This is a genomic window from Prosthecobacter vanneervenii, from assembly GCF_014203095.1.
GTDB lineage: Bacteria > Verrucomicrobiota > Verrucomicrobiia > Verrucomicrobiales > Verrucomicrobiaceae > Prosthecobacter > Prosthecobacter vanneervenii.
On record NZ_JACHIG010000002.1, the window covers coordinates 571,093 to 628,363 of the forward strand.

A 57,271-nucleotide genomic window follows, 5' to 3' on the forward strand; every position below is an offset into this window, starting at 1 on the left:
CGCCCAGGGTACCACCAAGGCGGATGCCTCGCTCAATCCTTCAGAGCTGGCAGCTTATACCACGACCGCCTCCGTCCTTCTCAACCTCGACCGCGTCATCACCCGCGACTGATATGAATCCTTCTCTTCAACTTCAGGACCGGCTCAATCGCCGCATCTTTCTCAAGAGCTCCTCCTCCGCCATCGGTGCCGCCGCGCTCGGTTCTCTGCTGCAAGATGAAGCCCGCGCTGCATCTCCTACGCGCTTCTTCCCCAACTTTGCGCCCAAGGCCAAGCGCATCATCTACCTCTTCCAGTCCGGCGCGCCCTCACAGATGGATCTCTTTGATCCCAAGCCGCAGATGGAAAAGCACCGTGCTGAGGATCTGCCCGCCAGCATCCGCCAGGGCCAGCGCCTCACCACCATGACCTCGGGGCAGAAGGCGTTTCCTGTGGCACCATCCATCTTCAAATTCGCGCAGCATGGCCAGGGCGGCATCTGGCTCAGCGAACTATGGCCGCATCTCTCGACTGTGGCCGATGAGATGTGCGTCATCCGCTCCATGTTCACGGAGGCCATCAATCACGATCCCGCCATCACCTTCTGCCAGACGGGCTCTCAGCTCGCAGGCAGGCCCAGCATCGGCGCATGGCTCAGCTACGGCCTCGGCAGCGCCAATCACGACCTGCCCGCTTATGTCGTCATGACCTCCTTTGGCACCGGCCGTCGCGATGACCAGCCGCTGTATGACCGCCTCTGGGGCAGCGGCTTCCTGCCCACGCAGCATCAGGGCGTGCGCTTCCGCAATTCAGGCGACCCCGTTCTCTATCTTTCCAATCCCGCCGGTGTGGACCGCCCCATGCGCCGTCAGATGCTCGATGAACTGGCCGCTCTGAATCAGCGCGACTTCGAATCCTTTGGCGATCCTGAAACCGCCGCTCGCATCTCTCAATATGAAATGGCCTTTCGCATGCAGATGAGCGTGCCGGATCTGGTGGACACCTCCAAGGAACCCCAGCACGTGCTCGACAGCTACGGCCCCGATGTCAAAAAGCCCGGCACCTATGCCGCGAACTGCCTGCTGGCACGCCGCCTGGCCGAGCGCGATGTGCGCTGCATCCAGCTCTTCCACATGGGCTGGGACCACCATGGCGGCCTGCCCAATGCCATCCGTGGTCAGTGCCGCGACACCGACCAGCCCACCGCCGCACTCATCAAAGACTTGAAGCAGCGCGGCCTGCTGGACGACACCCTCATCGTCTGGGGCGGCGAATTTGGCCGCACCATCTACTCCCAAGGCACCCTCACCGCCACCAACTACGGCCGCGATCACCACCCCCGCTGCTACTCTCTCTTCATGGCCGGAGCCGGAGTCAAAAAAGGCACCACCTACGGCGAAACGGATGACTATAGCTACAACATCGTCCGCGATCCGGTACACGTGCATGACCTCAATGCCACCCTCATGCACCTGCTCGGCATCAACCATGAGCGCCTGAATTACAAGTTCCAAGGGCTTGATATGCGTCTGACGGGGATTGCAGGAAATGTGGTGAAGGGTGTGCTGGCATAGCTGCATCACGGCTCAAAGCAGCAAAATCTTGAACCACTAATCGAACACTAATCCCACACTAATAATGAACCAGAAATCCCGATTCTGATTCCGGACATTAGTGTTTTATTAGTGTGCGATTAGTGGTTCAAATTCCTGGATCCTCATTCGTCACCCATCCTTCCTCTCCCGCTGCCTTGACCGCACCCGATCTGCCTTACAAACATACGGCTGAAGTAGTGGCGGTTTGGGAAGTTGGAGCTGCCTTCGATGTAGATCAAGCCGTCTCAAAATCAGTCATCCCGGCGAACCACTGAGTCAGCCGGTAACAAGCTGTTTGCGCCCAGCAACCTCTCTGAGCAGATACTGCCAAGGCAGATGATCTGACAAAACATATCCCTGCGGCTTCCGCCCTTACCTGTCGCATTTTACACATCCTTTGTCGTCACACTCGCTGTGCAAACGTCGTACCATGTCAGCACCATGAAAACCATCCTCGCCCTTCTACTCAGCCTCTCAGTCGTTGCAGCCGCCGAGCATGCTGATGTCATCGTGGTTGCCGCCAATCCCGCCGGGATCGCCGCCGCGGTAGCGGCAGCAAAAAGCGGCGCAAAGGTCATCGTGCTCGAGGAATCGGCTCATGTCGGTGGCATCATTGCGGCTGGATTGACCAACGCCGACATTCGAAAGCACGGCGCCGTAGGCGGTCTCTACAATGAGTTCAAACGCCGCATCGTTGAGCACTACACGACGACTTACGGTGCGAATTCGAGACAGGTCAAAGTTTGCAAAAATGGGACCATGATGGAGCCGCACATCGCGGAGAAGGTGTTTCGCGACATGCTCGTGGCAGAAAAAAACATCACGCTGCTCCAGCGTCAGCGCGTTGTTTCAGCGCGGGTAAAGCATGACGCGGGAGAACGAAACGCGATTCCGGGCAAACGCATCGACGGTGCAGCACCGAAGGAATTTGGGCCTAAAGTGAAGCTGGCAAGCATCACGGCGGAAGATTTGAGCAATCCAGGAACGCAAACCGAATTCCGCGCCGCTGTCTTCATCGACTGCACTTATGAAGGTGACATCGCCGCGCTGGCGGGTGTGCCTTATCGAGTCGGCCGGGAGAGTCGCACGACTTTTGGTGAGCCACATGCCGGACACATCTATGTCCGCTTCAAGGACTACAACCCGCTCCCCGGCTCCACCGGTGCTGCTGATGATGGCATACAAGCGTTTTGCTTCCGCTTTCACCTCACGAAAGACAAGTCAAACAGCGTGCCTGTCGAAAAACCCTCCTCTTTCGATCGCCATGACTACCAGCACATTTTGTCGCAAATCGCTGAGGGAAAAATCACGCGGTTCACTCAAGTCATCCAGCTCTACGAGATGCCTAATTCGAAGTTTGAGGTGAACAGCGACCACCCGCATCAAGACACCGGCGTCCCCGCCGAGTCGCTCGATTTGGCGGAAGAAAACTGGCGCTGGCCCGAGGCAGGCCCCACCGAACGCGAACACATATTCAACCGCTACTGGAGTCACAACGAAGGTCTCGTGTGGCTGCTGCAAAACGATCCCGCTGTGCCACTGTCCATACGCAATGAAGCCAGCCAGTGGGGATTCCCAAAGGATGAGTTTACCGACCATCGCCACCGTCCGCATCACATCTACGTCCGCCAGGGGCGGCGCATCTGGGGCGAATACACTTTGACGGAGAACGACGCCAGACCGGTTTTCGAGACCGGCCTGCCGGCACGCTTCGCCGATGGCATTGCCGTCACCGAGTTCGAGTTCGACTCCCACGCCGTGCGCAAATACGATCCTGCGTTTCCAATGCTGCGTCCGGGCTATTTCTTCATTGCCCACGATCCTTTTCAGCTGCCGTATCGCATCATGGTGCCGAAGTGCGTGGATGGCCTGCTCGTTCCTGTGGCATGCAGCGCCAGCCACGTCGGCTATCAAACTCTGCGCATGGAGCCGGTCTTCATGGCGCTGGGTGAGGCGAGCGGCATCGCTGCCACGGCTTCCCTGGACGAAAAGACCGAAGTACGAGGCGTGAATGTGAGCGCCGTGCGCAAAGAGATCATCAATCGTGGTGGCGTGATCTTGTTTGAGAACACGGCGCTCAAACCCGAAGATCTGTGAGGGATGAAACTCCACCATCAGACACTCGTCGTTGACTGGACCTTTTCAGAACAGACATCCTCAAAACTGAATCACAGCATGAGGTGAGCGTGATGGTGCCCCTGCTCGTGGCGGGTGCGTTTTTTGCGTGCTGGCCCGCCCGCACTACCCATCCTTACGCTCCCGCTGCCGCGCGCGGAACTCCCCCGGCCCGCACCCCACCTGCCGCGCAAACATGCGGCTGAAGTAGTGGCGGTTGGGGAAGCCGAAATCGGCGGCAATTTGATCGATGGTTTTGTCCGTGAGCGCCAGCGCCTCGCCTGCCAGCCGCAGGCGTGTGCTGAGGACATAGGCCGCTGGCGTCTGTCCTAGGTGCTCACGAAAGGCGCGGATGAAGCGCTCCACGCTCATGCCCGCGCGCTCCGCTAAAAACGGATTCGTCAATCGGCTGTGCGGTGCACGTGCGATGAAGGCCAGCACCTCTGCGATTCTCTCCGGCAGCACCGGTGGTGCCTCGCTTTCCAGCGCCGCAAACACCGTGTGCAGCAGCGCTGCGCTCAGGTGATACAGACGGTGATCCCTTAGCTCTGTCTGCGGCTGCCGATGCGTAGCCACGAGCTGCCTGAGCATCGACCTCAGCGCATCATCCACCTCGATGACGATCGGCTCCGGCACCATCTTCACCCCGGGCCTTGCGGTGGTGAAGTGCAGCCAGAAGTGGCTCGCCTTCACCGGACCGCAGCAGTCAAACACCGTGTCCGCCGGAATGAGCACCGCGCACTGCGGCCCCAGCGGAATCTTGCGCCCCTGAAAGAGCAGATGACATCCCGGCTTTGGATTGTGGTAAAAGCGCCAGAAAGGCGAGTCCACCCCCTGATGATTCCAGTCCTCCAGCGCAGGCTGGTAGCCGCTCTCGTGGATCAAAAACGGCGTCCACCCCGACTGCGCCACACGCGCCAGATCCACGCCCCACGGCGTGGTGTAGTTCAGGTATTTGCGACGCGCTGACATGGGCGAGATTAGGAATCAGATACGCGGCGGGAGTGACTTTTCACCAGTTTTGATTCCAACATCCGCAGGATAAGACACAAAACAGCCAAAAAGAGGCACAGACGGCGAGCGTTGTTTCAGGCAGCCTCTTTCCCCATGCATCCCCGGCTTTTCATCCTCGTCCTCGCCTTCCCCGTCCTGCTCTCCGCAGCCGCGCCCGCCAAGAAGGTGAAGTTCAACCGCGATGTGCGGCCCATCCTCTCGGACAAGTGCTTCTTCTGCCACGGCCCTGATCCCAAGAAGCGCGAGGCCGATCTGCGCCTGGACGTGCGTGAGGCCGCTGTGGAGGCCAAGGCCTTCATTCCCGGCAAGGCAGACATGAGCGAGATCATCCAGCGCATCCTCACCACGGATGAGGATGACCACATGCCGCCGGCCAAGTCCAAGCTCGGCGATCTCACCGCCGAGGAGACGTCCATCCTCAAGCAGTGGATCAATGAAGGCGCGGAGTATGAGGCGCACTGGTCCTTCATTCCGCTGAAGGCCGATGCATCCAACCAACGCAGCATCGACGACATCGTCAGCGCCGAACTGGCCGAACGAAACCTCAAGCTCCAACCCGAGGCCGCACCGGAGACGCTCATCCGCCGGCTGAGCTTTGACCTTACTGGCCTGCCCCCATCGCCCAAGGAGATCAGCGGCTTTGTGGCCGAGCATCAGTTTGATGCCAAAGGCAGCATCCAGCATCTCGTCACGCGTCTGCTTGCGTCTCCTCACTACGGCGAACGCATGGCTGTGGACTGGCTGGATGTGGCACGCTACGCCGACAGCTACGGCTTTCAGGTGGACCGCGAGCGCGAGGTCTGGCCCTGGCGCGACTGGGTGGTGAAGGCCTACAACGAGAACCTGCCCTTCGACAAATTCATCACCTGGCAGCTTGCGGGCGATCTGCTCCCCAATCCCACCGATGAGCAAATCATGGCCACTGCCTACAACCGCCTGCACCAGCAGGAAAGCGAAGGCGGCAGCGTCGAAGAAGAGTACCGCGTGGAATACGTGGCCGACCGAGTGCAGACCGTGGCCACCACCTTCCTCGGCCTCACCTTTGAGTGCTCACGCTGCCATGACCACAAGTATGACCCCGTGACGCAGAAGGACTACTACGGCCTCTTCTCCATGCTGCAAAACATCGACGAAGCGGGGCTGTATTCCTACTTCACACCGTCCCCGCCCACACCGGCCATGATGATGATGGACACGCCCGCCAAGGAGAAGCTGGCCGCGCTGAATGCCAAGGTGAAGAAGCTTGAGAAGAAGCTTAGTGATGCGGGCACTCCTGCCCGCACTGCGCTGGAACTGCGGACAGGAGTGCCCGCATCACTGGAAGGCCAGATCGCGCACTTTACGTTTGATGAGGTTAAGGGCAACAAGCTCGCCGACGCGCTGCATCCCCCCCCGCCGCCTGCACCTCCGCAGCCAAAGCCGGTGGCTGATGCGAAGGACAAAACTCCGGCGCAGAAAAAGAAAGACGCCAAGGCCCCGCCTCCCGGCCCCGAGGCTGTGCTGAAAGGCGAAAACAAACTCGTGGCCGGTAAGCTCGGCAATGCCATCCAATTCACGGGTGACGATGCCGTGGACACACCGCTCGGAAACTTCAATCGCCACGATCCTTTCAGCATCTCGCTTTGGATTCAAACACCCGATGAAAAGCAGCGCGCCGTGGTGCTGCACCGCTCCCAGGCTTGGACAGACGCCGCCAGCCGCGGCTATGAGCTGCTCATTGAAGAGGGCCGCATCAAGTGGTCGCTGATTCACTTCTGGCCCGGCAATGCCATCTCCATCCGCACCCAGGCCAAGGTGCCGCTCAAGGAATGGACCCATGTCATCGTCACCAATGACGGCAGCAGCCGCGCCTCCGGCCTCAAGATCTACATCAATGGAAAGCTCGCCACAGTGGATGTTATCAAAGACCACCTCACCAAAAACATCACCGGCGGCGGTCATGACAACATCAGCCTCGGCGAGCGCATGCGCGACCGTGGATTCAAAGACGGTCTCGTGGACGACCTGCGCATCTTCGACCGCGACCTCTCGCTGCCCTTTGATGCGAAACTGCAGCCGCTGCTCGCCGAACTGAAAGCCGCACGCGCCGAAGTCACCGCCTTCGCCGATGCACAAAAGGAAATCATGGTCATGCAGGAGCTGCCGCAGCCCAAGAAAGCCTACCTCCTCACGCGCGGCGAGTATGACAAACGCGCCGAAGAAGTCGGCCCTGCGACACCCGCCTTCCTGCCGCCGATGTCGGCCAATGCTCCGAAGAACCGCCTCGGCTACGCGCAGTGGCTCACCGCACCGAATCATCCGCTGACTGCACGTGTCACCGTGAATCGCATCTGGCTCAGCCTCTTCGGACGCGGCTTAGTGAAAACCACCGAAGACTTCGGCAGCCAGGGCGAGCGTCCCTTGTATCCCGAGTTACTCGACCACCTCGCGCTGAAGCTCATTCAAAGCGGCTGGGATGTGAAGGCGCTGATTCAAGAGATCGTTACCAGCCGCGTGTATCTGCAGCAAAGCATCGCCGATGCTAAGACCATGGCCGACGATCCCGACAACCAGTGGCTTGCACGCGGCCCGCACTTCCGCCTGCCCGCAGAGATGATTCGCGACAACGCCCTCGCCGCCTCCGGCCTGCTCAAGCTGACGATGGGTGGCGCACCCGTCTATCCTTATGAAATGACCGAGGCCTTCAAGCCCATGGGCCCCAGCGCGGGCGATGCCGTCTATCGCCGCAGCCTCTACACCAACTGGCGCCGCACCAGCCCCCCGCCCGCGATGGTCGCCTTCGACGCCCCACGCCGCGCCGTCTGCATCTCCAAACGTGAACGCACTGACTCCCCGCTGCAGGCGCTCATTTTGCTCAATGGTGTACAGTATGTGGAAGCCGCCCGCGTCCTCGGCGAAAAGCTGCATCTCGAAGCCAAGGGCGATGTCTCCAAGATGATCGAACTTGGCTTCCTCCTCTGCCTCAGCCGCAAACCGGATGCGGAGGAGATCAGCATCTGCACTCAGCTATATCAGGAACAGCTCACCCATTTCAAAGCCAAGCCCAAAGAAGCCGAAGAACTGATGAAGATGGGGAATGCGAAGCGGGATGCCTCCATTTCTCTGCCAGAAGCCGCCGCAGCTGCCGTGCTAGGGCAGGCGCTGCTGAACCATGATGCCTGCGTGGTAAAGCGCTGAGATTTTGAACCACTAATCGGACACTAATCTCACACTAATAACCGAATCAAGATCCCGATTCAGACACACCAACCGCCAGGTGTTTTTAAAAATCTCACCCACAAATTCACCAACCCCAAGTCGCAAACTTCTATCCCACCCATCATCATTAGTGTTCCATTAGTGTACGATTAGTGGTTACTTCCAATATCCGACTCATCAAACCGCTTAAGCCCCATGATCATCAAAAGAAAACGCCTGAAGATCGAAATGCGCGAAGACGGCCCCTTCCAGCAGGAAGGTTTTGATCTCATGGCAGCAGTGTTTGATGTGCACAACGAGAACGGGGGCGGTCTGGCAGAAGAAGTCTATCAGGAAAGCCTTGAGATCGAGCTCTCCCTTCGCGGGATTCCATTCACCGCCAAACAGAACCTGGCCATTTACTACAAAGGTCACGAGCTAAAACGCCGCTACGTCCCAGATCTATACGTGCATGATGGCATGGTGGTGGAACTCAAAGCCGTGGCACAGCTTCTTCCCGAGCACGAGGCGCAGCTTTTTAACTACATGCGCCTGACCGGCAAAGAAGTCGGCTACCTCATCAACTTCGCCCCTCTCAAGCGCGTCGAATGGCGTCGCTACGTTTTGTAAACCACTGACATTTGAACCACTAATCGCACACTAATCTAACACTAATAATCAAACCAACGGCCACTCATCACCCAGAGGCACCGCACACCCACAAGCCCCCTCATTAGTGTTCCATTAGTGTACGATTAGTGGTCCCCCTCTTTTTCTACCCTCGCCGCACCACGATCATGAATCCCATCAGCACCAGCCAGTATCATTCAGCAGTTCCAGGGTCTGATCACTTCGGACTGATAAACCGCCGCACCCTCCTCAATCGTTTTGGCATGGGCCTCGGCGGCATTGCGCTCAATGAGCTGCTCGCCCAGGGCTCCGAATCTGTGGACCACGGTGTGCTGGGTGGCACGCACTTTGCGCCGAAGGCGAAGAGGATCATTTATCTCTTCATGTCTGGCGGACCTTCGCATCTGGACTTGTTTGATTACAAGCCGCTGCTGAACAAACGCCATGGCGAGCAGCTTCCCGATTCTGTGCGCGGCACCCAGCGGCTCACGGGCATGTCGGGAAACCAGTCCTCCATTCCGATGGTGGGCTCTCCCTTCAAGTTCACGCAGCATGGGCAGGCAGGGGGATGGTTCAGCGAGCTGCTGCCGCACACCGCCAGCATCGCGGACGACATCTGCGTCGCGCGCTCGATGTTCACGGAGTCCATCAATCACGGCCCCGGTGTCACCTTTTTCCAGACCGGCACCCAGATCCCCGGACGTCCTAGCTTTGGCTCGTGGCTGAGCTACGGCCTGGGGGCGGAGAATGCGAATCTGCCTTCATTCACGGTGCTCATCACCAAGGGCAAAGGCGGCCAGCCGCTCGGCTCTCATCTGTGGGGCAGCGGCTTCCTGCCGACCAAGCACCAGGGCGTACTCTTCCGCGCGGCGAAGGATCCGGTGCTGTATCTTGGCAATCCGGCAGGCGTCAGTGCGGACAGCCGCAGGCTGATGCTGGATCGCCTCAAGGAGTTGCACGAGCACCAGTTCGCCGGCACGCCGGATGCGGAGATCCAGAACCGGATCGACCACTACGAGATGGCCTTCCGCATGCAGACCAGCATCCCGGAAGTGACCGACCTCAGCGACGAACCCCAGCACATCCTCGACAGCTACGGCCCGGATGTGAAGACACCCGGCACCTTTGCCGCGAACTGCCTACAGGCGCGACGCCTCGCCGAAAAAGGCGTGCGCTTCATCCAGCTCTACCACCAGGACTGGGACCACCACGGCGGCCTGCCCGGTGCGCTGCCAAAGCTCTGCAAAGAAACCGACCAGCCCGCCGCTGCCTTGGTGAAGGACCTCAAGCAGCGGGGACTGCTCGAAGACACCCTCGTCGTCTGGGGCGGCGAATTCGGCCGCACCGCTTACTGCCAGGGCAAGATCAGCACCAACTTCGGTCGCGACCACCACCCTCGCTGCTTCAGCGCCTGGTTCGCCGGCGGCGGCATCAAGGCGGGCTCCGTCTATGGCGAGACCGACGACTTCGGCTACAACACCGTCAAAGACGGACTCCACATCCACGACTTCCACGCCACTCTGATGTATCTCCTCGGCATCGACCACGAGCGGCTGACTTACAAGTTCCAGGGCCGCCGTTACCGGCTAACGGACATCCACGGAAAGGTACAGAAGGGGCTGCTGGCCTGACATTGAGCCCTGGGCTCCAACTCGCCACTATCGGCACACCTCAGCCGGGATTCGTCATTTTCGCACCATCCCTGCCGCTTGCTCTGGCCTGAATCCGGTGTTCATTGCCCATCCCCTTTCATGAGCCAAGCCCGCACCGCCAAACAGCACCGCAAAACCGCCGAGACGGACATTGAGATCGAGCTCAATGTCGATGGTTCCGGCAAATCGCAGATCGACACCGGAGTGCCGTTCTTCGACCACATGCTCACGCTGTTCAGCAAGCACGGCCTGTTTGACCTCAAGGTGAAGGTCGTGGGTGACATCGAGGTGGACTACCACCACACCGTCGAAGACACTGGCATCGTCCTGGGCAACTGCTTCCGCGAAGCCCTCGGCAACAAGGCTGGCATCACGCGCTACGGCTTCTTCCTCCTGCCCATGGATGAAACCTTGGCCGAGGTGGCGATGGACCTCAGCGGCCGCGCCTTCCTCAGCTACCATGCGCCAGAGCGCGTCGAGGCCATCGGCGGCGTGAACCGCTTCAGCTACCAGCTCGTGGAGGAGTTTCTCCGCGCCTTCTCTTCCAGCCTGCTGGCCACCCTCCACGTCGAGATCCGCCGTGGCCGCGATGCGCACCACATGGCCGAGGCCATCTTCAAAGGTCTGGCCCGCGCACTGGATGCCGCCACCAAGCTCGATCCCCGCGTCACTGGCATCCCTAGCACGAAAGACGTCCTGTGATGAAACTCGGAGTGCTTGATTACGGCGGCGGAAACCTCCGCAGCGTGCTGAATGCCTTTGATGCGATCGACGCCCACGCAGACCTCGTCACAAAGCCGGAAGACTTCGCGTCCATCGACGTGCTCGTCTTTCCTGGCCAGGGCGCGTTTGGCGACTCCATCCGCATCCTCAAAGAGACTGGCCTGTGGGAGCCCCTGCAGGCCTGGCTCAAGGCGGAAAAGCCCTACCTCGGCATCTGCCTGGGCTACCAGCTCCTGTTTGAAAGCAGCGAGGAATCCCCTGGCGTGGAAGGCCTCTGCGTGGCCAAAGGCCAGGTGAAAAAGTTCGATCCCGCCAGCGGCCTCAAGATCCCGCACATGGGCTGGAACGTGGCGCAGTGGGAGCCCGCGCAGGCTGCGGTCTGGTCCGGACTGCCGAATCCGACTCACATCTACTTTGTGCACTCGTACTACCCGGATGTGCAGGATGAATCTCTAGCGCTCTGCCGCACTGACTACGGAGTGAGCTTCATCAGCGGCATCGCGAAGAAGAATCTCGTGGCTGTGCAGTTTCATCCGGAGAAAAGCCAGGAAGCTGGACTTACACTGCTGCGGAATTCTCTGCAGGTGCTGAAGACGCAGGCCCAGATCGAGTAAAAGCAGCCGACTCCAAACCAAGGGTGGGCTTTTGGGGGCCAATCTTGGTCAAGGGGCCAGCTGTGCAGCGATGTTGCGGAGGGTTGCCTGATCCTCCTTGCAGAGGCGTGACAAGGGCACATTAAAAAACTTGCCGTCTGAGCGCTTGAAGCGGCCGGTGTCTTGGGATGCAGTGGTAAAGCCTTCAAAAGAAGCACGCATGACGCGACCTGTGGGGTCTTTCCAGTCGCGCATGGGCGTGGGCAGGACAACTTCAGCCTCTGTCGAGGCCAGAGCCAGAATGCTTCCAGCCAGTCTCTGATCCCGGCTCAGAGCAGGCAGCACCGCACCGGCCGCGTGCGGTTCAAAGTATTTCTCCAGCCGGGCCTGAGCTTCAGCTTCCGAGTAGCGGTGCTCAATCCCCCTGTCCCATTGTTCATTTTCCACATTCGCCTTCAGCAGGGTGGCATCAGGCAAGCCGCCTTCGACCACTTCATCGTAGAGAGCCACTCCTCGCACCCCCACCACCACGAGCCGAGGCTGTGGCTGCAGCGTCGCGGCCTGCCTGCAGGCCTGCGTCCATGCCATCCCTGTCATGAAACGCCTGGCCTCTTTATCAAAATTCCGCAATCCGGGCACATGCACCATGAACACACAGGACTCAGGATTGATCTGGCAGTAGCTCAAAAACTTATCATTGGAGAGGCCGAAAAAAGAGCTTGTCTCCGGCTTCTGCACTCCGAGCTCACGCTCTCTTCTGACTTTCTCTGAAAAATTCTCCGCCAGTCTTTCCGCAATGGGCGTGTTTCCGTAGCCCGTCTTGCCTTTGTCGGTATCGATCAGGCGGTTTGCCTCCATGTAGGCCGCCTTTGCCGGGCTGGGAGGTGCCATCAATTGAGTCTTGCTGATGAAATCCACCACCGGCCTGCCATAGGAGAGAACCGTCAGCACACAGGCGGTGACGACCGTCAGAACGGTCCAGCGCGGTGGAGAAATCGAGAACAATGAGTGAGAGATGTAGAGCACCACCGGACGCTGTGTGTCCGTGTCCAAGTACATCTTCTTTTTCGGCCTGCCGATGGTTTTTCCATAAAGCCAGACGGTCAGGGCCGCGCCCCAGGCATAGGCGGGCACCACCAGAAACGAGAGCAACTCAGAATGCGAGACCGCATGAACATATGCCGCCGCACGCCCCAGAACCAAGGCACCCAGAATGCCGAAAATCGCAATTAAGAAACCATGTCCTTTCCAGATAAGCATGGCCGCCTCATAACATAAAACCGGCTTCCATCTAATTATTTTTTATATTCACCCTCAACATTTGCCCAGAGCCAGTCATCTTGTGACAAATCTGTGATAGGCATACGCCCATATTCAGACATAGGACATCTTCAAGATAACGGATGTGCAGATGCCTCGTCTGAGTGAGGTAAATAGCACCTAGCATGCCAGGCCAATCCTGTGGCGGCTACTTGGCAGATGAAGTCTGAGCGCCATCCTGCCCCTCGTCTGCCGGCAGATCCGGCAGCGGTGGCGGCAGGTTGTCGATGATATTGAGCAGCGGCACACCGCGCTCCACGGTCTTGTCCAGACGGAAGTAGAGGAGCGGGCTGCAGCGCAGCTTCACGCGCTTGTAGAGATCCCGCTGCAGATGGCCACGGGCCTTGTTGAGCTTTTCGACAGCGGCCTCCTGCTGATGAGGCTTGCCGAGAACGCCCACGTAAACAAAGCACTGCCTCATGTCCGGCGTCACGCTCACCTCATGGATGGTGACGAAGCAATTCTCGATCCGGAAATCCTTCTCGATGATGGTGCCCAGCTCACGCCGGATGAGCTCGCAGACTTTTTCGACTCGGAGGGACATTAGAGAGTTTGGGCGATCTTTTCGAGCTCGTAGCACTCAATGACGTCGTTTTCTTCGTAGTCGCTGAAGCCGGAGAGCTTGATACCGCACTCCAGGCCGTTGCGCACTTCGTTGACTTCGTCCTGGAAGCGGCGAAGCGTTTCGAAGCCGCCGTCGTATACTGCCTGTCCGTCACGCAGCACGCGGGCGCGCTGCTTGCGGTTCATGACGCCATCGGTGACCACGGAGCCACCCACAAAGCCCTTGTTGACCTTGAAGACCTGCTTCACGCGAGCGTGGCCGATGACCTTTTCGCGGGTGATCGGATCCAGCAGACCGGCCATGGCTTCCTTCACCTGGTCGATGAGTTCATAGATGATGGAGTAGAGCTTGATCTGAACTGTCTCGCGTTTGGACACAGTCAGCGCCTTGTTTTCCACCTTCACATTGAAGCCGAGAATGATCGCGTCCGAGGCACTGGCCAGCAGCACGTCGCTCTCGTTGATCGCGCCCACCTCCTTGTGCAGGATGTCCAGGTTGCACTTGTCGCTCGGGATGTCGGTAAGGCACTTGGCCACAGCTTCGACGGAGCCCTGAACGTCGCACTTGAGGACGATCTTGAGGGCCTTCTTGTTGCTGTCCTCGATGCTGGCAAAGAGATGCTCCAGAGTGGAGCGGCGCGGCACGCTGAGCTTCTTCTGGCGGATCTCCTCCAGGCGCTCCTCGCTGAGCTTCTTCACATCGCGCTCGTTGTTCATCACCACCACTTCATCGCCCACATGGGGCATGTCGCTGAAGCCGATGACTTCGCAAGGCATGCCAGGAAGCACTTCCTTGATGGTCTCGCCGCGGTCGTTGATCAGAGCCTTGACCTTGCCCCAGTAAGGGCCGCAGATGAAGGGCTGGCCAACCTTGAGAGTACCCTGGCCGATGATGACCGTGGCCACCGGGCCCTTACCAGCCACCATCGAGGACTCGATGACGGTGGCGCGTGGAGAGGCTTTCGGGTCCGCCTTGAGCTCCAGCACTTCGGCCTGGAGGCTCATGGTGTCCAACAGGTTGTCGAGGCCCAGGCCGGTCTTGGCGGAGACCTCCATGCACTCGATCTCACCACCCCAGTCCACCGGCGCCAAGCCGATGTCCTGCAGCTGGCTCTTCACCCGCATCACGTTGGCCGTGGGCAGGTCACATTTGTTGATGGCCACCATGAGCTGCACGCCTGCCGCCTTGGCATGGCTGAGCGCCTCCTTGGTCTGGGGCATGATGCCGTCATCTGCGGCCACCACGAGCACCACGATGTCCGTCACATTGGCACCGCGTGCACGCATGGCGGAGAAAGCCGCATGGCCGGGGGTGTCGATGAAGGTGATGGGCCTGCCGTCGTGGAAAATGCAATAGGCACCGATGTGCTGGGTGATGCCGCCCGCCTCTCCGGCGGTCACGTGCGTCTTGCGCAGGGCATCGAGGAGGGAGGTCTTGCCATGGTCCACGTGGCCCATGAAGGTGATGATGGGAGCGCGAAGCTGAAGCTTTTCCTGCTCCACCTCTTCGACCACCTGAGCCACGGGCTCGACGATGACTTCCTCCACCTTGTGCACGCCCGCGCCTTTTTCGCGCTTTTCGCGCTCCAGCTTGAAGCCGTGCTTTTCGCAAATTTTCTCGGCGATCTCGATGTCCACCGCCTTGTCAGCGCTGGCAAAGACCTTGAACGCAATCAGGTCAGAAATGATCTTGAAGGGCTTCAGGCCCATCTTGTCCGCCAGATCCTTGACGATGATCGGGGGCTTCAGGTGAATAATCTTCTCGCCATTATCGCCGACCTCAAACTCAGGCACGGGAATGTCCGTGGGCGGCGCATGCACGATCGGCACGATGGGCTTCGGCGGTGCGGGCTCTTCCTTCAGCAGGGAGATCGGTGGCAGAGCGCTCTGCTGCACAGCCTCTTCCACCGGACGACGGCGCTTGGGCTTTTCGCTCTCTTCAAAGAGATTCAGCGCAGCGGCTTTGCGCTCATCCAGCGTCGGCTTGGCCGGTGCTGCCGGCTCGGGGGCCGGGGCGGGTGCGGGCTCTGCGGCCTTCTTGGTGGCACCCAGCGGCGGCAGGGAGGTTTCCTTCAGCGGGCCGCGGTTTCTTGGCTTCTTTTCCTCAATCAATGACAACACCTTCCCCTTCGATTCCTGGGCGGAAGTGGTGCTGTCTGCAGGCAGCACCTCACCGACAGCGTCGTCGGTCTGGGGCTTGCTCTTTTTCGAGGATGAAGGCTTGCTGGGAGGCATGAGAGGCTGGGATCGGGCGAGCTACGGCGTGAGAGTCGGGCTGGTCTGAGGTTTGGGTTTGTGAAAAAAGTGTGTTCATGGCGGCACAGGGGCTGGCTCCTAGGCGGGAGCAGAAGCATGTGCTGCGGCTTTGTCGAAAATCTGCTGTGCCAGACCGGTGTCACCGTCAAGCACCTCGGCGATGTCGCTCACTTCCACGCCGGTGGCCAGAGTGTTGAGATCGCCCATGCCGCCCTGGGTGAGCTTGAGCGCCACGTCTTCGGAGATGCCCAAGGCATCCACGAGGTGGTGCACTGCGCTGCCCATCTGGCCTTCAAAGACCTCGGAGGCGTGCTCGTCCTTCTCAATGATGAGGTCCATGCCCACCAGGCGGGAGGTCAGGCGGGCGTTTTGGCCGCGACGACCGATGGCCTTGGAGAGATCCTCCTCGCTCACCGTCAGGCGAGCCTGCTTCTTGTCAGGGCTCACGTGAATGGAGATGACCTTGATGGGCTTGAGCGCCTCGCGCACGAACTCAGCAGGGTCGGACTTCCAGCGGATGATGTCCACCTTCTCGTTGTTCAGTTCGCGAACGATGTTCTTCACGCGTGCGCCGCGCAGGCCCACGCAGGCACCCACGGGGTCCACCTTTTCGTCGGCGCTGTGCACGGCGACCTTGGTGCGGTAGCCGGCCTCACGAGCAATGCTGGCGATCTCGACCGTGCGGTCGCCGATCTCGCTGACTTCAAATTCAAACAGGCGGCGAACAAAATTGGGATGTGCACGGGAGAGCACGATCTCGGGCCCGCGGCCGCTGTCTTTTTCCACCGCCTTCACGTAGAAGCGCATGCGGTCACCCGGGGTGTAGTCTTCCGTGGCCACGCGCTCCTTGGAGGTCATGACGCCTTCAAACTTGCCCAGATCCACGACCACGTCGGACTTTTCAAAGCGGCGCACCACACCGCTGACGACGTCGCCGGTACGGTCCTTGAATTCCTCGTAGAGGTTTTCTTTTTCGGCCATGCGCAGGCGCTGCAGCATGGTCTGCTTGGCCGTCTGCGCCGCGATGCGGCCCATGTTGTTGGGGGTGACTTCGACCTCGATTTCGTCGCCAAGGACGGCGTTCTTGTTGAAGCGCTTGGCCAGCGCGAGGGGGAGCTCCTCCCAGCGATTGGCCACAGTCTCCACGGCGATCAGCTTGGCAAAAGCCTTGATCGTCCCCTTGTCGGGGTCGATGTCGATGCGCAGCTCACGAGCCGGGCCGATGCTCTTTTTAGAAGCGGCCAGCAATGCCTGTGACAGGGCCTCGACCATCTTGAGACGGTCGATTCCTTTCTCTTTCTCGTAGTAATCGAAAAGGGCTTTGAGTTCGCTGATCATATGAAAATCTTGATTTCACCAGACAAAAAAGAGCGGGGACGGGCCCCACTCTCGCCGTAAAAAAACGCTTATTCTGTCCGAGAAGAGATTGATCATAGAGGAGCGCCACAAATCAGCAACCAAAAAATTGGCCCAAGCTCTGCCGTTTCCTCGGGCGTTTTCAGCAGCCCGTGAATCTGGTATGCAGCCTTCATTTTGAAGGCCCTTGCAGGTGTAAACACGCCTCCAACACTGTTTCCACCGCTTTCCCTGCCCTGCTGAACCCCCATCATCCGCCCATGGATGAACACCTTAGCCATTCCCCCTTGGCAGGCACGTTTTTCACCGAGCCACCCCTAGGATAAGGCACTCACTTTTGAGACGCGATCTCATCAGCTGAGTAAAAACCCGCTCGGTGGTGACTGGAGCCCGCCTGCCCCCCCTCCCGGAACCTGTGACCATGTGCAGCAGCTTCCCTGAAGGTTTGAGCCTCACACCGCGTTCACCCCTGATGCGCCAACCCACCGCCGCCCTGATCTCCTGTCTCGCCCTTTACCTTTGCGCACCCGTCTCCGCCGCCCCGGCGCAACCCAATATCGTCGTCATCTTCATGGACGACATGGGCTATGCCGATGTGAGCTGCTTTGGTGCGCAGGGTTACCAAACACCGAACATCGACAAACTGGCAGCCGAGGGGCGCAAGTTCACCAACTTCCATGTGGCGCAGCCGGTGTGCAGCGCCTCGCGCACCGCGCTGCTGACCGGCTGCTACCCCAACCGCCTGGGCATGCACGGCGCGCTGGGACCGAATGCCAAACACGGCATCAACTCCAATGAGATGACCCTGGCCGAACTGGTGAAGCAGAAAGGCTACGCCACAGCTGCCGTGGGCAAGTGGCACCTCGGCTCCCTGCCGCAGTTCCTGCCCACCCAGCACGGATTTGACCAGTACTACGGCATCCCCTACTCCAATGACATGTGGCCTTTCCACCCCCAGGCCAAGAAGGGCGCCTACCCCGACCTGCCGATGTATGAAGACGACCACGTGGTGGATGCCAACGTGACCCCCGAGGACCAGACGCGCCTCACGACTGACTACACCGCACGCGGCGTGCAGTTTATCGAGAAGCACAAGGACAAGCCCTTCCTGCTCTACCTGGCGCATAGCATGGTGCATGTACCGCTTTTTGTGAGCGAAAAATACCAAGGCAAATCCGGCAAGGGGCTCTTTGCGGATGTGATGATGGAGGTGGACTGGTCCGTGGGCCAGATCATGGACACACTGAAGAAAAATGGCCTGGAGGACAACACCTGGGTCATTTTCACCTCCGACAACGGCCCCTGGCTGAGCTACGGCGACCACGCTGGCAGCGCAGGCCCGCTGCGCGAGGGCAAAGGCACCTGCTGGGAAGGCGGCACCCGTGTGACGGGCATCATGAAATGGCCCGGCAAAATCCCCCCCGGAACCACCACTGACACCATGATGATGACGATCGACCTCCTGCCCACCATCGCAGGAGTCATCGGCGCCAAGCTGCCAGACCACAAGATCGACGGCCTCGACTGCTGGCCCATCGTCTCGGGAGCGCCTGACGCCAAAAACCCGCACGACTTCTACGCCTTCTACTATGAGCAGAACCAACTGCAGGCCATCAGCAGCGGCGACGGCCGCTGGAAGCTCCAGCTACCCCACACCTACCGCAGCCTGCCACCCGATACCCCCAAGGCCACCGGCGGCAAGCCCGTGAACTACGTGCCCGTGAAAATCGAGCAGCCCGAGCTGTACGATCTTTACACCGACCTCAGTGAGTCAAAGAACCTCGCCGTCCAGAATCCCGACGAAGTCGCCCGACTGCAGAAGCACGCCGAAGCCATCCGCGCGGAGCTGGGAGACAGCCTCATGAAGATGCCCAAGGGCAGCGGAACGCGGGAGGCGGGGAAGTAGCGCGAGCCTGAGAGCTCAAACTTCGTTCCCCTTTAAGGTCATGTCGCATGCGAAAGAGCACCGTCGTGCCACGAGATACCATATTATACCACGACCAAAAACATAAAATATTGGATCGCGAGGCGATATATGAAGCAGTTCCCGTGCCTATTTCACAAAAAAAGTTGCCTCTCCCGGTGGCATGACTAGCATCGCGGCGGCTCCAACCAAGCCACGGCCCCAACCAGGCCGTTTTCCCAACCAGCCGCCCATCCAACCAACCATGACCCAGCCCCTGCTGAAAAGCACCGGGAGCGGGGCCGCACGGATTTTATCCGCGCCGGCCGTGCTCGCATTTGCCACCACCACCACAGCCAGCGCTGCAGACACTCCTGCCGCCAGCACGATCAACAGCGGGGACACCGCGTGGCTGCTGGTCTCCACCGCTCTGGTGCTCTTTATGATGATCCCCGGCCTAGCGCTGTTTTACGCCGGGCTCGTGCGTGCCAAGAACATCCTCTCCATCCTGATGCAGTGCTTTGCGCTCACCGCTGTGCTGAGCCTGGTGTGGCTGGCCTGCGGCTATTCCCTATCCTTCTCAGATGGTGGCGCCCTTTTCGGCGGCCTGGGCAAGGCCTTCCTGAGCGGCGTCTCCACCACCTCCACGCGCAGCGACTGCCCCACCATCCCTGAGCTGCTGCACTTTGCCTACCAGATGATGTTCTTCCTCATCACGCCCGGGCTTTTCATCGGTGCCTTTGCGGAACGCATGAAGTTCAAGGCCATCCTCATTTTCAGCATCGTTTGGAGCCTGCTGGTGTATGTGCCCTGCTGCTATGGCGTGTGGCACAAGGCCGGGGCCTTCTTTGGCCTTAGCGGGGTGATCGACCTCGCAGGCGGCATTGTCGTGCACATCACTGCAGGGGTGGCCGCGCTTGTAGCGTGCATCATGGTGGGCCCCCGCAAGGGCTTTCCCAGCGCTCAGTTCATGCCGCATAATCTGCCCCTGACCATCACCGGCGCTGGCATGCTCTGGGTGGGCTGGTTTGGGTTCAATGCGGGCAGCCAGCTGGCAGCCAACGGTGCAGCAGCGATGACGCTCGTGGTCACACACCTGTCCGCCTGCGCTGCTGCCGTCACGTGGATGCTGATCGAGTGGCTGCGCAACGGCCACCCGAGCGCCCTCGGCATCGCCACGGGCTGCATCGCCGGACTGGCGGCCATCACCCCTGCCTCAGGCAAGGTGGGTCCGATCGGCGCGGTGTGCATCGGCGCCATCTCCGCCTGGGTCTGCTGGCTGGCGTGCGCCAAGCTGAAAAACAAATTCCGCTATGATGACTCCCTGGACGTCTTTGGCGTGCACGGCGTCGGCGGCTTTGTGGGCACCATGCTGGTGGCCGTGTTTGGCTCCACGAGCTTTGCCGGCGGCCTGGGAGACTTTAGCATCGGCTCCCAGCTGGTCACGCAAGGCCTGGCGTCCCTTTACACCATCTTGCTTTCCGGTGTCTTCAGCTATGCCATCCTGAAGGTACTGGACCTCACCATCGGTCTGCGAGTCAGCCCTGAGGAGGAGAGCCAGGGGCTCGACCTCGCTGAGCATGGTGAGACGGCCTACAACGACTAGCACTTCCCCAAACACCTGCGGACCGTAGCAGCCATCACTGCTACGGTCTGTTTCTGCCCAGGCGATACCTCCAGCAGCTTTTTTACGAATGCCAGATTGCGAATTGTGTTTCAGGCGCACATAGGATTAAATTCGCTTTCCCCTTTTTTTCGCCCCACCACCCCCTTTCTCCTTCCCAGTCATGATTGATGTACAGGACCTCACCAAGCAGTATGCCGGGCGCACTGCGGTGAACCACATCTCCTTCCGGGTGGAGCCCGGCGAGATCGTGGGATTTCTCGGCCCCAATGGCGCTGGAAAATCCACCACCATGCGCATCCTCAGCGGCTACATGCCGGCCACCTCCGGGCGTGCCAGCGTGGCGGGTTTTGATGTCTTCCACCAGTCCATCCAGGTGCGGCAAAACGTGGGCTACATGCCCGAAAACGCGCCGCTCTACTCCGACATGAAGGTCAAGGAGTACCTCCGCTTCCGAGCCGAGCTCAAGGGCCTCTCCGGCCTGTCGATGCGCCGCCGCATTGGCGAAGTCATGGAGCTGACGGGCGTCACGGACATGCGCAAGCGCCTCATCGGCAATCTTTCCAAAGGCTACCGTCAGCGTGTCGCCCTGGCGGACGCCCTCGTGCACAAGCCCAAGCTGCTGATTCTGGACGAGCCGACCAACGGACTCGATCCGGTCCAGATCCGTCATGTGCGTGACCTGCTGCGCAGCCTCAAGTCCAAGCATACGGTGCTTCTGTCCACCCACATCCTGCATGAGGTGGAGCAGAGCTGCGACCGCGTCATCATGATCAATCAGGGGCGGATCCGCGCGAATGACACGCCGGAAAACCTGACCCGGCAGCTGCGCTCCACCACACTGCTGCATCTGGAGCTCGAAGGCAGCGGCCCGGTGACCGAAAAACTCGCCGCCCTGCCCGGCGTGCGGAAGGCCACTGAGGAACCCCTGCTCGTACACCCCTGGCGGCGCTACACCCTGCGGGTAGAACCCGACCAGGATGTGCGCGAGGCCCTGCTGACTCTGGCGACCGCGCAGAAGTGGCGCATCCGCGAGATGCACCGCCAGCTCCCCACATTGGAGGATGTGTTTGTCGAGTTCTCGATGAACGCAGGCACCCCCTCAGACATTCCCACCCACGTCCTATGAGGCTCTTCTGGATTTTGCTCAAAAAGGAGCTGCACGCATTCTTTGTCTCCCCTGTGGCCTACGTCGTCCTGGCACTGGCCATGGTGCTCAACGGCTTTGCCTTCCGCGCCGCGCTTTCCGTGTTGGAGAGCGCCCCGAGCGAGGGGTCCATCGTCAGCTGGACCTTCCATGCCATGTGGTTCTGGCTCTCCTACTTTTTCATCTTCCCGCTGCTCACGATGCGCCTGTTTTCGGAGGAGAAAAAGCTCGGCACCCTGGAGACGCTCTTCACCGCGCCTGTGCGCGCCTGGCAGGTGGTCGGAGCCAAGTACCTGGCATCCGTCATTGTTTACTGCGTCCTCTGGCTGCCCAGCCTATTCAATTTCAAGTTTGCCCACTGGATCTCCGCCGGCCAGGTGGAACTGCCGCCCGGAGCCATCGCGGGTGCCTACATCATTCTCGTGGCCATGGGCATGTTTAACCTGGCGGTGGGCTGCTTTGCGTCTGCGCTGACGTCCAATCAGATCGTGGCCGCCATCATCTCCTTCACCCTGAGCCTGCTGCACTTTCTGCTGGGGGTCTTCATCATGGTCGTGGGACACAAGATCTCGGACACGATCGTGGAAGTGGTCAACTACTTCGCCGCCACCGAGCACATCCGCATCTTCACCGCAGGCCTGATCGACAGCCGTCCCATCATTTACTACCTCAGCATGTCGCTGCTGTTCCTCTCCTTCACCCATCACGTGGTGGAGTTCCGCCGCTGGCGCCCGTGATATCCCTGAGCCCGCACGCACACCACCATGCAGGACACTGAACAGACTCCATCCCAGCAGGAAGCCGCCCCGAGCCCGGAGGCACCTGCGCCCGCAGCCCCCGCCATGCCCAAGCGCGGCGGAATCGGCCTCAACGTCGCCATCCAGATCTTTCTGGCCCTGGCGCTCTTTGCCGGAGTGAACCGGCTGAACTACTACCACTACTGGCGCTGGGACATGAGCCCGAGCCAGGACTACACGCTGAGCCCCGCCACCCTGAAGTATCTCGACAGCCTCTCCCGCGATGTGCAGATCTACATCGTCTTTGGCCGCGACTCCAAGGTGTATGGTGACATCCAGTCGCTGCTGGAGGAGTACCGCAGCCACGGCCGTCAGCGCATCAAGGTGCGCTCGATTGATCCGGTGCGCGACATTGAGCGCGCCGAGCAGCTCAAGGCAGACACCGGGCTGTCTCTGGCTCAAAACGGCGTTCTGATCCGTTGTGGCGTGAACAAGCGCTTCATCACGGAGGATGAACTGGTCGTGCGCGAGAAAGGCACCAGCACGAACAAGCAGATCACCGAATTCCGCGGAGAGGACGCCATCTCCTCCGCCCTCATCTCCGTCGTGGAAGGCCGCATCCGCCGCTTCTACTACGTCGTCGGCAAAGGCAGCCGCACCGGCCAGGGGCAGGATGACGCCTACAATGCCTCGATCGAGCTCGGCAAGCAGCAGAACTTTGAGGTGATTCAGGTCAATCTCTCTGAAGTGGCCCACATCCCCACGGATGCCGACGGCCTGCTCATCCTCGGCCCCCGTTACGACCTCTCCGAGCGTGAGATCTCCATGCTCAATGACTACTGGCGCACCAAGCGCGCCGGCATCTTCATCATGCTGGACCCCAGCGGTGAAACCACCCGCCTCAATGGCTTTCTCACCGCCAACGGCGTGCGCCCACGTGGAGACCGTGTGCTCTGCGCTGAGAGCACCAGCACCGGTGCCAGGAAGGAATACACCGTGCTCGGGGAATTCGTCAAAGACGTGCCTTTCACCCGCCACCTCACGGCCTCAGCCATCACCCTGGCGGGGCAGAGCGAGTCTCTAGAAATCAAAAAAGACAGCCCGGAGCTCAAGGAGCAGTCCATCACCCCAAGCCCGCTGATCCAGGCCTCCCCCCGCTTCTGGGGAGAGCGCCAGTTCCTCGAAGAGCTGCCCATCGTGGACGAGGAAGACACCCTGCCGCCCATCTACGTGGCGGCCAGCGTCGAACGCGGCGCCACTGCCGACGAAACCCAGCGCGCCAACAGCTCCCGCATGGTCGTGGTGGCGAATGCCACGCTCCTCGACAAACAGACCATGCTCTCGATCAGCCACGACTTCGTCGCCGCAGGCGTCAACTGGCTGATGAACCGGGAAGATTTCATCGGCATCCCTGCCAAGGCCCGCCATTCCTACCGCATCCAGCTCACAGACAGGCAGCATGAGCTGATTTTCTGGATCACCTCCATCACGCTGCCGGGCATCGTTCTTGGCCTTGGGCTCATGATCTGGGCCAGCCGCCGCGCCGCCTGAGCACCACACGTCCCTCCTTTCTCCAAGCATGAGCGCACGCACCACCCTCGTTCTCTTCCTGCTCGTGGCCGCCATGGGCGCGATCATCCTCGGCATCGAGCGCTACTTCCCCTCCGCCATTGACATCCGGAATGTCCGTCGTGGCCCCACCCGATTTGAAAAGGAGAAGGTCACCCGCGTGGAGGTGCTCACTGCAGACAATACACCGCTGAACTTTTCTCGTGATGGAGCGGCCTGGAAGCTGCAGCAGCCGTTTGAAGACCTGGCGGACCCTGAAAAGGTGGCCGCGCTCATCATTACCCTCCACGAAGTGGAATGGATTGAGCGCATCCACCGCGAGGAGTTTGACGATGCCGAATGGCAGAAGACCGGACTGGACAAGCCCCGCTTCAAAGTCCGCCTCTTCTCCGCAGACTCCCCACTCTACGAATGCTGGTTTGGCTCTCCCGGCGTCGTGGAAAACAGCCTCTACATCGGCATTCCCGAACATGGGGGAGAAACGGCCTGGTACCTCGCCAAGAGCAATGCTCCCGCCGTGCTGCAAATCCCTGCTCTCTCCTGGCGAGATCCGAAGCTCCTCCGCCTGCCCGCTGAAGTGATCACGAGCATCACGCTCACCCAGCCCTCCGGCCAGATCACCCTTGCCCGTGAAAACGAGCACTACCCCTGGCAGCTGGAGAAGCCGCTGAAGACCCGTGGCAGCAAGGAGCGGATCACCGAGCTTCTTTCCGCGATCCTCAACATCGAGATCACCGAAGCCAAGGACGCCGCCCATGCCACCGCGCTGGAGAGCAGCAAGACGCCGCACGCAGACGAGATCAAAGTCACGATCGAGTCTAAAACCCGGGGTCGAACCTATGAATTTACGCTCAAAAAGCCAGCCGATGAAAAGCAGGCCACCACCACGGCCACAACAGCCTACCGCAAGCCATCCTTTACCGTCGTCGCCAAAAACCTGCTGTCACTGTGGGTGACTCCCAATGAGCTGAGAGATCACCTCCTGGCCCAAATCGACGGAGAGCATCTGGATTTTCTCACGATCAACAGCAAGACACACCCTGAAGTCAACCTGCGCAACGAAGGCGGCTCGTGGTATCTGCAGCGCCACGGCAAATGGGATGCCGCCAACGGAGATCGTGTGGCCCGCTGTCTGAACGCGCTGAACACCTATGAAATCCTGGACTTTGCCGCTGACACCGCCGCCGACCTGGCTCCCTACGGCCTGAATGATCCCTTTCAGACCATCACGTGGACGCCACAGCGTTACAAACCGATCAAGCTGATGTTTGGCCACAATGCCGAGAGCACTCAGTTCTTTGCCAAATACGACTCCGAGCCCTTCATCTACCGTATTGACGCCTCGCTGCTTCCCTCCATCCCGCCCGATGGCATCAAGTGGAAGGGCCTCGGCGCACTCCGTTTCACGACGTTTGCCCTCCGCCGCATCAGCCTCGCCCAGGGTGCCCTGGCACCTGTGGTGCTGGACTACAATCCGGTGACGGCCGAATGGAAGGCCAACCGCGGCGGGCGCGATGTCACGGCCGAGATCGACCGTGTGAAGGCAGACCAGCTCGCAGGAAACCTTTCTCGTTTCACCGTGCATGACTGGGCCGTGGACCGCACCGATGCGCTGCAGGCCCTGAAGACGCCCTTTCTCACCATCCAGATCGTGCTGGGAGAGCCCGGACGCACGGATGGCCCTGTGCGCGAGGTGGAGATCCTTTTCTCCCCCACGCAGCCCAACGCCAACACTGCCTTCTATTTCGGCCAGGTGAAAGACGACCCGGACATCTTCTACATGACCAGCAGCGGTCTTTTGCAGATCGCGGGCATCAATGTATTCAAGCCCAAGCCCACGAAGTAGCGGATTCTCAGAATGAGAGTGGCTGGAGCCAGGGGTGGCTGAAGTTTCGTTATTCGCCGTTTCTGCTTATCCAGGGTGTATGGGCCAAACGGCGCGCCGAGAGGTGGAATGAAGAGAGCAAACGGAGTGTGAGGCCAAAGAAGTTGAAAACGGACTGCACTGGGGCACCAGCATTCCATGATGCCTGCCAAATGGAATGGCGGAGTGCGATCGCACACGCTCGCGCATCCACCAGCACGCCATCGCACATCCGCGAATCCGCTGCAGATGGGGGGATCAAGATGATCCCCCTGCTCGTGCTTCTGCCAGCAGACCTGTTTTCAGCGCAGCGCAATTGAGATCTACGCATGCCGTCCGGCCAGCGAAAGCTGGCAGCTGCGTTTCCCCCTTCGCTCTCCGAGCTACGGAGGATGAGCTGTGCCTCATTCCGCGAATGGACTCAAAATAGCACCGCGGCGCTCGCGCCAAATTGGCAGTGCGCTCGCGCTTATGAACGGCGCATACCGGCAGTCGTCGCTTTGGAACAAAGACGAACGCCTGCCGGTAAGAGCTCAAGACTTACTTCTTCGCACCAGAGGCTTCCATGCGGAGCTGCTCCAGGCGGGAGAGAACTTTCGGGGCGGGAGCGGCGGCGGGCTTGGGAGCTTCCTTGGGCTTGTTGGCAGCCACCACTGGCGCAGCGGGCGGCGGGGTCACCACCTTGCGTGGGGCGTCAATGCGGAGGATGGAGCCCAGCGCGATGCGATGGATCGTCGTGGTGTTGGTGCCCTTCACTGGGACGTCCACACGCACAAAGAGGTTGCCCTGCTTGCCGATGGGAGACTTGGCATCCGTCTTCACCTTGAAGGCCACTTCCTTGGTGTCCTTGGTGATCTTCGCGGACTCGATCGGGATGGTGTCCGGCACGCCAAGCACCTGGGCGCTGGCCTCGCCTTCAAAGGGCTGCAGGTGCTCCAGCTTGGCCACCATCACAGCTTCCTTGCCCTGCTCCACAGCGACGAGCGGGATGGCAGGTGCCGTGAGGTAGGCGGGTGCGGTTTCCACTTCGGTAAAGGGAGACGCATTGTAGATGCGGCCGCTGCCACCATCGGCCTCGCCCATCACGGTGAAGTTCCATTTGCCCGCAGGTGCGGCGGAGTTCGCATCGAGCTGGAAGGTGCACTCGTTCTGGCCTTCAGGGATGGTCTGCTCGCCGAGGGCGCTGACGCCGTTGGGCTTCCAGATCATGAACACGCGGATGGGGGCCTTGAAGCCCTCCTTGCGCTTGGCGGCCACTTTGAGCTCAAGGATGCCGTTGTTCACGAGCGGCACGGCAGGCTTCACGATCTCCAGGGAATACGGAGCCTCCTCCACCACGGCCACCGGCAGGCGGTCTTCGATCTGGGTGTAATAGACCACGTTGCCATTGCGCACGACGTCAAACTCCTGGCGCAGCTTGCCGCGAGTCTTGATGTTTGGATCCACAGCGGTGAGAGAGATCGGCACCACCTGATGGCCCAGCGGAGCCTCGGGGGCGGCCTCAAAGAGCAGCGGGGCGCTGCCAATATCCTTGGGCACCACGTCGGTGAGCAGCTTGACGCCCTGCGGCATGTTCTGCACGTCGAACTTGAAATCGCCGGAGACGTTGTTGCGCGTCACGTTCACCAGCGTGGCGTAGCGGCCGCCTTTCGGCACCGGGATGAACTGGCGGTAGTTGTTATCGTTCACCGTGTACTGCGGAGAGGCAAAGAAGACCTCGGGCTCTGCGGTGATGAGCTCGATTCGATAGACAAAATTCGGGCCGCCGCGTTCCAGGTGATCGGTCACACGAACAAAGTAGTCGCCGTCAGCGGGGATGCTGACCTTGAACTTGCTGTCCAGGCGTCGGCGGCCACCGCCGTCGTCATTGCCGCTTAGGGAGCCGCCCTTGGCATTGTACACATTCACCACGCTGTCCAGCGGGGAGCCGATGCTCTGGGCAAAGGCTTGCAACTCCACGGTCATGCCTTTCTTGAGAGGCACCTTGAAATAGTCCACGTCGCCGGGCTTTTCGATGATGCCGTTCAGAGCGATGGGAGAAGCAGGAGCGGCTGTGGCCGTGGCCTGGTCCTCATTGGGCTCCACTTCAAAGGCGTTGTCAAAGGTCACGAGACGGAAGGGATTGCCGGAGGGAGCGGGCTCCTGGGTCTTGGAGAACATCATGTAATCCGGGTCGATTTCCGCCGGGAGCTGCGCCTCTTCTTCAAAGGAGCCGTCTTTTTCGATGAAGCGAACCTTGGTCTTGGTGGCAACTTTGCCACCCGCCGGGAAGACAACGTCCGGACGGCGGAAGCTGCCGATGTGAAGACGATAGTAGGAGTTGCCGCCGCCACGGTAGGAGGACTCGCGAATCATCACGGTGTAGTCGCCGTCTTCCTCGGCCACATAGGAGCAATAACCGTCCTGGCGGTGGAGGATGGTGTCGTCAGAGGCGGCCTTTTCAAAGCGGTCCTTGTCGATGATGGCCACGTAGGGGTCAAAGACGGTGTAACCGAGGCGGAGGCCGTCCACTTCGACGGAGAGGCGCTGGCCTTTCTTGAGGCTGACGCGGTAGTAGTCCACGTCCTCGTTCTGCACCACGCCTTCGATGGTGGAGTTGATCGGCACCACCTGCGGGGTTTCAAAGTCGCTGTTGGGCTCCTTTTCGTCCACGTTCGGGAAGATGCCCACAAAGAACTGGCGTGCATGGGAGATGCCGGTGCGAGTGCGCACTCGCATGAGGTGATTTCCCGGGGGCACTTCTGGCGCGATGGCGATGGTGAGCTCCACCTTGGTTTTTTCCACCTTTTCCACACTCTTCTGCGTAAAGCCCGGTGAGAAGAACATCAGGCTCTCGAAATCATCCAACTGAGTGCCGGTGAGCGTCAGCTTCACCTCCGTGCCACGCTGCGCGCCGTTTGGCTTCGTGGTGGTAAAGGTGGGGTACGCAGCATAGGCGGACGTGGCGCAAGCTGCGGCAATGAGGAGCAAATGACGGATGGAGGACATGACGATGGTTAGGGGTCGCCTAACCATACGCAGCAGAAAAGCAGGAAATTACGAAATGGCTGAAGTTCCCTGCTTCCCCTTTCCCCTTACTCCTGCACCGACACCCAGCGGACGCCGTCCACGACGACGTAGCCGTCGGTGCCTGCGTTTGAGATGGTGATGGCGGTGTCGTGGCCGCATTCGTATTCACCGAGATCGATCCAGAAGAGACCTTCGCCGGCTTTGGGGGAGCGAAGGTCGACTTTGAGCTTCTTCACGCCGCCTGCGTACTGCACCTCCACGGGGGCGTTGGTGGCGCGGTTGCTGTTCGGCGGGGAGGCCAGCATGAGGCGGTATTTGCCGGGCTTGGTCAGCTTCGGCTCAAAGCGCAGGCTGCTCTTGCCGTCCTTGGCGTTGCTGTCGTGGCTGTAGCCGTCGCCGAGGAAGGTCTTGGCCGCGCCGCTTTCATGCCAGTCGCCGGTGACCTTGGCGTCCGTGTCGTCCATGACGATGCCCTTGAGCGATTTCGGGTCTACGCCGCGGGTGGTCTTGGGGCCGTCGTAGTGGAGGATCTGGCCGTCTTTGAGGATCTGCGCCTTCAGCTTATCATATGGCACGCTCTGCACCGGGATGCCGTCTTCGATGGCCAGCACCGCTGCGGTGGCGGCGCTCTGGCCCAGGATCATGAACACGGGCTCCATGCGGATGCTGCCGTAGGCGATGTGACTGGCGGACATGGCCACCGGCACCAGCAGGTTGGTCCCCTGCCCTTTCTTGGGGATCAGAGAGCCGTACGCGATCTCGTAGGGCCCCTTGGTGCTGACGCCGATGTCGCCCTCGTTCTGCACATTGCCTTCCGGCGTGATGTAGCGCTGGATGTTGTGGGAGTCGATGCCGTAGCTGCCCATGCCCACGCTGTCTGGAGTGGGGCGCTTTTTGAGCAGCTCGTTTTCGGTCATGACGTAGCTGCCGATCATGCGGCGTGCCTCGCGGATGTAGAGCTGGTGGCTCCAGTTGCCGTTGTCGGTGAACTCATCTTTCGGCAGGCCCCAGGTCTGCAGCTCTTCCTGCACCTTCTTGGGTACGCGCGGGTCATTGGCCACGAACCACATCAGGCCCTGCTGATACTGGCGATGCTCGGCAATGATCTCGCGGCGGCGCTCGTAGCTGGCCTCCGGGTAGTCGTGATTGTAGCCGATATTGTCAAAGCTGAAGGGCCCGTGGTTGTTGGTGTCCGTCTTGTGGTTCGGGATGGGGTCAAACTTCTCGAAGAACTCGCCCCAGCCGGTGTTCAGCACGCGCAGCAGGATTTCGTACTGGTTCGCGTCGTAGCCTTCCGGCTTGGGAAACGGCACTCGGTTGCTCGGATCATTCGTATAGCAGGCGCGGAAGCAGTAGGCCTGCACGCCTTTGTCTCCAGCGCCATACTCTCCCGGAGGCGCAGTGCTCACTCGGGGCAGCACGCCGCTCTTCGGATCTCCCGGCACCTTGTAGGCGCTGATCGGCTCCTTCACCGCGCCAAAATGGTGGCGGTGGTGCAGCACGCCCACCTGAATGCCGTTCCACTTTTCATCATACACGCTCTGCGCCTCGCGGCCCACATGGTAGTCCACACCCGCCGCTGCCATCAGGTCGCCCTCATAGGTGGCGTCGATGAACATCTTCCCTTCATAGGTCTTGCCGCTCAGCGTGGTGATGGCGGTGATCTTCTCGCCATCTTTCTTCACACCTTTGGCGCGGTCCAGCCACTCATCGCGCACGACTTCCAGGCCGAACTCCTTGACATAGTCTTCAAAGATCTGCTCCGCCACATGCGGCTCAAAGATCCACATCGTGCGGTTTTCGCCGTCCACAGCGGGTGTGCCCTGGCCCTTGCCGCCGTATTCGGATTTCTTCTGCTGCACCCAGGCGGAATCCTTGTCGTAGTGCTGCCAGACGCGATGGTAAAAGTCACGCGACAGACCGCCGATGACGGCCTTGTTGCCGGTGTCAGTGAAACCAAGACCACCGCTGCTCAGACCGCCGAGATGCTTGTCCGGAGACACAACGATCACACTCTTGCCCATCTTCTTGGCCTGCACGGCGGCAATGACGGCGGAGCAGGTGCCGCCATAGATGACGATGTCATGCTCAGCAGCCCAGAGGGATGACAAGGAAAGGAAAGCGGCAGCGAAGGAGGGAATGACTCGCATAAGGGGGTTGGTTGAACTGTAAAATGAGGCCGGTTGTTCCAGCATCTGAGCTGAAAACAGGCTTTGCTGCAATGACAAGTGCCTCCAAAATCGCCGGCATCCATGTACTACGACTTTCTGACCAAGTGGGGAGGCTGGGCCGCGCTGGCGGGCATGGGCGTGGGCTTCATCACCACGCTGATGATCGGCGTGCTGCAGCCGAGAAACACTTTCAAGTGGTGCCTCATGTCATTCTCAAGCCTGCCACTCTGCCTCGGCATCCTGTGCCTTCTGGGAGGCTGGCAGCACCTGTACAAAGGTGATGCCACATCCGCACGCACGACCTTCATCATCGCAGGAGTGGCGCTCTGCCTGTTTGCAGCCCTGTGTGGATTCTCGCTCTCCATCGCACATGAGAAAACGCCCGAAGAGGAGCCGCCCGGGCGTGCTGCCTGCACACGTCATGCACGCTGGCTTTCCATCAGTGGATTTGCGGGCTTCGTTGTCGCAGCCACTGGCATCTTCAGTTTGTTGAAACTAAATCCTCCAGCCCCCTGGGATGCCTGGGGTGCACCTCTCATGTTTGTTTTGTGCTGTGGCGGACCGGCAGCGCTGCTCATCTTTGCCTTTCCACCCCGCTGTGCCGCCTGCAAAACCGGCCGCATGAGATTCAAGGGCAGCAGGCCTGTTTGGTACCGCTGTCAGAGCTGCGGCGAAACAGTGCACACCCACATCCTGCTCGGCAGCAGGAACGGCTCCAACCGTGAATAGCCGCAACGCTGCCTGAAGGGAATCCGGAACAAGAAGGGCACCAAAAGCGCCCCCAGCGGCCAGCCGGTGCTGAAGCTCAGCATTTAAGGCAACGCCGTGATCAAGCCCTCACTCACACCACCCGCTTCCGCCAGACATTCCATGGCAGAAGTCTGCCGGACTGCTGCATGTAGCGGCGGTAGAAGTCCGCATGCGCAGAGCCGGAAAGCAACTCGTCTTCCTGCCGCGCGGCCCGGCGATAGGTCACGGCCAGCAGCAGCCAAAGCACCGCCGCCTCGGCACTCTGCGCGCCCACCACCAGCCCCAGCATGAAGAGCAAATATGCCGAATAAATGGGATGCCGCACACGTGCGTAGGGGCCGCTGGTGATGATCCTGGCAGGCACATCCGGACTGAAAACACGCCCCGGCACCTGCGTGCCGTGCTGGCGGTAAGACCAGAAAAACAACGTCAGGCTGGCGAAGCCCATCACCACGGCGGCGATCTGGCACCACACCTCTGCGCGGTAAAACATGGTGTGCGCCAAAACCCAGAGCGGCAGGCCCATGAAGAGCAAAGTGATGGTCAGCTTGAGCCGCGTGAAAAGCCCCCTGCTACTGCCCGAAGGCCGGAAGAGCCTGGGCACCGCAAAGCCATAAACCACGAGACACACGAGGCTGAGGATGGAAACGGGAAGATTCAGCACGCAACGGGATCTATATGAAACAACATCCCTGCCACATCACTTCCAGCCACCACCCAGCGCCTTGAGCATGGCCACGCTGGCCATCAGGCGCTGGCCCTGCACCTGAGCGGCCAGCAGCTTGGCATTGAGCACGGTGCGGTTGGCGTCCACCACTTCAAAGTAGCTGGCCAGACCTTTCTGGTAGCGCAGTTCAGCCAGGCGCTGCGTCTCCTGCGCCGCAGCGATGGCTGCGTCCAGAGCCTTGGACTGCTTGTCGTAGGCGCTGGCGTCCAGCATGCTGTCCTCCACCTCCTGCAGCGCCACCAGGATGGTCTGCTTGTAGTTGTTCAGCGTCTCTTCATAGCCTGCCTTGGCAGATGCCAGGTTGGCTCTCAGCTTGCCGCCCTGAAAGATGGGCAGCGTCATGCTGGGCCCGATCGTCATGATGCGGCTGCGCTGGTCGAAGAAGGCAAAGGTGCCGATGCTTTCCAGACCGCCGGAGCCGTTCACGCTGAAGGCAGGATAGAAGGAGGCCTTGGCCACGCCGATCTTGGCATTCGCCTCGCGCATTTTCTGCTCTGCCGCGCGGATGTCAGGCCGGCGCTGCAGCAGGGTGCCGGGCAGTCCGCCCGGGACGCGCGGCGGCTGGGGCATGCTGGATTTTTTGGCCAGCTTGAAATTCGAGGGGATCTCCCCGCAGATGACCGCCAGGGCGTTCTCGGCATTGCCACGCTGGCGCTCGAGCGCAGCGAGGTCGTTGCGTGCCAGCTCCAGCTCCGTCTTGGCACGGGCCACATCCATCTCATTGGCCAGGCCGCCCTTGAAGCGGGACTCCTGCAGTTTCAGGGCTTCTTCACGCCAGTTCTGCGTGCTGATCACCACATCGATCTGCAGATCCAGAGAATGCGCCAGGAAGTACAGGCGCGCGACTTCAGCGGCGATGGTCAGACGCTGGGCGGAAACCGTCTCCAGCGCGCCAAACTGGGCCGCCTTGGATCCTTCCACCGCACGGCGCACACGGCCCCAGATGTCCACCTCCCAGCTTTCCTCCAGCAGGCTCTGGTAGCGGCGGCGCTGCAGCTTGGGCAGCGTCACGCCCGGCGGCAGGTTGGCGCCAAAGGAGCTTTGGGAGAGGCGCTCATACTGCATGCCGTCGCGCATGTTCAGCGTGGGGAACCAGCTGGCCTGCTGCACGCCCACGAGCGCCCGCGCCGTCTCCACGCGGGCCAGGGCGCCGCGCAGCTGCTGGTTGTTGGTCATGGCGTTGTCCACCAGCTTGTTGAGCTCGGAGGAGCCAAAGAGCTTCCACCATTCTCCCGGCACGGGAATGTCCGCCGTGCTGACCTGGCTGCCGCCGTTTTTCCATTTGGAGGGCATGAGCACCTCAGGCAGCTTGAAGTCCGGCCCGACGCTGCAGGAGGATAACAGCAGAACCGGAAGCAATGAACGAAAATGCATGGTCATGAGAGGGAGAGATAGAAAAGGTACTGTCGTTACTGGATACGCTCGCCACCGTCGGCATCAATAAACACATCCACCTGCTGGCCGGGGTATAAAGTCACAGCGGCATGATTCTGCAAACGATAGATCACCTGCAGGACGCGGGTGTCCACACGCTCCGTCGCGGCACCGGTGAGGGAGCGCTTGGGGATGACGTAGGGCTCAAAGCGCAGGAAGGCCAGATCGCAGGATTGCGCCGCATTGCCACGCACACGCGCCTGGGCAAGGCTGCCGGCTTTGAGCCTCCAGGCCTCATGCTCATCCACATCCACGCGCACATGCAGCTCCGCCACATCTCCCAAGATGAAATAGGGATCTGCCACCGGCTGCGTGGTCACGGTTTCCCCCGGGCGCAGATTCACGCGGAGCACGGTGGCATCGATCGGAGCGCGGATGGTGCTGCGGTCGATCTCAGTCTGAGCGATTTCGACGGCAGCCCTGGCTGACTCCAGGCTGGCGCGTGCCGCCAAAGCGCGCGCGGCGGCGATGTCCACGGTGCGTCTGCGACCAGTCGTCTGCTCTTCGCTGATGGCGCGGGTGTCGCGGATGTTTTCAAGGAAGCGCAGCAGATCCCGGGCCTCTGCCAGTGTGGCATCCGCGACAGTGACCTGCGCCTGCGACTCGGCCTCCCTGGCACGGGCAGCGGCCAGCTGGGAGTTGAGCTCGCGCTGATCCAGCACGGCCAGCGGTGCGCCCGCTTTGACCACGTCTCCCGCCCTTACCAGCACGCGCTCCACAATGCCGGGGCGGTGGCTGCCCACGGCGATGTTTTCCGAGCGCGGCTCCACCAGGCCGACTGCGGCGACGGTGGTGGCAAAGGCCGAGCGCGGCGCAGGTGAAGGCGGCTGCGTCAGCTCGCGACGCGGCTGCGTGCGGGCGATGGAGATGCCAGTGTAGGCGATGCCGCAGGCTGCGATGAGAGGCAGCAGGAGTCCGTGGGTTTTCATAGGTCAGTGCGTGGTGGTGTGGGTGATGATGCCGTCGTTCATGTGGGAGATGCGGCTGGCAAAGTGGAAGACCCGGTTGTCATGCGTCACGACGACGACGGCGCGCTCCGGGTGCACGGCTGCGGTGGCGAGGAGTTCCATGACGGACTCGCCCGACTTGTGGTCGAGCGCAGCGGTGGGCTCGTCGCAGATGATGAGGCGCGGCTCATGCACGAGCGCGCGTGCAAGGGCCACGCGCTGCTGCTGGCCGCCGGAGAGAACGCGTGGCAGCGCGGACGCCCTGTCTCCGATGCCGAGACGCTCCAGCATGGCCGTGGCCCTGGCGACGGCTTCCCGCCGTTTCAAGCCCGCCGCCAGCAGAGGCACCGCAGCGTTTTCCGCCGCCGTGAGCGAGGGCAGCAGGTTGTACTGCTGAAAGACGAAGCCGATATGGCTGCGGCGAAAGAGGATCTGGTCGCGTGGGCTCATGCCTGCCAGGCTTTTGCCAAACAGAGCCACCTCCCCAGCGCTGGTGTCCAGCAAACCGGCGATGATGGAGATGAGCGTGGTCTTGCCGCAGCCGCTGGGGCCCACCAGAAAAGTCATCTCCCCGTGGAGGGCGTCAAAATCGACTCCTCGCAGCACTTCCACACGGGCATCCCCGCTGCCGAAGCTGCGGCGGACGGATTGACACTGTACAGCGATGGACGGGATGGATGTCATGAACGGAAAACCTCCGCAGGTTGAAGTTTGAGGACGCGACGCAATCCGGCCGCACTGGCCAGCAGGACGACAATGAGCATGAACACGCCGACGCCCGCGGCGCTTTGCCACAGCAGCGTGATGTGCCGTGTGGCGATGACCTTGAGCGTGATGTTGAAGAAAGTCGCCGCCAGGGCGCTGCCAAAACCATAGCCCACAAACCAGACCACCACCGCCTGCAACAGGATCATGCCGAGCAGTCTCAGGTTGGTGACGCCTATGGCTTTCAGAGCGCCAAACTGCTTCAAGTTTTCGACGGTAAAAAGGTAGAACGTCTGCCCGGTAACCACCAGGCCCACCAGAGTGGCCACCGCGATGGTGATGCCAAAATTGACCGGGATGCCGGTGTTTTGCAGGTAGTAGACCACACAGTCCCACGCAAACTGCCAGGTGGTGCGCGCCTTGAGCCCGGTGGCCTCCTGGATGCGCAGGGCCAGCTCCTCGGGTGAGAGCCCGGCCTGTGCACGTGCCAGCACAAAGGAGAGCTGCAGCCGCTGCTGTCCCTGAAAGTTCAGCGCTTCGCTGTAGCGGGCGTGAATGATGGGCAGAGAGACGAATCCAGGCAGCGCATCTGAAATGCCGGCGATCTCGACACGCTGGTCGTTGAGCTCCAGCTCGCGCCCCAGCTCCAGCGGCTCGCCGGGGTAGAGCATGAGGTAACCGGCCTTGTCGATCACGATTTGATGCGGGTGGCGCAGCGCCTCCCACGAGCCGAGGATCATGTGGCGCGGAGCACCGGCCAGTGTGGCGTCATCCAGCCCCAGCGCCACGCAGGTGGCAAAGCGGCCTGTGCTGGTGCGGGCGACCGGATTGCCTTTGAAAAGCCGCACCGCATAGTCTACTCCGGGCACACCCCGCACGCGGGTGAGATCGGTGTCTTTGAGCGCCTTGTTTTCGTCAAAGTAACGCGTCTGCGGATCCATCACCCACACGTCCGCATCGGTGATGTCGATGACCCGGTGACCGGTGTTTTTCATGATGCCGGCAAAAATGGAAATCTGGTTCTGCAGGAGGAAGGTCGAGAACGCGACGGCGAAGATGAGGCCGATGTATTTGGCCCGGTCACCGATCAGCATGCGGAAAGCGACGAAGTTCATGAACGTTGGTACATTTTTGACTATTGGTCGATATTGCGGCAAAAAAAGTTACTCGCTGGGCAGCCAGGCCAGAGCGCTGGGAAACAGCTCCTTCACGATGCTCTTGTCCGTGCTGGCATAGTCATGCTCATGCAGGAGCGGCTTCCACCCCAGGCCGTCGCAGACGAGATCCTGATTGAGCCGCACGGAACTCATGGGATCGGTGATGCCTGCCTGCACACGCAGCATCGGCTCCTGGGTCATGACATGGCTTCCGACAGTGACGGACACCAGCGCAAAGGTGGCCTGCTCAGGCGTGACGCGGCCGCCCGGAATGTCTCCCAGGGCCATGGCCTGCACGACGATGTTGTTGAGCACACGCCAGGTCCGCGCGGCCTGAAAGGCGTGGGCTTGCCTGCGCGCCTCGCTGGCTTTCTCCCAGAAGGACGCGGATTTGAGCATCATCTCGACGTGGAAATAATCGGGGTGGTTGAAGGCAAACTCACAGCAGGCAAAGCCTATGGCGCGGCAGCGCTCGCGTGACAGGCCCTTGAACTGCGCGGCCTTCTCAAAGAGATCGGCGCGCATGCGCAGCGCATCGGTCGCCACAGCCAGCACCAGGTCTTCCTTGGAGGTGAAATGCTGGTAGAGCGTACCTTTGGAGTACTCGACCGCCTCCGCCAGCTGATCCATGTTCCAAGCCTGAAAGCCTTTTTCGAGCAGCAGCCGGCGGGCATGCGTGAGGATCAGCTCTTCGCGAGCCTGAAACTCCCGCTCTTTGCGCGTAGGTGTGGCCAAAATGCTCATGAACAGCGCCATGCTGTCCATTTTTGACCGTCGGTCAAATTATTTCACCTTTGAATCATTCAGGGCGGGTGGCACTGACCGTATGGCACCAGCTGGCAAAAATGTCATTCGCCATGTCGTGGGCCTCCTCCGCCTCGACGTGCTCCTTCACGACTTGCGGCGCGGGCAGCCAGCCCGGGGTGGTGGTTTCTCCAAGGTGGATCTGCTCGGTGGCACGGAGAAAGGCCCTGAGATTAACAGTGAGCTGCTGGCTGTGACGGTCATGATTGGCGATGGCTTCGGCACAAAGCTCATGCACCACCCCTCCGATTTCGAGAGTTTGGAGTGCCTTGGTGGTGTCGAGGAGGGCGTGGATCATGACTGATTTTCGGACGCCCCCGCGAGGAGGCTAGGGGTTAAATACGACGGATTTTGCCGAAGCTTTGACGATGATGCGGCGTTTGAGTGGGCGCCATGCGCCACCTTCTCCTCTGCTGCCTTGCCCTGACCACCCTCGCCGCTGCTGCGGACAAGCCGCTGAACATTGTCTTCCTGTTTGCCGACGACTGGGGCCGCTACGCCAGCATCTACGCCGAGCACGAGAAATTCCCCTCGCCCAATCAGGTGGTGAAGACGCCCAACATCGACCGCATCGCCCGCGAGGGGGCGCTCTTCAGCCGGGCGTATGTGAATGCGCCGAGCTGCACGCCGTGCCGCAGCGCGCTGCTTTCAGGCCGCTATTTCTTCAACTGCGGCCGCGCCGCCATTCTCAATGGTGCGGTGTGGGATCCCGCCATCCCCAGCTACCCGCTGCTGCTCAAAGACCAGGGCTACCACCTCGGCAAATCCTTCAAAGTCTGGAGCCCCGGAGAGCCCGCCGACGCGCCCTACGGCGGACAGCAGTTCGCGTATCAGAAGAGCGGCGGCCGCTGCAATCAGTTCTCCGAGGAGGTGACGAAGATGGTGGACAGCGGCGTGCCACTGGATGCCGCCAAGCAGCAGATCTACGACGAGGTGCGCGGAAACTTCAGCAGCTTCCTTGCCGCGCGTCCGCAGGGTGCGCCCTTCGTCTTCTGGCATGGCCCCACCAATGTGCACCGCAAGTGGGTCAAAGGCAGCGGCCAGGCCCTCTGGGGCATCAATCCCGACGACCTCAAAGGCAAGCTGCCCAAACACCTGCCCGACGTCCCCGAGTTCCGCGAAGACTTCGGCAGCTACCTCGGCGAGATCCAGGCCTTTGACGCGCAGGTCGGTGTCATCATCAAACGACTCGAAGAAGCCGGTGAATACGACAACACCGTCATCGTCATCAGCGGAGATCACGGCGCGCCCGGATTCCCCGGCGGCAAGTGCAACCTCTACGACTTCGGCGTGAATGTGACCCTGGCTATCCGCTGGCCCGGCCAGCCGGGAGGGCGCTATATCGAGGACTTTGTGAATCTCATGGACCTAGCGCCTACCTTCATGGAGATCGGCGGGGCAAAGATCCCTGACGGCGTGAATGGCAAGAGCCTTGTGAGCTTGATGAAGTCCGGCAAATCCGGCCGCATCGAAAAAGAGCGCGATTACGTGATCACCGGCCGCGAACGCCATGTGAGCGTGGCCCGTGAGGGCAATCTCCCCTACCCCCAGCGTGCGCTGCGCAAGGACGGCTTCCTCTACATCCACAACTTCAAGCCTGAGCGCACTCCCATGGGCGACGCCAAGACGCTGACCGACAGCTTTACCCCATCACAGGACGAGCTGGAAAACGAAACCGGGGTGGCCTTCCCTGACATGGACTCCTCACCCGCCAAAGCCTGGCTCATCCAGCACCGCCACGACTCGCAGTATCAGTGGTACTTTGACTACGCCTTTGCCAAGCGCCCTGAGGAGGAGCTCTACGACCTGAGCAAAGACCCCGACTCCACCATCAATGTGGCCGCAGAGCCCGCCTACGCCGAGGTAAAAAACAAGATGGCTGCCGAACTGCTGGCCAAGCTCAAAGCCGTGGGCGATCCACGTGTCACGGCTGATCCCGTCCCCTTTGAAAACCCGCCTTACACGCTGGACACCAAAACCGGCCACCCAGGCAAGGGCAAGAAGGGCAAAGGGAAGGCGAAAGCCAAGGCAGAGTGAGCAGGGCAGACAGCTCCGACATCCTCGTTTCTCGTTTCCACCTCTAGGGAGGGAAAATGGAAACGAAGCAAATGAGGCGTCTGTGTGCCCTGTAGCGCGCCGGAGAATGAGCATTGGGTTTCTGCGAAGGCAGATCGCAGCCCGCAGCTCAGGGGTGTGGCGTGCCGCACAGGGGACTGTGCGGACCACTTTGCTGGCGCAAGGCTCGTGCACCCGCTTCGTTTCTCGTTTCCACTCCTAGAGGCAGAAAAATGGAAACGAAGGAGGAACGGGTTCTTTTGAGAGCTGGGTGTGATACCCTGATGCGTTGAAAACAGGTCTAAAGTGGAGGCACAAGCGGACGGAGGGGGATCATCTTGATCCCCACACCTGCAGCATGTTCGCGGATGTGCGATGGCGCTGGATGACACGGCAGGCTCGGCTTTGTGGAGACGCGAGAATGCAGGGCATTGCGGGAGCGTGGGGGTCAGGACGAGCCCTCTCCGCCAGCACCCTCCTCTACACCCTCCTCGTCTCACGCTCTGTCACCCTGGCAGCAGAGGCGTTTTGGAAGTGGGTGATGGCTGCGGCGAGGGCGTCGGCGGCGTCGGGCTCGGGGGTCTCGCGCAGGCGGAGCTGGGCGCGAATCATGAAGGCCACCTGATCTTTCTGCGCAGCACCACGGCCTACGGCGGCCTGTTTGATCTCTCGCGGAGCGTATTCGTAGATGGGCAGGCCGTGCTCTGCTGCGGCGATGAGGCAGGCCCCGCGAGCGGTGCCGAGCACGATGGCCGTCTTGAAGCTCTGCACGTAGATGGTGGTCTCGATGGCACACACGGTGGGCGCGTGACGGGAGATGACATCGCTCAGCCCGGTGCGGATGGCCACGAGGCAGCCTGAGGGCAGGAGCGGGGGCTTGTTGTGGATGACGCCCCACTCGATGGCGCGCAGGGTGCCGCCCACGCTTTCCACCACGGCCCAGCCGGTCTTGCGCAGGGCGGGGTCGATGGCGAGCACCCGCTCCACGGCCTGCGGGGCGGTGGAGGCGTCTGCAGTGCCGGGGCTGCGGGCCATCAGCGGCGCTTTTTCATGCCGCCACCCTGGCCGAGGCGGAAGAGTTGATCCACCGAGACGGAGCCCGAGCCAAAGAGCAGCAGCGTGGCGGTGATGATGAGGTAGAGCCAGGCGGCCTCCACCTTGGGAGAGCCGGCATGCTGCAGCACCACCAGTGTGGTGATGACCACCGGCAGGAAAAGCAGCGCAAAGAGCCGCGTGAGGAAGCCGATGATCCAGCTGAGCGCCACGCCAAAGACCAGCACGGCCACCACGGGCGCTAGCAGGTGGGCGTAGGGCATGCCGGCCTGATGAAAGGCGGGCACCCAGTCCCAGCTCTTCTCCTGCCAGAAGAAGTGGTAGGCATCCTGCGCGGCACCGAGGCCATAGCGCGTCATGAGCAGCAATCCGGTGCCGATGCGGAGGATGGCGGCGGTTTGGAAAAAGGAGCTGAGGGGGGCTTGCGCCGCGGCTGGATTGCCGCCGGTGTATTCGAGCATGGCTGGAGATGACAGATCAGATGTCTGTGGAAAGGGTGATGATGTCGCCGGCCTGCGGCTCCCATTTGCGGTCCGCAGATTCCAGCGAGGTGAAGAAATGGCGCTGCCCACGGCGGGAGATGTACACGCCGCGATTGGTAGAGCCTGGCTTGCGGCCTCCGGTAACGGTGACGGCCTGCCTGACGGTCATGTCTTTGAAGGCGGGGATGAACTCGCGCTCGCGCACGTCGCCATTGAGATAGACGACGGGGGTGTTTTCCACGGAGATGATCTGCACCATGATCTCGCGGGTGTTCCGACCGGCCAGGCGGAAGACCATGGCGATGGCGTCTGCCGCCTCCGGCAGGTGCAGGCCGCCGACGCGTGCGGTGCCGGTCTCGCCCAAGGGCAGGAGGCCGTCGCTGTTCACCATGGTGATGCCGCTGTAGATGCGGTCAGGGCTGCGGGTGCCTTCATACACCTCCAGGCGCAGGGTGTGTCCATAGCCGATGCTGTGGCGGGTGTTGAAGGGCACCTCGGGGTCATTGGCGTCCACGCTGTCCTTGTCAGGCATGCCGGGGATGAGCTTGGCCACGGTGCGCATGCTGGGCAGGCTGAGCTTTGGCAGCTTGGGCATGGGCACTTTCAGGTCCGGCATGAGGTCCGTGAGCAGGGTGCAGGAGCAGAGCACGAGGCTGGCGCTGGCAAGGAAAAGTGCTGAAGAGACGCGCATCATGGGAAATAGCTAGGTAACGATGCAGCCATGATGGCGGCACGTGCTGCGAAGGCAAGAGGCTTTCGCCTTCAGGGCGATTACTTCTCACGTCAGGTAAAATTTGCGCGCAAATGCGGCATCGTGCCATCAGTGGTGGCTTCCTTCGACGCACGCAGTCTGGCACACACCGCGCCAAAAGGGCCCGTCCTCCTTCGTTTCCATTTTCCCTCCCTAGAGGTGGAAACGAGAAACGAAGCGGGAGGGGCTCAGCGCTCACTCCTCCGGCGGCACCACGCCCTCTGCACCAGCTTCATACACTTGCAGTGCAGCGGCGGCGGAGGCCGGGCGCTGCGCGGGCTGGCGGCGGATCAGCCACTCCACCCAGCGGGTGGTGTGCGGGGGCAGATCCGGGCGCAGGGCGGCCAGCGGCTGCGTGCGGTGGTGCAGGTGCGCCACCATCACCTGCGGGGAGAGCTCTCCCTCAAAGGGATGCCGCTGTGTCAGCGCGTAGTAAAAGGTGCAGCCGAGGGAGTAGAGATCCGTGCGCGCATCCAGCGGCTCTTTGCGAAACTGCTCCGGCGCCATGAAGAAGACGCTGCCGGGCAGGCCTGCGGGCGCAGGCGCGGCGGACGCGGATGCCATGGGCGTGGCCAGCCCAAAGTCGATGAGCTTCACCTGCAGGCCGCCAGCAGGCAGGCGCTGCAGCATGAGGTTCCCCGGTTTCAGATCCAGATGAAGCAGGCCCTGTGCGTGCATGCAGGCCACGGCAGCCAGCGACTGCCGCACCAGGGCGTCAAAGTCTGCCGCTGCCAGCGGCGCACGTGCCAGGGCGTCTTCCAGCGGCTCTCCGGGCAGCAGCTCCAGCACGAGGAAGGCACCGCCGGCATCGGTGCCGGAGTCCAGCACCGTGGCGATGCCCGGGTGGTGCAGCGCAGACTGCAGCAGCCCTTCCTTGAGCAGCGCCTGCACGGCGGCGGGGTCCGCCTGGTCAGCACGGGTGCGCTTCACCGCCACCTCATGGCCGCTGTGGCGGTCCCGTGCCCTGAAGACAGTGCCCAGACCGCCTTCGGCGATGCGGGACAGCAGCTCATAGCGTTCGTTCATCGGGAGAGATGGGGGATGCTGACACTTTCGTGCTTTCCCGCAATGAAACTTTCGCTCGTTTGGGCGCGTGTGCTAGAATCCGCATCCCGATGCCGCTCCTCAGCGTTCAAGACCTCAAAATTCACTTCCCCGTACGCGGCGGCTGGCTGGGCCGTGCCACCGATGTCATCAAGGCGGTGGACAAGGTCAGCTTTGATGTCGAGGAGGGCTGCACCGTGGGCCTCGTGGGGGAAAGCGGCAGCGGCAAGTCCACCGTGGCCCGCGCCCTGCTCAAGCTCACGCCCGCGACCTCCGGCAGCGTGACCTATCTGGGGCGCGACATCCTGCCCATGACCGAGGCGGAATTTCGCCCGCTGCGCAAGGACATGCAGATGGTGTTTCAGGACCCCATCGGCTCGCTGAACCCGCGCATGACGGTGGAGTCCATCCTGGGCGAGCCGCTGGAGATTCACGCCAAGGAAATGAACCGTGAGGCACGCCGCGAAGTCTCCGCCGGTCTGCTGAAAAAAGTGGGCCTGCCCGAGGATGCCCTGCACCGCTACCCACATGAGTTCAGCGGCGGCCAGAGGCAGCGCATCGGCATCGCGCGTGCATTGGCCGTGAAGCCGCGCTTCCTCATCTGCGACGAGCCCGTGAGCGCGCTGGATGTCAGCGTGCAGGCGCAGATCCTGAACCTGCTCAAAGACATCCAGGCAGAGCTGGACCTCACGCTCCTCTTCATCGCGCATGACCTCGCCGTCGTGCGCCACATGAGCGACCACATCGTGGTCATGCACCACGGCAAGGTGGTGGAGCAGGGAGATGCGGACGAGCTCTGCGAAAACCCACGCCACGACTACACCCGCAAGCTGCTCGATGCAGTGCCCGAACTCATCTAGCGGAGTGGTGCTGCGCCCTTCCTTCCCAGACTCTCTTTTCCTGATCCCATGACACCGCTTTTCAAAAAGTTTCTCGGCATGAACTGGCTCCTCGTGCTGAACATCGCCGCGCTGATCGTCTTCGGCGTGTATGCCATTTACAATGCCTCGGCCTACAAGGAGGACGTGGCCATGTCGCTGAAGTATCGCGACCAGATCCGCTGGGTGCTCATCGGCCTGCCGTTCTTCTTTGCCGCGTCTCTCATCGACTACAAATGGGTGCGCTGGGCCTGCGTGCCGATGTACCTCGCAGGCATCGGCGGTCTTGTGGCGGTGCTGGCCTTCGGGGTGGAGATCGGGGGAAACAAGGCGTGGATCAAGGTGGGCAGCATCATGGTGCAGCCTTCACAGTTTGCCATCATGTCCGGCATCCTGATTCTGGGCGTCATCTTTGGCGAGCTGCCGCGCATGCTGCCGGTGTTTCGGCGGCCGTGGCTGCGCATCATGATGGCAGGCATGGTGGCCGGGGTGCCGGCGCTCATGGTCATCAAGGAAGACCTTGGCTCCGGCCTGGTGTGGGGGCCGGTCTTTCTCACCATTATGCTGGTGGGCAGCATCCCCTTCCGCTACCTGATCACATTGCTGCTATGCGTGGTGAGCGTGGTGCCGCTGGTCTACGTCTTTGCGCTCAAGCCCTACCAGCAGGCGCGTATCCAATCCACCTGGTACATGCTGACCAACCAGCTCGACAAGGTGGACCTGCAAAACGAAGGCTGGGTGGCCAAGTATCTGCAGATCGCCGTCTCCACGGGCGGGCTGGAGGGTAAGGGCCCGGAGTCCAAGAAAGTGCCGGACCAGACCTCCATCCACCGCACCTTCTTTCCGCATGAGTCCATCAATGACTTCATCTTCGGCGTCATCTGCGAGGAGTTCGGCTTCCGGGGCGCGCTGCTGGTGCTCTCGGGCATGGCGCTGCTGCTGCTGCAGGGCGTCTTTGTGGCCTTTTGTGCGCGGGATCAGCTCGGGCGGCTCATCGTGGTGGGGGTGGTGGCCATGTTCTTTGTGCACACCTTCCAGAATGCCGGGATGAATCTCGTCATGCTGCCCGTCATCGGCCTGCCCATGCCCTTTGTGAGCTACGGTGGTACCTTCGTGGTCGTGACACTCTTCCTCATGGGCATGGTGCAGAGCGTGTGGGTGCACCGGAACATCTCCGCCGTGAAAAAGAAGCGCTCCGTGAACGGCCCGCGCCGCGATGAAGAGGACGAGGAGGAGTAGGCGGGAGCATCGTGGTCTGCCATGAGCAGGCCATCTGCTCGTTTCTCGTTTCCACTCCTAGAGACGGAAAATGGAAACGAGAAAAAGGGTCTTTAATGAGGTGTGTGCCGGTCTGACTTGGCCCCTCATGGTGGTCCGTGCAACGCGAAGCCAGCCGAAGGCAATCCTCTGTGCGGTTCGCGCTATCCAGCATTTCATGCGGCCAGCCAGCGCTCTGGCAGAGTGGGATCGTCCCGATCCCACACGCTCACGCATCGCCCGGCGCGCTCGCACATCCACGAACACGCTGGGGAGATCAAGATGATCCCTCTCTGTCGGCTCGTGCCTCCGCCTTCAGACCCGTTTTCAACGCATCGTGGTATGAGCGCTGGGCTTCTGTGCAGACAGATCGTGGCCCGCAGCTCAGGGGTGTGGCGGGCCGCACAGGGACTGTGCGGACCACTATGGCAGGCCGCCTTCTGCGAAGGCGCACCACCTGAAAAGAGCCTACTCCTTCGTTTCCATTTTTCCTCCCTAGGAGTGGAAACGAGAAACGAAGCGGAATGGCCTCATGCGGTGCCTCACACGATCTCCCAGCCTTTGCGGTAGTCGCGGCGCACCATCTTGTCGGCTGCGGCGTTGTTGGGGATCTTCAGGCCGGGCGCGTCCCAGGTGAGGTTCTCGCCGGGGAAGGCGCTGGCCAGGCAGCCGAGCAGCACGGCCTCGGTCAGCGGGCCGGCGTAGTCAAAGTTGGCGGAGGGCTGCTTGTCGCCCTTGAGGCAGCAGTCGATGAAGTCAGCCCAGTGGTCGCGGGGTTCCAGCTTGGGATAGGCACCAAAGCTGGCGAATTTCTCGCGCGGGTACAGCAGCGGCGTGGAGCCGTGCGGGGAGAGCAGCACGCCCTCGGTGCCCAGATAAATCGTGCCCTGGCCGGGGAATTTGGAGACGTCTCCCACCAGTGCCATGACCTCGGCTGGCGGACGGGCGTCGCCATCGGTCCAGGTGACTTTGACGGTGTCGCCCGCAGTGTATTTGGTGCCTTTGAAGGTGTACTCCACCACGGCGTTGATGGCCCAGTTGTCCTTATTCGGCACAGGGCCGGTGGACTTCACGGAGATGGGCGCGGCGAGATCGAGGGAGCGGAACCAACCGCTGAACATGTGGCAGCCCATGTCCCCCAGGGTGCCGGTGCCAAAGTCACGGCGCTTGCGCCAGTTGCCGGGGTGATCGTATTTCTCGATGTAGCTGCGCTCGGAGGCCACGCCCAGCCACTTGTCCCAGTCAAACCCGGCAGGGATGGGATCGCTCTTGGCCGGGCGCACTTCGAGGTCTCCCCACTTCTTGTTGGAGAAGGTGTGGGCTTCCTTGACCTTGCCGATGGCACCCATCTGGATGAGGGCCACGGCGTGGCGTTCGGTGAAGGCGGAGGAAATCTGGATGCCCATCTGCGACATCACCCCCTTGGCGCGGGCGCGCTCCACCATCTGGCGGCATTCCCACAGGTTGTGCGCCAGAGGTTTCTGGCCGTAGATGTGCTTGCCCTTGGCGATCGCGGCCAGGCCGATGCTGCCGTGCATGTGGTCAGGCGTGGAGACGTTGACGCTGTCGATGTTGTCGGCCTCTTTTTCCAGCAGCTCGCGCCAGTCCTGATACACGCGGATGTTGGGCCACTTTTTCTGTGCGTTGGCAAAGTTGCGCGTATCCACATCGCACACGGCCACCAGCTCCCACATGGGGTGGTTGGACATGGCGCTCATGTCGGCCATGCTCATGCCCGCAGCACCAAACGCGGCGTGGCGCAGCTTGCCATTGGGCGAAGCGGCGCGCATGCCGGTGGTGACCCACGGGGCGGCGAAAAGGGTGGCGGCGGACTGGCGTATGAAGTGGCGGCGTGATTGCATGAGCGGCGGTGGGAATGAAATGGGTGAGCGCGAAAATACGTTGCGCGCACGCCGCATCTTCCGTTTCTCTTTTTCCGAGAAACCCACCGATCCCCAAGACATGAACGACCTCGCCAGCCGACTGCAAGCCATCCGCGACCGCATCTCCGCCGCTGCCCAGCGCTGCGGACGCGATCCCGCCTCGGTGCAGCTGCTGGCCGTGTCCAAGACCTTTCCCGCAGAGGCCATCCGCGAGGCTCTTGATGCCGGGCAGCTGCTCTTTGGAGAGAACAAGGTGCAGGAGATCCTGGCCAAGGCGCCGCAGCTTCCCTCAAACCTGCAGTGGCACCTCATCGGGCACCTGCAGTCCAACAAAGTGCGCAAAGTGCTGCCGCATGTGCAGGCCATCCATAGCGTGGATTCGCTGGATCTGGCGAGAGACATCGACCGCATCGCCGGAGAGCTGGGGCTCAAGGCCAAAGTTTATCTTGAGGTGAATCTGGGAGATGAAAGCAGCAAGCACGGTTTCAACGCCGAAGGTCTGCGCGCGCAGCTTGAGGCACTCCACGCCCTCACACGGCTGGAGATCCAAGGACTGATGTGCATACCGCCCTTTGATGACGATCCGGAGAAAAGCCGCCCTTATTTTGTCCAGCTGCGCACTCTGCGCGATGAGCTGGAAAAGACCGGCGGCCGCCCGCTGCCGCTGCTGAGCATGGGCATGAGCCACGACTTTGAGATCGCCATCGAGGAAGGGGCCACGATGGTGCGCGTTGGCAGCGCCATCTTTGGCGAGCGCACTTACAAGCCTGCCGCCTGATGAATACGCGTGCCGACAAATGGCTGCACCATGTGCGCGTCTTCAAGACCCGCACGCTGGCCACGCAGGCCTGCGCCAAGGGAAATGTGACGATCGACGGCCAGGTGGTGAAAGCCTCGCGTGATCTGAAGCCCGACGATGTGCTGGAGGTGGTGCGCGGAGATCTGCGCCTGCGCCTGCGCGTCGTCGCCTTCCCGCCGCAGCGCCTCGGCCCGCCACGCGTGGCGGAGTTTTGCGACAACCAGACCCCGCTGGAGTGGATCCAGAAAGCCAGCGAACTGCGCCGCGAGCGCGAGCTGATCCAGCCCCGCGAACACGAGATGGTGGCCAAGCCTGACAAGAAGCAGCTCCGCGAGCTGCGGAAGTTCTGGGAGGAGCAGCACGCGGCAGAGGCGTGATGAGGCAGGCGTCAGCATCGCGGTCCGCATCACACCAAGCCAGCCGAAGGCAAGCCTCTGTGCGGCTCGTGACACCTTGCGTTTTCTTTTTCACCCAGCTTCTTTGCGCTGCTTTGCCATCGCCGCGCTGAGGAGTGAGCGTTGCGTTTCTGCGAAGGCGAATCGTGGCGCGCAGATCAGGGGAGTGGCGTGCCGCACAGGGGACTGTGCGGACCACTATGGGGGCCAGGCATCCTGCCTGCGAGCACGTCATGCGGTTTGCTGCACCGCCTTTTCGAAGAAGTGTTGCTCAAGCTCGTGGTGATCTTTACGATGCGTGGCAGATTTGATTTAAATATGGGACTTTTTGACAAGTTTTTCGGCAGGAAGAAAGCAGCAGCTGTGGGACCAGTGGGTGAGCGGACAGAGCCCGAAGCCCCGTCGAGTGCTGCGGAGGAGAAGATCAAGGTCTTTGACCAGTTCGGCCGGGAGCTGCATCTCTCCAAGCAGGACTGGCTGAAGCATATGCTCCTGCCCAACATCGAGAAGGCCTGGAACGACGCTGACAAGCTGGCCGGCTACATCATCAACGGGCTCCAGGACGGCTTTGCCCGTGAGCTGCTGCCGGCGGCGGCCAGGCTGGCGGAGATGGATGCCAATGCTGAGCGCGGGGCGGTGCTGCATGCGGCCACGCTGCTGAAATCGGGGCAGGCGGGTGAATCTGAGCGCGTGCTCACGCAGCACATCTCCAAGCACGGTAGATCCGGCGTGGTGATGACCAATCTGGCCAAAGTGTACGCGGAGCGGAAAGAGGATGCCCGCGTGCTGGCGGCGCTGTGGGAGGGGCTGGAGCTGGACCCGAACCAGGACAATGCTGTCATGTGGTATGAAGTGGCACACCGGGACAAGTCTGGCGAGGCCGCGGGTCTGGAGGCGCTGCGGCGCATCGCGGCGCTTCCCGGCAGCTGGCGCGCGCAGGTCTGGCTGGCGCGGGAGGAGCTCAAGGAGCGGCATCTGGAGCAGGCGCTGGCGCTTTACACCGAAAGCCTGGAGCGTGCACCGCGCCCGGTGCCCACCGACCTGCTGGTGCAGATGAGCGGCGACCTGGGAAACCTGGGGCACCTGCCCGAGCTGCTGAACCTGACCGAGCCGCACTTTGTGCCTGCGGAGCACGGCATGGAGGTGGGGAACAACCTCATCAAAGCCTGCCTCGATCTCGGTCTGCTGGATGAGGCGCGGCCCATCCTGGACCAGCTGCATGCGCTCAAGCGGCCGGACTGGATGCAGGGGCTGAGCTACTGGGATACCGAACTGGCCAAGGCCCGGCTGGAGACGACCCCGCCCCCGGAAGAGGCTCAGGTACAGCTTTCCATGCTGACCGTGCAGGGGCCGGTGTGGCTCAAGCCAGACTCCCCCGCCGTGGAGCTCTTTCCGGTGCGTGCGGAAGGCGGGCCCACCCTTTGCGTGGTGGGGGGCTGTGTGGAGCAGGCCACCAACTCCAAGCGCATGGAGCAGACCATGTCAGACGTCTCCGGCCGCCTGAGCCGCGCCCTGCCGCTCTTTCTCTCCGAGCACATCCACTGGGGCAGTGATGCCACCTGCAGCGTGCTGCTGCCCTGGGTGGTGAAGCCCACGCCGGGCTTTGCCGTCAATGGGGTGCCGTGGGAGGATGGCGAAGTGGCGCACCTGGCACGGCAGACACCCACGCCCAGCGACTACGCCGTCTATGTAAACCTGAAGGCGCAGACAGAGCCCGCGCTGGCAGAGATCCGGCTCATCCGCACCATCGACGCAAATTGTGTGGGCATGCTGAGCCTCCCTGTGGCTGTGGAGGCTCCCGGTGCCGACGTGATGGAGCTGGCCGACAAGCTTCAGGAGCTGCTCTGCCAGGAGGCAGACGCGGAGCGCGCTGCAATGCCCGACTGCTATGCGATCCCCGCCGTGCCAGACCTGCCCAACTACCTGCTGCGTCTGGAGCAGCTCCTGGCGGTGCGCTGCGCCGGCATGGAGGGGGTGCGTGCGGAGTTTCTCAGCGGCCAGCATGAGATCCTCAATGGCAGCCTGCATCTCTGCCTTTCATATCCTGAATCCCTGTCCATGCGCCTGCTGTTTGCGCAGGCACTTCTTACCATGAAAAAGAGCTGCCCGTCTGCCGTGGCAGACTTTCAGGAAAAAGCACGCCTGCTGCAGAAGATGCACCCCTTGGAAGGCGCTGCCCAGGGTGTCGTGGAGCGCATGATCAACGAAGCTTTTGGCAATTGAAGGAGGAGGGTGCGATCTGCCTTCGCAGAAACCCAACGCCATGATTCGGCGACACGATGGAGACCATACGCGGAGGACTAGGGTGAAGAAGGAAACGCTGGTTCGCGCGAGCCGCACCGAGGATGGCCCGCGGCAGGCTGCGCGTGGTGCGGCCCCCTATGGGGGGGGCGCCTTCGACCATCACAGACCGCCTTGTCCTCCTTCGTTTCCATTTTTCCTCCCTAGAGGTGGAAACGAGAAACGAAGCTGCCCCCCGAGGCGAGAGAGCGGCAGGAGCCAGAAATCACTTCTTCCCGGTCTTCTTGGCCACCTTCTTCCCAGCACTCTTCTTCTTGGTCGCTGCGGCCTTCTTGGTCTTCACACCATTCGCGCTGCTTTTCCCGTTCACTCCGGTGCCATTGGCTGCAGCTTTGGCGCGTTCCTTTTCCTTGTCGCGCTGAAGTTTCTCCATCTTGCGCAGGAGCTTGGGCCACTGCTTTTCCTCCACGATGAAGCCCACGCAGCGGTCCGAGCCGCAGCGGCAGGGGTGCTCGTCCCAGGTGTCCACATCAAAGCCGTAGTTGTAGGTCAGCTCTTCGCCCGCCTTGATCTCGCGCAGGGAGTAGATCCAGATGCGGCCGCGGATGATGTAGGCCTCGCAGTTCGGGGCGCAGGAGTGATTGATATAGCGTGCGGGGTTGCGGCCCTTGGCGCCATCGATGTCATACTTCTGGTTCAGCGTAAAGACGTACACCGCCGCGCCGCCGGTCTTTTTGGACTTTTCCACCAGCGCCTCGCCACGGCGCAGAGACTCCGCCTTTGTGATTTTTTCGCCCACGTACTCGATGATCGGCACGTCGTAGGGGATGTCACAGCGGGCAAAGATGCCCCGGTTGTGGATGGAGGAGGAGCGGACGGTCCAGTAGCGTTTCGTGGGGGCTTGGGGCATGTGGGGCAGGCAGGCGTCTGAGAAAAAGGGAGCGCATGAAGTGTGCCGGGTGCCTGCAATGTCAAGGAAGGAGGCCGAATGTTTCAGGGCAGGCACCTCCTTCATGCCAGCACTTTCCGGTTGCCGCCGGGATGCGGTGCGCCTTATTGCGCGCCCTTCAACCGCCCTGAATTTGTCATGCTTGAATTTTTCCGCCGCCACCGTCACGCCTTCCTCTATACGCTGACGTTCATCATCATCGTCTCCTTTGCCATGTGGGGCGGGTGGCGCAAAAGCGGCGGCGACTTCGGCCGTGGCGCCAAGCTCACGGACACCGCCGTGACCGTCTATGGCAAGGACTACACCGTGGCCGATCTGCAGCGCGCCCAGCGCTCCGTGCAGTTCGCCCAATACTACCTTCAGGACTATGAGCTGCTCTCCGCGCTGATGTCCCTCTCTGCCAGCCGTGGCATGGGCGGTGGTGGCATGGACACCCTGACCAACCTCTTTGTGCTGCGCCATCTCATGGAGCAGAATGGCATCCGTGTCAGCGATGCCGAAGCCCGCGCTGCGCTGGAAAAGCTGCCTGCGCTGCAAAACAACGGCAAGTTTGACGTCTCCCGCGCCCAGAGCCTGGAGGCCAATGCCTCCGCCATGGGTTTTGATGGCGAGGCTCTGCTCGGCATCATGAAGGACACCGTGGGCGTCCGCAAGCTGCAGGACATCGTGTCCAAGAGCTACGAGGCCTCCCCGCTTTCCGCTGAAAAGCAGTACGCCAGCAGCTACCAGACCTTCAAGGGCTCCAAGATAGTCTTTGAAACCGAGACCTTTAAAAAGGCCGCCACCGTGACCGACGACGAGGTCAAAAAGTACTACGACGAAAACAAGGACAGCTACAAAACCGAGGAAAAGCGCGCCGTGAGCTACGTCTTCTTTGAGAACCCCAAAGACCTGGACAAAAAGCCGCTGGAAGAGCGCCAGAAGGCCCAGAGCGAAGTGGTCAAGCGCGTCAATGCCTTCAACGACCTGACCGTGAAGGACAAAAAATCCTTTGCCGACGCCGCCAAGCAGACCAAGGAAAAAGTGGAGTCCGTCCCCGCCTTCACCCAGGCCGAGCCCCCTGCCGCCCTCAAGAACGAAAGCGCCGTGGTGGAGCAGATCTTTGCCCGTGCCAAAGACGCCAAGGCCGAAGCCGTGGAAGGCAACAATGGCTGGTACGTCTTTGACGTGACCAAGATCGAGGAGCCCAAGCAGCAGACGCTGGACGAAGTGAAGACCAAGATCAAAGACGTGCTCCTCGGCCAGAAGGCTGACGAAGCCCGCACCAAGGCCGTGAACGAAGCCCGCCTGGCCCTGGCAGACGGCCTCAAGGCCGGCAAGAAGATCGAAGACCTCGTGAAGGACAAGAAGCTGACCCTGCAGGCACTGCCGGACATCGACACCGCCAATCCTCCCCAGGAAGAGCCCAACGGCTTCATCATCGCCAAGGAAGCAGCGAAGACCGGTGTCGGTGCCATCTCCCACGCAGTGGACTTCGACAAAGGCACCATGCTCATCTACGTGAGCGCCAAGGAGCTGCGCAAGCGCCCCGACGCTGCCGAACTGCGCAAGAGCCAGGGCACCAATCTCTCCTCCCAGGAGCGCCGCAGCCTCTTCCAGGCTTGGTTTAAGAAGCAGCAGGAAAGCGCCCGCGTCGTCATCGCCAAGGTGGGCTGAGCCCAGCCCCACCCGCCAATCTGACACGCCATGAGCGACACGCCCGCCCCCACCGTGGAGGAACTCTACGACGAGGCCAGCGGGCACGTAGCACTCGGAGAACTGCCCGAGGCCATCGCCCTCTACCGCCGCTGCGTGGCGCTGCAGCCCGACCACTTTGACAGCTGGCACGCCCTCGGCATGGCTCTGCTGCGCCATGGAGAGGTGAAAGAAGCCATCGGCGCCGGCCTCATGGCCACCACCCTCCAGCCCAACGATCTGCTGGCCTGGACCGCGCTCTCGCAGATGTATGTGACCAACAAGCAGATCGCCGAAGCCGAAGACGCCAAAAGCAAAGCCCGCATCCTCTCGCTGGGCGGCAAGGTGGTGAAGTAAAGTGCCCGCTAGCTTCGGCTTCCTCAGGAAACAACTGTCAACCACCGTCAACGACTGTAAACAACTGTCAACTTCCCCTCCCCTGCCATGTCCTCCCCTCTCTTCAATCTCAGCGGCAAGTCAGCACTCGTCACCGGCGGCAGCAAAGGCTTGGGCAAGGCCATGGCGCGCGGCTTTGCCGAAGCCGGAGCGGATGTCTTCATCTCCAGCCGCAATGCCGAGGAACTGGCCGCAGCCGCAGCCGAGATCGGCGCAGGCCTGAACGTGAAAGTGGAGTGGATGGTGGCCGACATGGCCGACCGCCCCTCCGTCAAAGCCCTGGCCGCAGAGGCTGAGAAGCGCCTCGGCAAAGTGGACATCCTCGTCAACAACGCCGGCATCAACAATCCGCAGGCCATTGATGAGATCACCGACGAAGTCTGGGACCGCAATGTGGAGGTGGACCTCACCTCCGTCATGTCCCTTACCCGCGCCCTTGTGCCCGGCATGAAGGCCCGCAAGTGGGGCCGCATCATCCACACCTCCAGCGTCCTCGGCGTCGGCGGCCGCTTGAAGCGGAATGTTTACTGCGCCTGCAAGGCCGCGCTCATCGGCCTGGCTCGTGCCAGCGCGCTCGATCTCGGCCCCTACGGCATCACCGTGAACTGCCTCTGCCCCGGTCCCTTCCTCACCGACATGCCCGGCAAGCTCCTCAACGACGAGGAAAAGAAATACTTCGCCGACCGCACCGCCCTCAAACGCTGGGCCGCCCCCCGCGAACTCGCCGGCCCCGCCCTCATGCTCGCCAGCGAAGCCGGTGCCTACATCACGGGACAAGGCATCGTGGTGGATGGTGGAGCTGCGGTGAATATTCTTTAATCACCCAGCATGGGCAGGGTTCTCTGCGCCGAACATGGCTTGACTGGTGTTACTCTAGTTTGCAGTCACATGAAGCGAGCCTTCAGCGAAAACTTGCCTCTGCCACAAAGTGGAGCCGTCTTGATCGATCTGCTAGATGATCCCGATTCCCTTTCGACAATTCACTTGTGCACCGATTGCATCATCTCACAGGGGCTTGGCAAAGCCGCCCCATTGAAAGACTTCCCCGAGGATCTTGAGCCTCTGTGCAGCCAGTGCTTCGCTCAACAAAACCAGGCTGGATGATACGCCCCTCCTATTGAGCATCGCGCAATGAAGTGACAAACCAACGAACCATCCACGGATGGCTCAAGATGCCTGTGACGAGGGCTCCTGAAAGGAGCGGAGAAATTAGCCGGTGGTGGAGCGAAACCGCGAAGCGGTGCAGCGGGAACCACCGGACCTGATCAGCATGCATCATTCCGTAAAGGACGCATGCCGGAGGTATGCGAGAAGCCTCCTGCGATCCAGCGTGAACGAGAGGCAACTGCGCGCCCTTCTCGCATGCCTTCAGCATGCAGCCTTGGGCAGAGATAAGCCCTGCTCATGGTCCGATGGTTCTCGCTCGCCAAGCCTCGCTGCACCACCGGCTAATTTCCTTGCTCTTTCCAGGAGCAGGTACGAAGCCGCCCGTGAATGTGGACACCAGTACTATAAAGCACCCATTAGTCATTTAGATGGCGCAGCCGCCCCAGCCTCCGCCTTGCCAAAAAACATCAAATGCTGCCACGGCAGCCCGTCAAATTCGCGCACGAGTTTGAAGCCGTTGAGGTTCATCTCCTTGTTAATCTGAGCCTTGCTCATTTTGTGCTCGGGCTTGATCGGCACAGTCTCGTCCTCGGCGCGGAACTCGCACAGCACGAGCTGGCCGTCAGGCTTCAGGGCGGCGCGCATGGCGGCCAGCATCTGCACCGGGTGGCTGAACTCATGGTACACATCCACCATGAGGATGAGGTCGCAGGTGTTCGGCGGCAGCTTGGGGTCATGATACAGGCCATCGATGGGCACGATGTTTTTCAGCCCTTCGCTCTCGATGTTCTTTTTCAGCATCTCGATCATCTGCGGCTGCACATCCACGGCATAGACTTTGCCCGTGTCCCCCACCATGCGAGCCAGCGGGATCGTGTGGTAGCCATTGCCGCAGCCCATGTCGCACACCACCATGCCGGGCTTTACCTGGAGCTGCTGACGCATGAGCGTGGGGCCTTCCTCCTGCTCGCGCACGCGGCGCATCAGCCATTCAAAGCCGGACCAGTGCATGGTCCGGGCAATGGTGCGCCCCTCATACACCGTCAGCCCCGGCGGGGCGGCGGCCTCCTCCTGGGCAGGGAGATTCAGGGCAAGAAGGAGCAGCAGGAGGAGGTGCGAGCGCATGTGGGTGTGGAGATGCTCAAAACGGCGGAACTCATGCTAATGTAGCGCCGCACTGCGCCAAAGACTTTTCCAGACTCGCGCTGGAAATCCCGGGGCGGCTTCGTATCCTGAGCTGCCATGACACGCCGTTTCATCGCCCGCCTGCTGCTGCCTCTGCTCGGATTCGGAGCCTTGGGCACCGCCGTGCTCAGCGCCCAGGACGCCCCGCCGGTGCCCAAGCCACCGGAAAGGCCCGCCATCCCGGAGGATGTGGTGGGAGACGAGCACGTGCGCGAGGAGTTCGGAGTGAACCCCTTTACCACGCCGTCCATCCGCAAGCTCTTCGACATGCTCAACAACGTGGGCAAGCTGCGCTTTGACGACCTAAAGCGCCCTTTCACTGACAAGACACCCGCGGACCGCGTCATCGTGGCCATGGGGCTGGGCACCCTCATCGCCGATGGCTTCCTCATCGTGCAGTGCGAGCGTGTAGACGAGATGGAGGCCGTGGGCCGCGCCATGATCAAGTACGGCAAGGCGCTCGGCGCAGGCAACCGCATGAACAAGCACACCGGCAGCCTCTTTGAGTACAGCCTCAAGGGCAACTGGCAGGATCTCCGCGTGGAGCTGGCCAAAACCCAGAGCGATGTGGAGGCCGAGATGGTGCAGCTGCGCGATGTGGACATCGCCCACCTCATCAGCCTCGGCGGCTGGCTGCGTGCCCTGGAGATCGCCACCAAGAGCATCAGCGACAACTATGCCGAGGAAAAGACCCGCCAGCTCACGCGCCACGACATCGCCGAGTACTACCTCATGAGCCTGGACAGCCTGCACCCCAGCCTGCAGAAAAACCCGGCCCTCATCGAGCTGCGCAAAGGCCTGGAGGAACTGCTCCCCATGCTGGACGTGCCTGAGGGCAAGGCCCTCACCGAAGCCGAGGTCAAAGCCCTCCACAAAAAGGCCTCCGAACTCGCCCACATCGTCACCGACAAAATGAACGGCTGAGCCCAGCCCCGTTCCCGCCTCGTATCTTCTACACATCTTCATGGCCAATCTCACCTCGGAACAGCGTCAACTCGTCGAACAATGGGCCGCAGAGGGCGCAAACCTCAATCAGATCCAGGACCGTCTGCGCAACGAATGCTCGGTCACGCTCACCTACATGGAGACGCGCCTGCTCATCATGGAGCTGGGAGTGAAGATCCAGGAAAAGCCGCGCGAGGCTCCGCCTGAGGAAAAGCCCGCCCCGCCACCCGCACCGGCAGATGCCGATGCTGACGCAGGCGACTATGCAAATGAAGATGGCGTGGCCGATGAGCTCATGCCGCCGGACGGCGTACCCGCCGGAGACACACCGCTCAGCATTTCCGTGGATGATCTGCCGCCTCCCGGCGCCATCATCAGCGGCAGGGTCACCTTCAGCGACGGCGTCACCGCCCAGTGGTTCATGGACCAGACGGGCCGCTTTGGCATGCGCGGCCCCGCCCCCGGCTACCAGCCGCCGCCTTCAGACATCCCCACCTTCCAGACTGAACTCGACCGCATCCTGCAATTGCGCGGCTTCTGATCTTTATAACCTCAAACTTGGAACTCAGGCTCCGTGCTTCTCATCATCGACAACTACGACTCCTTCACCTACAACCTCGTCCAGTACTTCGGCGAGATGGGAGCCGTCATGGAA

Annotated in this window: 48 protein-coding genes (2 of these 48 running past the window's edge); 27 read left to right on the forward strand and 21 right to left on the reverse strand. The window is 61.3% G+C overall.

Features of this window, described 5'->3' with window-relative positions:
• From HNQ65_RS07380 to HNQ65_RS07390, 3 genes are all read left to right on the forward strand, one after another.
• A protein-coding gene (locus HNQ65_RS07380; RefSeq protein WP_184338855.1) for a PSD1 and planctomycete cytochrome C domain-containing protein crosses the window boundary here: on the forward strand, positions 1-112 show its end. 2,996 nt of this gene lie to the left of the window's left edge; only the last 112 of its 3,108 coding nucleotides appear in the window; the start codon falls outside the window, past its left edge; its stop codon occupies positions 110-112.
• A gap of 1 nt (position 113) precedes the next feature.
• Positions 114-1,553, forward strand: a complete 1,440-nt coding sequence (locus HNQ65_RS07385) for a DUF1501 domain-containing protein (RefSeq protein WP_184338856.1) — start codon at positions 114-116, stop codon at positions 1,551-1,553.
• 531 nt (positions 1,554-2,084) lie between these two features.
• Entirely contained in the window at positions 2,085-3,671 is a 1,587-nt protein-coding gene (locus HNQ65_RS07390) for an FAD-dependent oxidoreductase (RefSeq protein WP_184338857.1), read from the forward strand.
• 144 nt (positions 3,672-3,815) lie between these two features.
• Here HNQ65_RS07390 and HNQ65_RS07395 read toward each other — a convergent pair whose 3' ends face one another.
• Positions 3,816-4,661 carry a helix-turn-helix domain-containing protein gene (locus tag HNQ65_RS07395; protein WP_184338858.1) on the reverse strand — a complete coding sequence of 282 codons (846 nt, stop codon included), beginning with the start codon at positions 4,659-4,661 and terminating at the stop codon, positions 3,816-3,818.
• A gap of 135 nt (positions 4,662-4,796) precedes the next feature.
• On the opposite strand from HNQ65_RS07395, the gene HNQ65_RS07400 reads away from it, so the two are divergent.
• The 5 genes from HNQ65_RS07400 to hisH all read left to right on the forward strand — a co-directional run bounded on the left by HNQ65_RS07400 (position 4,797) and on the right by hisH (position 11,499).
• Positions 4,797-7,880 carry a DUF1553 domain-containing protein gene (locus tag HNQ65_RS07400; protein ID WP_184338859.1) on the forward strand — a complete coding sequence of 1,028 codons (3,084 nt, stop codon included), beginning with the start codon at positions 4,797-4,799 and terminating at the stop codon, positions 7,878-7,880.
• 216 nt (positions 7,881-8,096) lie between these two features.
• Positions 8,097-8,510: a GxxExxY protein gene (locus tag HNQ65_RS07405; protein WP_246437786.1), complete on the forward strand. Its 414-nt coding sequence runs from the start codon at positions 8,097-8,099 to the stop codon at positions 8,508-8,510.
• Between the two features lie 263 nt (positions 8,511-8,773).
• Entirely contained in the window at positions 8,774-10,141 is a 1,368-nt protein-coding gene (locus HNQ65_RS07410; RefSeq protein WP_221306082.1) for a DUF1501 domain-containing protein, read from the forward strand.
• 120 nt (positions 10,142-10,261) lie between these two features.
• Positions 10,262-10,864 (forward strand): imidazoleglycerol-phosphate dehydratase HisB, encoded by a 603-nt coding sequence (gene hisB, locus HNQ65_RS07415; protein ID WP_184338861.1) that lies wholly within the window; start codon positions 10,262-10,264, stop codon positions 10,862-10,864.
• Positions 10,864-11,499, forward strand: coding sequence for an imidazole glycerol phosphate synthase subunit HisH (gene hisH / locus HNQ65_RS07420; RefSeq protein ID WP_184338862.1), 636 nt, complete (start codon positions 10,864-10,866; stop codon positions 11,497-11,499). The genes hisB and hisH overlap by 1 nt, the downstream gene beginning before the upstream one ends.
• Positions 11,500-11,547: 48 nt before the next feature.
• Here hisH and HNQ65_RS07425 read toward each other — a convergent pair whose 3' ends face one another.
• The 4 genes from HNQ65_RS07425 to nusA form a co-directional block, all read right to left on the reverse strand.
• Positions 11,548-12,630 carry a hypothetical protein gene (locus HNQ65_RS07425; RefSeq protein WP_184338863.1) on the reverse strand — a complete coding sequence of 361 codons (1,083 nt, stop codon included), beginning with the start codon at positions 12,628-12,630 and terminating at the stop codon, positions 11,548-11,550.
• A 316-nt stretch (positions 12,631-12,946) separates the two neighbouring features.
• Positions 12,947-13,342, reverse strand: coding sequence for a 30S ribosome-binding factor RbfA (rbfA, locus tag HNQ65_RS07430; RefSeq protein WP_184338864.1), 396 nt, complete (start codon positions 13,340-13,342; stop codon positions 12,947-12,949).
• Complete coding sequence (gene infB, locus HNQ65_RS07435) at positions 13,342-15,597, reverse strand: translation initiation factor IF-2 (RefSeq protein ID WP_184338865.1); 2,256 nt, start codon at positions 15,595-15,597, stop codon at positions 13,342-13,344. Before infB ends, rbfA begins: the two co-directional genes overlap by 1 nt.
• 99 nt (positions 15,598-15,696) lie before the next feature.
• A complete protein-coding gene (gene nusA / locus HNQ65_RS07440; protein ID WP_184338866.1) occupies positions 15,697-16,956 on the reverse strand; it encodes a transcription termination factor NusA in 1,260 nt (419 codons plus the stop codon).
• A gap of 490 nt (positions 16,957-17,446) precedes the next feature.
• Here nusA and HNQ65_RS07445 point away from each other — a divergent pair, with 490 nt between their 5' ends.
• The 6 genes from HNQ65_RS07445 (at position 17,447) to HNQ65_RS07470 (ending at position 25,800) form a co-directional block, all read left to right on the forward strand.
• On the forward strand, positions 17,447-18,880 hold the full coding sequence (locus HNQ65_RS07445; RefSeq protein ID WP_184338867.1) for a sulfatase family protein: 1,434 nt from the start codon (positions 17,447-17,449) through the stop codon (positions 18,878-18,880).
• A 262-nt stretch (positions 18,881-19,142) separates the two neighbouring features.
• Positions 19,143-20,483 carry an ammonium transporter gene (locus tag HNQ65_RS07450; RefSeq protein ID WP_184338868.1) on the forward strand — a complete coding sequence of 447 codons (1,341 nt, stop codon included), beginning with the start codon at positions 19,143-19,145 and terminating at the stop codon, positions 20,481-20,483.
• A gap of 181 nt (positions 20,484-20,664) precedes the next feature.
• A complete protein-coding gene (locus tag HNQ65_RS07455) occupies positions 20,665-21,630 on the forward strand; it encodes an ABC transporter ATP-binding protein (RefSeq protein WP_184338869.1) in 966 nt (321 codons plus the stop codon).
• Positions 21,627-22,385 (forward strand): ABC transporter permease, encoded by a 759-nt coding sequence (locus tag HNQ65_RS07460; RefSeq protein WP_184338870.1) that lies wholly within the window; start codon positions 21,627-21,629, stop codon positions 22,383-22,385. The genes HNQ65_RS07455 and HNQ65_RS07460 overlap by 4 nt, the downstream gene beginning before the upstream one ends.
• A gap of 27 nt (positions 22,386-22,412) precedes the next feature.
• The gene (locus HNQ65_RS07465) at positions 22,413-23,936 is read left to right on the forward strand and encodes a GldG family protein (RefSeq protein WP_184338871.1); all 1,524 of its coding nucleotides are present in this window, start codon (positions 22,413-22,415) and stop codon (positions 23,934-23,936) included.
• 28 nt (positions 23,937-23,964) lie between these two features.
• The gene (locus HNQ65_RS07470) at positions 23,965-25,800 is read left to right on the forward strand and encodes a DUF4340 domain-containing protein (RefSeq protein ID WP_184338872.1); all 1,836 of its coding nucleotides are present in this window, start codon (positions 23,965-23,967) and stop codon (positions 25,798-25,800) included.
• A 558-nt stretch (positions 25,801-26,358) separates the two neighbouring features.
• On the opposite strand, the gene HNQ65_RS07475 is transcribed toward HNQ65_RS07470, so the two are convergent.
• Positions 26,359-28,806 carry a PPC domain-containing protein gene (locus HNQ65_RS07475; protein ID WP_184338873.1) on the reverse strand — a complete coding sequence of 816 codons (2,448 nt, stop codon included), beginning with the start codon at positions 28,804-28,806 and terminating at the stop codon, positions 26,359-26,361.
• 86 nt (positions 28,807-28,892) lie between these two features.
• Positions 28,893-30,977 carry an FAD-dependent oxidoreductase gene (locus HNQ65_RS07480; RefSeq protein ID WP_184338874.1) on the reverse strand — a complete coding sequence of 695 codons (2,085 nt, stop codon included), beginning with the start codon at positions 30,975-30,977 and terminating at the stop codon, positions 28,893-28,895.
• A gap of 102 nt (positions 30,978-31,079) precedes the next feature.
• Here HNQ65_RS07480 and HNQ65_RS07485 point away from each other — a divergent pair, with 102 nt between their 5' ends.
• Positions 31,080-31,727, forward strand: coding sequence for a hypothetical protein (locus tag HNQ65_RS07485; protein WP_184338875.1), 648 nt, complete (start codon positions 31,080-31,082; stop codon positions 31,725-31,727).
• 112 nt (positions 31,728-31,839) lie between these two features.
• Here HNQ65_RS07485 and HNQ65_RS07490 read toward each other — a convergent pair whose 3' ends face one another.
• From HNQ65_RS07490 to HNQ65_RS07520, 7 genes are read right to left on the reverse strand one after another with little or no spacing between them, the layout of a single operon-like run.
• A complete protein-coding gene (locus HNQ65_RS07490; RefSeq protein WP_184338876.1) occupies positions 31,840-32,412 on the reverse strand; it encodes a methyltransferase in 573 nt (190 codons plus the stop codon).
• Positions 32,413-32,448: 36 nt separating this feature from the next.
• Entirely contained in the window at positions 32,449-33,855 is a 1,407-nt protein-coding gene (locus HNQ65_RS07495) for an efflux transporter outer membrane subunit (protein WP_184338877.1), read from the reverse strand.
• 29 nt (positions 33,856-33,884) lie between these two features.
• On the reverse strand, positions 33,885-34,838 hold the full coding sequence (locus HNQ65_RS07500; protein ID WP_184338878.1) for an efflux RND transporter periplasmic adaptor subunit: 954 nt from the start codon (positions 34,836-34,838) through the stop codon (positions 33,885-33,887).
• A gap of 3 nt (positions 34,839-34,841) precedes the next feature.
• Positions 34,842-35,540, reverse strand: a complete 699-nt coding sequence (locus HNQ65_RS07505; protein ID WP_184338879.1) for an ABC transporter ATP-binding protein — start codon at positions 35,538-35,540, stop codon at positions 34,842-34,844.
• Positions 35,537-36,676 carry an ABC transporter permease gene (locus HNQ65_RS07510; protein ID WP_184338880.1) on the reverse strand — a complete coding sequence of 380 codons (1,140 nt, stop codon included), beginning with the start codon at positions 36,674-36,676 and terminating at the stop codon, positions 35,537-35,539. Before HNQ65_RS07510 ends, HNQ65_RS07505 begins: the two co-directional genes overlap by 4 nt.
• Positions 36,677-36,724: 48 nt before the next feature.
• Complete coding sequence (locus HNQ65_RS07515) at positions 36,725-37,462, reverse strand: TetR/AcrR family transcriptional regulator (RefSeq protein ID WP_184338881.1); 738 nt, start codon at positions 37,460-37,462, stop codon at positions 36,725-36,727.
• Positions 37,463-37,517: 55 nt separating this feature from the next.
• Positions 37,518-37,820, reverse strand: coding sequence for a hypothetical protein (locus tag HNQ65_RS07520; protein WP_184338882.1), 303 nt, complete (start codon positions 37,818-37,820; stop codon positions 37,518-37,520).
• A 95-nt stretch (positions 37,821-37,915) separates the two neighbouring features.
• Between HNQ65_RS07520 and HNQ65_RS07525 the strand changes: the two genes are divergently transcribed.
• On the forward strand, positions 37,916-39,559 hold the full coding sequence (locus HNQ65_RS07525; RefSeq protein WP_184338883.1) for a sulfatase family protein: 1,644 nt from the start codon (positions 37,916-37,918) through the stop codon (positions 39,557-39,559).
• 498 nt (positions 39,560-40,057) lie between these two features.
• Here the strand turns inward: HNQ65_RS07525 and ruvC are convergent, their stop codons facing one another.
• The 4 genes from ruvC to HNQ65_RS07545 form a co-directional block, all read right to left on the reverse strand.
• Entirely contained in the window at positions 40,058-40,612 is a 555-nt protein-coding gene (ruvC, locus tag HNQ65_RS07530; protein WP_184338884.1) for a crossover junction endodeoxyribonuclease RuvC, read from the reverse strand.
• Positions 40,612-41,091, reverse strand: coding sequence for a DoxX family protein (locus HNQ65_RS07535; RefSeq protein ID WP_184338885.1), 480 nt, complete (start codon positions 41,089-41,091; stop codon positions 40,612-40,614). The genes ruvC and HNQ65_RS07535 overlap by 1 nt, the downstream gene beginning before the upstream one ends.
• A 16-nt stretch (positions 41,092-41,107) precedes the next feature.
• Positions 41,108-41,806, reverse strand: coding sequence for a polysaccharide biosynthesis/export family protein (locus tag HNQ65_RS07540; protein WP_184338886.1), 699 nt, complete (start codon positions 41,804-41,806; stop codon positions 41,108-41,110).
• Between the two features lie 252 nt (positions 41,807-42,058).
• Positions 42,059-42,889 (reverse strand): serine/threonine-protein kinase, encoded by an 831-nt coding sequence (locus tag HNQ65_RS07545; RefSeq protein WP_184338887.1) that lies wholly within the window; start codon positions 42,887-42,889, stop codon positions 42,059-42,061.
• An 89-nt stretch (positions 42,890-42,978) separates the two neighbouring features.
• Between HNQ65_RS07545 and HNQ65_RS07550 the strand changes: the two genes are divergently transcribed.
• Positions 42,979-43,767, forward strand: coding sequence for an ABC transporter ATP-binding protein (locus tag HNQ65_RS07550; RefSeq protein WP_184338888.1), 789 nt, complete (start codon positions 42,979-42,981; stop codon positions 43,765-43,767).
• 48 nt (positions 43,768-43,815) lie between these two features.
• Complete coding sequence (locus HNQ65_RS07555; protein ID WP_184338889.1) at positions 43,816-45,024, forward strand: FtsW/RodA/SpoVE family cell cycle protein; 1,209 nt, start codon at positions 43,816-43,818, stop codon at positions 45,022-45,024.
• A gap of 560 nt (positions 45,025-45,584) precedes the next feature.
• On the opposite strand, the gene HNQ65_RS07560 is transcribed toward HNQ65_RS07555, so the two are convergent.
• On the reverse strand, positions 45,585-46,904 hold the full coding sequence (locus HNQ65_RS07560; RefSeq protein ID WP_184338890.1) for a Gfo/Idh/MocA family protein: 1,320 nt from the start codon (positions 46,902-46,904) through the stop codon (positions 45,585-45,587).
• Between the two features lie 100 nt (positions 46,905-47,004).
• Here HNQ65_RS07560 and HNQ65_RS07565 point away from each other — a divergent pair, with 100 nt between their 5' ends.
• The 3 genes from HNQ65_RS07565 (at position 47,005) to HNQ65_RS07575 (ending at position 50,342) form a co-directional block, all read left to right on the forward strand.
• Positions 47,005-47,703, forward strand: coding sequence for a YggS family pyridoxal phosphate-dependent enzyme (locus HNQ65_RS07565; protein WP_184338891.1), 699 nt, complete (start codon positions 47,005-47,007; stop codon positions 47,701-47,703).
• Positions 47,703-48,101, forward strand: a complete 399-nt coding sequence (locus HNQ65_RS07570; RefSeq protein WP_184338892.1) for an RNA-binding S4 domain-containing protein — start codon at positions 47,703-47,705, stop codon at positions 48,099-48,101. The genes HNQ65_RS07565 and HNQ65_RS07570 overlap by 1 nt, the downstream gene beginning before the upstream one ends.
• Positions 48,102-48,437: 336 nt before the next feature.
• Complete coding sequence (locus HNQ65_RS07575) at positions 48,438-50,342, forward strand: tetratricopeptide repeat protein (RefSeq protein WP_184338893.1); 1,905 nt, start codon at positions 48,438-48,440, stop codon at positions 50,340-50,342.
• Between the two features lie 283 nt (positions 50,343-50,625).
• On the opposite strand, the gene HNQ65_RS07580 is transcribed toward HNQ65_RS07575, so the two are convergent.
• Positions 50,626-51,270 carry an SET domain-containing protein gene (locus tag HNQ65_RS07580; protein ID WP_184338894.1) on the reverse strand — a complete coding sequence of 215 codons (645 nt, stop codon included), beginning with the start codon at positions 51,268-51,270 and terminating at the stop codon, positions 50,626-50,628.
• A gap of 177 nt (positions 51,271-51,447) precedes the next feature.
• Between HNQ65_RS07580 and HNQ65_RS07585 the strand changes: the two genes are divergently transcribed.
• The 3 genes from HNQ65_RS07585 (at position 51,448) to HNQ65_RS07595 (ending at position 54,198) form a co-directional block, all read left to right on the forward strand.
• Complete coding sequence (locus HNQ65_RS07585; protein WP_184338895.1) at positions 51,448-52,965, forward strand: peptidylprolyl isomerase; 1,518 nt, start codon at positions 51,448-51,450, stop codon at positions 52,963-52,965.
• A gap of 30 nt (positions 52,966-52,995) precedes the next feature.
• The gene (locus tag HNQ65_RS07590; protein ID WP_184338896.1) at positions 52,996-53,340 is read left to right on the forward strand and encodes a tetratricopeptide repeat protein; all 345 of its coding nucleotides are present in this window, start codon (positions 52,996-52,998) and stop codon (positions 53,338-53,340) included.
• Positions 53,341-53,427: 87 nt separating this feature from the next.
• The gene (locus HNQ65_RS07595; protein WP_184338897.1) at positions 53,428-54,198 is read left to right on the forward strand and encodes an SDR family NAD(P)-dependent oxidoreductase; all 771 of its coding nucleotides are present in this window, start codon (positions 53,428-53,430) and stop codon (positions 54,196-54,198) included.
• Between the two features lie 708 nt (positions 54,199-54,906).
• On the opposite strand, the gene HNQ65_RS07600 is transcribed toward HNQ65_RS07595, so the two are convergent.
• Positions 54,907-55,611: a class I SAM-dependent methyltransferase gene (locus tag HNQ65_RS07600; RefSeq protein WP_184338898.1), complete on the reverse strand. Its 705-nt coding sequence runs from the start codon at positions 55,609-55,611 to the stop codon at positions 54,907-54,909.
• Between the two features lie 117 nt (positions 55,612-55,728).
• Here HNQ65_RS07600 and HNQ65_RS07605 point away from each other — a divergent pair, with 117 nt between their 5' ends.
• The 3 genes in view from HNQ65_RS07605 to HNQ65_RS07615 are tightly spaced (at most 40 nt apart) and all read left to right on the forward strand, a layout consistent with a single transcriptional unit that may run on beyond the window.
• The gene (locus HNQ65_RS07605) at positions 55,729-56,595 is read left to right on the forward strand and encodes a hypothetical protein (RefSeq protein ID WP_184338899.1); all 867 of its coding nucleotides are present in this window, start codon (positions 55,729-55,731) and stop codon (positions 56,593-56,595) included.
• A 40-nt stretch (positions 56,596-56,635) separates the two neighbouring features.
• A complete protein-coding gene (locus HNQ65_RS07610; protein ID WP_184338900.1) occupies positions 56,636-57,157 on the forward strand; it encodes a hypothetical protein in 522 nt (173 codons plus the stop codon).
• A gap of 33 nt (positions 57,158-57,190) precedes the next feature.
• Positions 57,191-57,271, forward strand: partial view of a glutamine amidotransferase-related protein gene (locus HNQ65_RS07615; RefSeq protein ID WP_184338901.1) — the beginning only. 489 nt of this gene lie beyond the right edge of the window; 81 of the gene's 570 nt are visible here — the first part of the coding sequence; it begins with the start codon at positions 57,191-57,193; the stop codon falls past the right edge of the window.

What these genes read in the sequence shown, in the direction of transcription:
- HNQ65_RS07385 (WP_184338856.1), top strand. Translation starts at nt 114, where the DNA reads ATGAATCCTTCTCTTCAACTTCAGGACCGGCTCAATCGCCGCATCTTT.
- HNQ65_RS07395 (WP_184338858.1), bottom strand. Translation starts at nt 4,661, where the DNA reads ATGTCAGCGCGTCGCAAATACCTGAACTACACCACGCCGTGGGGCGTG.
- HNQ65_RS07400 (WP_184338859.1), top strand. Translation starts at nt 4,797, where the DNA reads ATGCATCCCCGGCTTTTCATCCTCGTCCTCGCCTTCCCCGTCCTGCTC.
- HNQ65_RS07405 (WP_246437786.1), top strand. Translation starts at nt 8,097, where the DNA reads ATGATCATCAAAAGAAAACGCCTGAAGATCGAAATGCGCGAAGACGGC.
- HNQ65_RS07410 (WP_221306082.1), top strand. Translation starts at nt 8,774, where the DNA reads ATGGGCCTCGGCGGCATTGCGCTCAATGAGCTGCTCGCCCAGGGCTCC.
- hisB (WP_184338861.1), top strand. Translation starts at nt 10,262, where the DNA reads ATGAGCCAAGCCCGCACCGCCAAACAGCACCGCAAAACCGCCGAGACG.
- hisH (WP_184338862.1), top strand. Translation starts at nt 10,864, where the DNA reads ATGAAACTCGGAGTGCTTGATTACGGCGGCGGAAACCTCCGCAGCGTG.
- rbfA (WP_184338864.1), bottom strand. Translation starts at nt 13,342, where the DNA reads ATGTCCCTCCGAGTCGAAAAAGTCTGCGAGCTCATCCGGCGTGAGCTG.
- infB (WP_184338865.1), bottom strand. Translation starts at nt 15,597, where the DNA reads ATGCCTCCCAGCAAGCCTTCATCCTCGAAAAAGAGCAAGCCCCAGACC.
- nusA (WP_184338866.1), bottom strand. Translation starts at nt 16,956, where the DNA reads ATGATCAGCGAACTCAAAGCCCTTTTCGATTACTACGAGAAAGAGAAA.
- HNQ65_RS07445 (WP_184338867.1), top strand. Translation starts at nt 17,447, where the DNA reads ATGCGCCAACCCACCGCCGCCCTGATCTCCTGTCTCGCCCTTTACCTT.
- HNQ65_RS07450 (WP_184338868.1), top strand. Translation starts at nt 19,143, where the DNA reads ATGACCCAGCCCCTGCTGAAAAGCACCGGGAGCGGGGCCGCACGGATT.
- HNQ65_RS07455 (WP_184338869.1), top strand. Translation starts at nt 20,665, where the DNA reads ATGATTGATGTACAGGACCTCACCAAGCAGTATGCCGGGCGCACTGCG.
- HNQ65_RS07460 (WP_184338870.1), top strand. Translation starts at nt 21,627, where the DNA reads ATGAGGCTCTTCTGGATTTTGCTCAAAAAGGAGCTGCACGCATTCTTT.
- HNQ65_RS07465 (WP_184338871.1), top strand. Translation starts at nt 22,413, where the DNA reads ATGCAGGACACTGAACAGACTCCATCCCAGCAGGAAGCCGCCCCGAGC.
- HNQ65_RS07470 (WP_184338872.1), top strand. Translation starts at nt 23,965, where the DNA reads ATGAGCGCACGCACCACCCTCGTTCTCTTCCTGCTCGTGGCCGCCATG.
- HNQ65_RS07475 (WP_184338873.1), bottom strand. Translation starts at nt 28,806, where the DNA reads ATGTCCTCCATCCGTCATTTGCTCCTCATTGCCGCAGCTTGCGCCACG.
- HNQ65_RS07480 (WP_184338874.1), bottom strand. Translation starts at nt 30,977, where the DNA reads ATGCGAGTCATTCCCTCCTTCGCTGCCGCTTTCCTTTCCTTGTCATCC.
- HNQ65_RS07485 (WP_184338875.1), top strand. Translation starts at nt 31,080, where the DNA reads ATGTACTACGACTTTCTGACCAAGTGGGGAGGCTGGGCCGCGCTGGCG.
- HNQ65_RS07495 (WP_184338877.1), bottom strand. Translation starts at nt 33,855, where the DNA reads ATGACCATGCATTTTCGTTCATTGCTTCCGGTTCTGCTGTTATCCTCC.
- HNQ65_RS07500 (WP_184338878.1), bottom strand. Translation starts at nt 34,838, where the DNA reads ATGAAAACCCACGGACTCCTGCTGCCTCTCATCGCAGCCTGCGGCATC.
- HNQ65_RS07505 (WP_184338879.1), bottom strand. Translation starts at nt 35,540, where the DNA reads ATGACATCCATCCCGTCCATCGCTGTACAGTGTCAATCCGTCCGCCGC.
- HNQ65_RS07510 (WP_184338880.1), bottom strand. Translation starts at nt 36,676, where the DNA reads ATGAACTTCGTCGCTTTCCGCATGCTGATCGGTGACCGGGCCAAATAC.
- HNQ65_RS07515 (WP_184338881.1), bottom strand. Translation starts at nt 37,462, where the DNA reads ATGAGCATTTTGGCCACACCTACGCGCAAAGAGCGGGAGTTTCAGGCT.
- HNQ65_RS07520 (WP_184338882.1), bottom strand. Translation starts at nt 37,820, where the DNA reads ATGATCCACGCCCTCCTCGACACCACCAAGGCACTCCAAACTCTCGAA.
- HNQ65_RS07525 (WP_184338883.1), top strand. Translation starts at nt 37,916, where the DNA reads ATGCGCCACCTTCTCCTCTGCTGCCTTGCCCTGACCACCCTCGCCGCT.
- ruvC (WP_184338884.1), bottom strand. Translation starts at nt 40,612, where the DNA reads ATGGCCCGCAGCCCCGGCACTGCAGACGCCTCCACCGCCCCGCAGGCC.
- HNQ65_RS07535 (WP_184338885.1), bottom strand. Translation starts at nt 41,091, where the DNA reads ATGCTCGAATACACCGGCGGCAATCCAGCCGCGGCGCAAGCCCCCCTC.
- HNQ65_RS07540 (WP_184338886.1), bottom strand. Translation starts at nt 41,806, where the DNA reads ATGATGCGCGTCTCTTCAGCACTTTTCCTTGCCAGCGCCAGCCTCGTG.
- HNQ65_RS07545 (WP_184338887.1), bottom strand. Translation starts at nt 42,889, where the DNA reads ATGAACGAACGCTATGAGCTGCTGTCCCGCATCGCCGAAGGCGGTCTG.
- HNQ65_RS07550 (WP_184338888.1), top strand. Translation starts at nt 42,979, where the DNA reads ATGCCGCTCCTCAGCGTTCAAGACCTCAAAATTCACTTCCCCGTACGC.
- HNQ65_RS07555 (WP_184338889.1), top strand. Translation starts at nt 43,816, where the DNA reads ATGACACCGCTTTTCAAAAAGTTTCTCGGCATGAACTGGCTCCTCGTG.
- HNQ65_RS07560 (WP_184338890.1), bottom strand. Translation starts at nt 46,904, where the DNA reads ATGCAATCACGCCGCCACTTCATACGCCAGTCCGCCGCCACCCTTTTC.
- HNQ65_RS07565 (WP_184338891.1), top strand. Translation starts at nt 47,005, where the DNA reads ATGAACGACCTCGCCAGCCGACTGCAAGCCATCCGCGACCGCATCTCC.
- HNQ65_RS07570 (WP_184338892.1), top strand. Translation starts at nt 47,703, where the DNA reads ATGAATACGCGTGCCGACAAATGGCTGCACCATGTGCGCGTCTTCAAG.
- HNQ65_RS07575 (WP_184338893.1), top strand. Translation starts at nt 48,438, where the DNA reads ATGGGACTTTTTGACAAGTTTTTCGGCAGGAAGAAAGCAGCAGCTGTG.
- HNQ65_RS07580 (WP_184338894.1), bottom strand. Translation starts at nt 51,270, where the DNA reads ATGCCCCAAGCCCCCACGAAACGCTACTGGACCGTCCGCTCCTCCTCC.
- HNQ65_RS07585 (WP_184338895.1), top strand. Translation starts at nt 51,448, where the DNA reads ATGCTTGAATTTTTCCGCCGCCACCGTCACGCCTTCCTCTATACGCTG.
- HNQ65_RS07590 (WP_184338896.1), top strand. Translation starts at nt 52,996, where the DNA reads ATGAGCGACACGCCCGCCCCCACCGTGGAGGAACTCTACGACGAGGCC.
- HNQ65_RS07595 (WP_184338897.1), top strand. Translation starts at nt 53,428, where the DNA reads ATGTCCTCCCCTCTCTTCAATCTCAGCGGCAAGTCAGCACTCGTCACC.
- HNQ65_RS07600 (WP_184338898.1), bottom strand. Translation starts at nt 55,611, where the DNA reads ATGCGCTCGCACCTCCTCCTGCTGCTCCTTCTTGCCCTGAATCTCCCT.
- HNQ65_RS07605 (WP_184338899.1), top strand. Translation starts at nt 55,729, where the DNA reads ATGACACGCCGTTTCATCGCCCGCCTGCTGCTGCCTCTGCTCGGATTC.
- HNQ65_RS07610 (WP_184338900.1), top strand. Translation starts at nt 56,636, where the DNA reads ATGGCCAATCTCACCTCGGAACAGCGTCAACTCGTCGAACAATGGGCC.